Origin of the sequence: Acinetobacter sp. YH12070, from assembly GCF_013419625.1 — a bacterium.
Taxonomy (GTDB): Bacteria; Pseudomonadota; Gammaproteobacteria; order Pseudomonadales; family Moraxellaceae; genus Acinetobacter; species Acinetobacter amyesii.
The window spans coordinates 1-57,671 of the sequence record NZ_VOZT01000015.1 but is presented as its reverse complement, the minus strand read 5'-3'; the positions used below and the strand labels follow the sequence as shown (position 1 = coordinate 57,671).

The window sequence follows — 57,671 nt, the reverse complement described above, 5'->3', positions numbered from 1 at the left end:
GATTCACCATTAATTAATACGGTAATGTGTGATTGAGAAAGACGGCCAATGGCACGGAAGACTTCCTGCATAGCAGGTGATTCACCAATAATCTCTGTAGATTGAATCGGTTGAACGGTTTTTGCAGATTCTTGTTGTTGTAATTTGGCAATATGTAAAATTGCACGGTTAACAAGTGCTAAAGCTTCATCAATATCAAAAGGTTTTGGTAGATATTCAAAAGCACCCGTTTGATAGCTCGACACAGCAGATTCTAAATCTGAATGTGCGGTCATGATAATTACAGGTAAGTCAGGGTAGTTGCCTTTGACTTTACCTAAAAAGGTCAGTCCATCAATACCCGGCATACGGATGTCTGTCAAAATAACATCTGGCGCATCGACACTTAACTGATCTAAAGCGGATTGTGCTTCTTCAAAACTGGTAACATCAAAACCTTCTTCTTTGAATGTTTTTTCCAGCACCCAACGCATGGCGCGATCATCATCGATGACCCAAATCTTATTACGCGACATGATCTGACTCCCAAGGTAAATATAGGCTAAATACTGTTTTTCCAGGAACTGATTGGCATTCAATCATTCCGTTATGTTGATGCATAATATTTTGTGCAATGCTAAGGCCGAGACCTGTGCCTTTCGCTCGTCCTGTCACTAAAGGGTAAAATACGGATTCTAATATTTCTTGTGGGACACCTGGTCCATTGTCCTCGATGTCAATGCGTACCGCAGAACGTTTTAATACACCGTTGATGGTGACTAGCCGTTGAATACGTGTGCGCAAGGTGAGTTCTGGTTGATGCTCAACAAAGAACTCTTTATTTTCAGTCATCGCCTGAACAGCATTAACACTGATATTCAGCATGACCTGAATTAATTGATCACGATCTGCCAGAACATCCGGTAAAGAAAGGTCGTAATCACGAGTGATCTTAATTTTCTTTTTGGTTTGGTTGACGATCAGTGAACGAACACGTTCAAGGGGTTCATGGACATTGACTGGTTCGTAACTTGGTAATTGTCTTGAACCAAGCATAGTGTCAGCAAGATTACGTAATCGGTCTACTTCACTAATAATAATGTCGGTGAATTCGCTGTACTTCGGATCATTTAAGCTACGCGCTAAAAGTTGTGTCGCCCCACGGATACCACCGAGTGGATTTTTAATTTCATGGGCAACACCACGAATCAGTTGTCGTGCGACTTGATGCTGTTGAATCAGGTTTTCTTCTTTAGAGATTTTCAACATCCGGTCGATTTGATTCAATTCAATCAATAGCAACGGGTGGTAGGGTTTGCCAGAGTTGAGCTGTGACACGGTGTAATCAACATGAATGTCTTTAAAGTTGACATTAATCGTTGCTTCTCGGCGCGTATAGTGCTGGCCAGAAGTTAATGTATTCATTAATGCATCATGCGTATTGAATTCATCATCGGGCATATGGAGTAAATTTAATACAGGCTGACCTGATGCACGAAGTAAGCTGATGTCAAAAAGCGCTTCACATGATGAATTTAAATAAAAAATATTCAGGTTGCTATCGACCAATAAAATGGCAGTGGTTAAATTATCCACTAAAAGCCGGTAATCAATCGTCATAGTCTGATCCATTAGCGAGAGGTTCCTGTCTTAAAATGGCGCAATGGCATCTTCATAAAGCAAATCGTTCAATCTAATAAGGTTCGAATTGATGCAATTTATGCAAGATATAAGCCAACTATTTCAGAAATACGCTAAGTTTTGATGCTTATTTGAATAAATGCGCTTATTTAAGACTTTAAATAAAGTGTATAGCCGATTAAAAACAGGCTGTAAATCAAAAATGCATTAAAATGGTGCAAATGAAATTATATGGATGAATTTATAGCATTATTTTGGTGCGTGATATAAAGAGTGGCCTTTTCACCTGTTTTTATGTTTTGAAAAGACATACAATACGCGGATTATAGTGGAGCGCAGATTCATGAAATCCCCCAAAGTCGGTTTTGTTTCTTTAGGTTGTCCTAAGGCATTGGTAGATTCCGAACGAATTTTAACTCAGTTAAAGACTGAAGGTTATGATGTAGCATCAGATTATGATGGTGCAGATTTAGTAGTTGTAAATACCTGTGGTTTTATTGAATCTGCAGTACAAGAGTCGCTAGATGCCATTGGCGAAGCGATGAGTTCAAACGGTCGCGTAATTGTGACTGGTTGTTTAGGTAAAGACGAAGATAAAATTCGCCAAATGCACCCAAATGTCTTAAAAGTGACAGGTGCTGCGGCATATCAAGAAGTGATGGAAGCTGTGCACGAATACGTGCCTGAGCCACCAAAACACAATCCGTTTATTGATCTAGTACCTGAACAAGGTATTCGATTAACACCAAAACATTATGCTTATTTGAAGATTTCAGAAGGTTGTAACCACCGTTGCACATTCTGCATCATCCCAAGCATGCGTGGTGATTTGGTTTCTCGTCCAGTTGGTTCAGTATTGACTGAAGCTCAAGCACTGAAAAAAGCAGGTGTAAAAGAAGTCCTTGTGATTTCTCAAGATACATCGGCTTATGGCGTAGACACCAAATACAAATTGGACTTCTGGAACGGTCAGCCAGTTAAAACTAAATTCTATGACATGTGTGAAGCATTGGGTCAATTGGGTATCTGGGTGCGTCTGCACTATATATATCCATATCCACATGTGGATGCTGTGATTGACTTAATGGCACAAGGCAAAATCCTGCCGTATTTGGATATTCCATTCCAACATGCAAGTCCTAAGATTTTAAAACTCATGAAACGCCCTGCGCACAGTGAAAATACACTGGAGCGTTTAAAAGTTTGGCGTGAGAAATGTCCTGATCTTGTGATTCGTTCTACATTTGTTGTGGGCTTCCCGGGTGAAACTGAAGAAGACTTCCAAATGTTGCTTGATTGGTTAAAAGAAGCGCAGCTTGATCGTGTGGGTTGTTTTACTTACTCACCAGTTGAAGGCGCGACTGCAAATGATTTGCCAGATCATGTGCCTGAAGAAATCAAGCAAGAGCGTTATGAGCGTTTCATGCAAGTTCAGCAAGAAATCTCTGCTGCAAAATTGCAAAGCCGTATTGGTCAGAAAATGACAGTACTTGTGGATGATCTTGAAGAAGAGTTCCCAGTTGCTGTTGCGCGTTCTTATGCAGATGCACCTGAAATTGATGGTAATGTTTTTGTTGAGGATATCGATAAGTCAGTGATTAAAGCAGGTGATTTACTTGAAGTAGAAATTACAGATGCAGATGAATATGACTTATTTGCAAAACTGATCTCGGTTAAGTCTGCTTAAACGATTCATTAAAAATAATTGAAATTAAATAATTCGGAGTTGATGATGCTTGATTCTAAAAAACCACGTTTTGGTCGCATCCTGCTTAAGCTTTCAGGTGAAGCTTTAGCGGGCAATAAAGAGATGGGTATCGATGCACAAGTGCTCGATCAAATGTCACTCGCAATTGCGCACCTTGTTGGTTTAGGTGTTCAAGTGGGTATCGTTGTCGGCGGTGGTAACCTTTACCGTGGCAGCCAATTACAAAAAGATGGTTTGGTTGGCCGTGTAACAGGTGACCAAATGGGTATGTTGGCCACTGTGATGAACGGTTTGGCACTTCGTGATGCTTTGGTGCGTCGTAATATCAAAACTCGTCTAATGTCGGCTTTACCCATTGGTGCAGTAGTTGAATCATACTCTAGCCGTGATGCTATTCGTCATTTAACTCGTGGCGAAGTGTGTGTATTTGTCGCAGGTACGGGTAACCCATTCTTTACGACAGATACAGCGGCATGCTTACGCGGTATCGAGATTGAAGCCAATCTTATCCTTAAAGCGACGAAGGTTGATGGCGTATACAACAAAGATCCAAGCAAGTATGAAGATGCAGTGAAATACGATGCATTAACATTTGACCAAGTTTTAGATGAAAAACTGGGTGTGATGGATTTAACAGCGATTTGCTTGTGCCGTGACCACAACGTTCCACTTCAAGTATTTGATATGAACAAATCAGGTTCATTACTTTCAGTGGTAATGGGTGAAAAAGAGGGTACTCACGTTACGAACTAATGTACGTGGGCCCTAAAGCTCTTTATACTACAAGCTATTTTAGAATTTACATCTTTTCGAATTAAGTAAGGAAGATCACATGATTAACGATCTTAAAAAAGACGCAGAAGACCGTATGAACAAATCTCTAGATTCTCTAGAGCATGGTTTTGCCAAAGTTCGTACAGGCCGCGCGCACCCATCAATTTTAAATGGTGTTATGGTTCCTTACTATGGCTCTGATGTGCCATTAAACCAAGTAGCGAACGTGGGTGTAGAAGACTCTCGTACTCTACTTGTTCAGCCTTTTGAACGTTCAATGGTTGCTGCAATTGATAAAGCAATTCGTGAATCTGACTTGGGCTTAAACCCGATTACTGCTGATGCCATCCGTGTTCCTATGGCTGCATTAACAGAAGAAACACGTAAAGACATGCAGAAAGTTGCACGTAACGAAGCTGAAAATGCAAAAGTTGCGATCCGTAACATCCGTCGTGATGTTTTGGGTGATATCAAAGCATTGTTAAAAGAAAAAGAAATTTCTGAAGATGATGAGCGTCGCGCGGGTGATGACATTCAAAAAATCACAGACAAATTCGTTGCTGAAGTTGAAAAACGTCTGGCTGCAAAAGAAGCTGAATTGATGAAGGTCTAAGTTTTAATGACCTCATCTGAAGAAACTTCCCGTCTTCCAAAACATGTTGCCATCATTATGGATGGCAACAATCGTTTTGCAAAAAAGAATCAAATGCAAAAAGGTGAAGGGCATCGTTCTGGAAAGGACATCCTAGATCCCATCGTTGAACATTGTCGTAAAAGAAATATCCAAGCACTGACCGTTTTTGCTTTTTCGAGTGAAAATTGGAATCGTCCTCAGTTTGAGGTTGATTTGTTGATGGCTCTTCTTGAAGAAACCATTCATGAGCAGTTGCCACGCATGGAAAAATTTAACATTTCCCTACGTTTTATTGGTGATCGTTCTCGCTTATCTCCTAACTTACGTGACTTAATGTTGCAAGCTGAACAAAGGACTGCTAATTTCGACAGCATGACTTTAACTATTGCAATTAGTTACGGTGGTATGTGGGATATGACACAGGCTGCAAAAAAAATCGCAGCAGATGTTTTAACTAACAAAATAAATCTTGAAGCAGTGGATGCTGAAGTCTTTGGTCAATATGTCAGTTTAAGTGATCTACCTCCGGTAGATTTGTTAATTCGTACAGGTGGTGATTTCCGTCTCTCGAACTTCTTGCTTTGGCAAGCTGCGTATGCAGAACTTTATTTTACCCAGACATTATGGCCTGAATTTACCATTGAAGAATTTGACGACGCACTAGCGGTATTTGGTGGTCGTGAACGTCGTTTTGGTAAGACCTCAGAGCAGATTCAACAAGAGCAGTTTGAGAATAAATAAATGTTAGAGCGGATAATAACCGCATTGGTACTGGTTTCAGTTGTACTGAGTTGCATGTTTGCAACCGAGTCTAAATACCCAATGCTTGTGCTGATGATTATTGCATCAGCTGTCGCGGGTTATGAGTGGTTCAAACTCATGCCGCGGAATACACAAAATGTGATTAAACCTTTCGCTTGGGGCTATGGTCTAGTCACTGCTATTCTTTCAGCACTAGCATTGCATTTTACAGATGTTGCATTACTGCTTTGGGCGGCTTCGATCTTTACTTGGATCTTAAGTGTCTATTGGGTGAAGTCTTATCCTGATTACGATAACTGGTATAACCCGAGTCTGAGTGGTATTGGTTTAGTCTTAGTTCCTGCTGCGGTAACTGCTATTTTTTCTGTGTGGATGAACTCACCGTGGTGGCTCATGTATCTGTTCCTTTTGGTATGGGGTGCAGACAGTGGTGCATATTTCGTGGGACGTAAATTCGGTAAGAAAAAACTTGCACCAGATGTGAGCCCGAATAAATCGATCGAAGGTTTATACGGCGGTCTATTCACTGCAATGCTAATTGTCATTGTTGTTGAAATTATTTATCTAGATTTAAGCATCGCTGAACATATCTTATTTTTAATACTTTCAGTAATAACGGTATTTAGTTCAGTACTTGGTGATTTATTTGAATCGATGATCAAGCGTCGTGCAGGGATCAAAGATTCTGGTCGTATTCTTCCCGGACATGGTGGTGTGCTGGATCGTATTGACTCGTTGCTTGCTGCAGCACCTATCTTTGCAGCAGGTATGTATGTTTTAAAATTAATTGGCGTAGATTTATAGATGTCACAATCTGTTTGTATATTGGGTGTAACAGGATCCATTGGTCAAAGTACTTTAAAGATTCTGCAACAGCATCCCGAAGAGTATTCAGTTTTTGCAGTCACTGCACATAGCCGAATTGTAGAACTTGTCGAAATATGCAAACAATATCGACCGAAAATCGCAGTTGTTCCATTCAATAAAGTGGATGAACTGCGCCAATTACTCGTAGCTGAAAAATTAACTGATATTGAAATCCTGCATGATGAAGAAGGATTAATCGCAGTAGCAGAACATCCACAGGTTGATGTGGTCATGGCAGCTATTGTTGGTGCGGCAGGGTTGCTACCTACATTGGCTGCTGCGAAAGCAGGTAAACGCGTGTTGCTTGCAAATAAAGAAGCGCTGGTGATGTCGGGTGACATCATGATTCAGACCGCACGTGAAAATAATGCTTTGTTGCTGCCAGTCGATTCTGAACACAATGCAATCTTCCAATGCTTACCTGAAACTTATCTACAAGGTGAGCGTCATGGTCAGCCAAAGCTAGGTGTCAAACAAATTTTACTTACCGCTTCTGGTGGTCCATTTTTACATCATAGTTTAGAACAATTGCAAAGTGTAACGCCGGCCCAAGCCTGTAAGCATCCAAATTGGTCGATGGGGCAAAAAATTTCAGTTGATTCTGCAACGCTAATGAATAAAGGCTTGGAATTAATCGAAGCCTGTCATCTTTTTGCAGTTGAAGAACAATTTGTAACAGTTGTTGTCCATCCACAGAGTATCATTCATTCAATGGTTCAATATGTAGATGGTTCGACTTTGGCACAAATGGGAAATCCTGATATGTGTACGCCTATTGCTCATGCATTAGCGTGGCCAAAGCGTATTCAAACACATGTGCCTCCATTAGATTTATTTGTTCATTCACAGTTAAACTTTGAACAGCCTGATATACAGCGATTCCCAGCACTAAAATTAGCACGTCAAGCCATGAAGGCTGGGGGCTTAGCTCCTACGATTTTAAATGCAGCCAATGAAATCGCCGTGGCAGCATTTTTGCATGAGAAAATTGGCTTTACTCAAATCCCTCAAATTGTGGAACATGTGTTGGGGCAAGTTGAAAACTCAGCTGCAAATAATATTGATGTTATTTTGCATGCAGATAAATCGGCACGTATGGTTGCTGAAAAAGCAGTATTGAATTCAGGAAGTTAAGACATGAATGCCTTGTTTATGATTATTGCAGCAATATTGCTACTTGGACCGCTGATAGCGATTCATGAATTTGGGCATTATTTCGTTGCACGTAAACTGGGCGTAAAGGTTTTGGTGTATTCGATTGGTTTTGGCCCAACACTACTTAAGTGGACGTCAAAGAAGTCGGGTATTCAATATCAACTGTCTGCATTACCACTGGGTGGTTATGTCAAAATGTTGGATGAGCGTGAAGGTGATGTCGCAGCAGAAGACTTACCGAAAGCATTTAACCGACAACACCCTTGGAAGCGTATTGCAATTGTGGCTGCAGGGCCACTCATTAACTTGGCTTTTGCAGTAGTGTTGTTTTGGATTTTATTTTTACCAGCTCAGGAACAGCTCAATACGCGCGTAGGTAAAATTTTACCGAATACGCCAGCAGCGGCTGCGCAAATGCAGACTGGTGATAAAATTACTGCCGTAGATGGCACTCAAGTATCCACTTGGGAGCGCTTGAATTATGCCTTGGTTGATCGTGTAGGTGAAACTGGCAATATTCAAATTCAAGCTGAACGAGCAGGGCAAATTCAAAACTTCAGTTTACCTATTCAAAGTTTCTTACGTGATCAAACTCAGTCACCACTCGATGTTCTTGGTTTTACACCGTATCGTCCTGAAATTCCTGCAGTGGTTTCAAAACTCAGTGAAGATGGCGCAGCGATTCGCCAAGGGATGCAAGTGGGTGATCGAATTGTTTCGATCGATGGCGTAAAAATGAAAGGCTGGTTTGATGTTGTACAAGTTGTACAAGCTTCTCCAGAAAAGTTACTTAAAATTGATGTTTTACGACAAAATAAAATTGTGCATTTAAACGTGATGCCGCAAGGTAAGCGTGACCAAATGGGTAAAGTCACAGGGCTTTTAGGTGTACAAAGCGATCCGGGTAAAGTCAATATTCCAGCCGAATACAAACAAACCATTCAATACACGCCTGTAGAGGCGATGGGAAAAGCGGTAGAAAAAACAGGTCAGATCTCTAGTATGATCCTGAATTCTATTGTAAAAATGGTGCGTGGTTTGGTGGGTTTGGATAATTTATCTGGTCCGATTACCATTGCGAAAGTGGCTGGACAAAGTGCTGAAATGGGGTGGCAAACCTTCATTTCATTTATGGCACTGATGAGTGTGAGTTTAGGTATTTTAAATTTACTACCGATTCCTATGCTCGATGGCGGTCATTTAATTTACTATTTTATTGAATTAATTCGTGGTAAACCTGTTTCTGAACAAATACAATTGGTTGGATTAAAAATTGGTATGGTATTGCTGGGTAGCATGATGCTACTGGCTCTATTCAATGACATTATGCGTTTATAAGAACGTTATACGAAATAAATTAACAGCGGAAAAGACTGGCATGCAGCACAAACATTTATTTATGCCATTGGCACTGGTTAGTGCTATGGCCGTAGCACAACAAGTATATGCAGCAGATGATTTTGTAGTACAAGATATTCGTGTTGATGGCTTAGTGCGTTTAACTCCTGACAATGTAGCCGGAATGATCCCATTCTCCGCTGGTGATCGTGTCAATGATCAAATCATTTCAAACTCAATTCGTAGCATGTTTGCGTCGGGTTTGTTTGATGATGTGAAGTCTTCACAAGTCGGTAATACCCTTGTATATACAGTGGTTGAACGCCCAGTAATTTCTAAAGTTGAGCTAAAAGGCAATAAACTTATTCCTAAAGAAGCCTTGGAAGAAGGCTTAAAGAAAATGGGTCTGTCCGAAGGTGAAGTTTTAAAGAAATCATCTTTGCAAACGGTTGAAACTGAATTAGAACAACAGTACATGCAGCAAGGTCGCTACGATGCTGATGTCAAAGTGATTACAACCGCTCAACCGAATAACCGTGTCAATGTCTTAATCGAGTTTGAAGAAGGTCAATCTGCCAAAGTATTTGATATTAATATCATTGGTAATACGGTCTTTAAAGAAAGCGAAATTAAACAAATTTTTGCATTAAAAGAAAGTGGTTGGAACTCGATCATTTCTCGAAATGACCGCTATGCACGTGAAAAGATGGCTGCGAGTTTAGAAGCTTTACGTGCGATGTATCTCAATAAAGGTTACATCAACTTCAACATTACCAATTCAAGTCTGAATTTGAGTGAAGATAAAAAACACGTCTTTATCGAAGTTTCGGTGGATGAAGGTGAACAATTTAAGTTTGGTGAAACCCATTTTTTAGGTGATACGCTTTATACGCAAACAGATTTAAACGCTTTAAAACTTTATAAAGATGGCGATTTATATTCACAAGAAAAAGTGAATGGTGTGAAACAGCTTTTACTTCGTAAATATGGTAATGCAGGTTACTACTTTGCAGAAGTGAACATTGTTCCTGAAATCAATAAAGACACCAAATTGGTTGATTTAAATTACTATGTGAATCCGGGCCAGCAAGTCACTGTTCGCCGTATTAATTTCACAGGTAACTCGAAAACAGCTGATGAAGTTCTACGTCGTGAAATGCGTCAAATGGAAGGCGCCTTAGCAAGTAACGAAAAAATTGATTTGTCTAAAGTGCGTTTAGAACGTACTGGTTTCTTTAAAACCGTTGATGTTAAGCCTGCACGTATTCCGGGCACGCCAGATCAAATTGATTTAAATGTAAATGTTGAAGAGCAGCATTCGGGGACAAGTACTTTAGCTGTTGGTTTCTCACAAAGTGGCGGTGTAACTTTCCAAGCAGGTTTGAGTCAAACCAACTTCTTGGGTACAGGTAATGCAGTTTCTATCGATTTGTCTCGTTCAGAGACTCAAGATTATTACAACCTCAGTGTAACTGACCCATACTTCACTATTGATGGTGTACGCCGTGGTTATAACTTGTACTACCGTAAAACCAAGTTAGATGACGACTATAACGTTAACAACTACGTCACTGACAGTTTTGGTGGTGGTATTAACTTTGGTTATCCGATCGATGAAAACCAAAGTATCAGTATGGGGTTAAATGTAGATAAAACTGATGTGACTACGGGTCCTTATGTTTCTACATATGTTGCTGATTATTTAACGAGCCATGGTGGTAAGGAAACAAAAACAGGTCAATATTGTCCTGGTACAACAGATGTGGATAAAGGTTGCGTAGACTCTAAAGGTAATGTGATTAATACGTTGCCATATGGTGCTGAGTATCAAGGTGATTTTTTAACTTATAATTTAAATTTAGGTTGGTCATATAACACCTTAAACCGTCCAGTATTCCCAACGTCAGGTATGTCTCATCGTGTGAATGCCGAAGTGGCGCTACCTGGTAGTGATGTTGAATATCAAAAAGTTACGTATGATGCCCAGGCTTACTTCCCATTAGGTAAAGACTTTGTGTTCCGTGGCTATGGTAAGTTGGGTTATGGTAATGATTTACCATTTTATAAAAACTTCTATGCAGGTGGTTTTGGTTCGGTACGTGGTTATGATAACAGTACGTTGGGTCCAAAATATCCGGGTGTTTATTACCAAGATACCAATCAAACTGATTATGATATGGAAGAAGTTGGTGGTAATGCTTTAATTCAATTTGGTACTGAATTAGCTTTACCTGTGCCATTTAAAGGCGATTGGGCGCGTCAAGTACGCCCAGTATTGTTTGCTGAAGGCGCGCAAGTATTTGATACCCAATGTGATGTATCTCAGTCAAGTGAAGATCGCAAATACTGTAAAGATAACTTCGGTTTTGATATGAATAACATGCGTTATAGCGTTGGTGCAGGCTTTACTTGGATCACGATGATTGGTCCAATTTCACTGAGTTATGCATTCCCGCTTAATGACAAAGCTGGTGATGAAACAAAAGAAATTCAATTCGAGATTGGTCGTACGTTCTAAGTACGACCCTTCTGGGAATAACAAAATTACAGGTTGATAAGATGAATAAATTATTTGCTGGTTTGGCGGTATTGGGTATGTCATGTTCTGCTGTGGTACATGCAGCAGGTTACGGTGTGGTTGATTTAGAAAAGGTGGTGGATCAAAGCACTTATATAAAACAACAAAATGCTCAAATTCAACAGCAATTGAAACCACAAACCACTAAAATTGAATCACTTGCTAAAGAGCTGGAAGCAATGCAACAAAAAGCTCAGCAAGGTGGTGATAAGTTGACTGCTGCGCAAAAGCAGCAAATGGGTCAACAGTATCAAACTAAACTCAAAGAGCTGACTGATTTACAGCAAAAAGTTCAAGCTTCGGTTCAAGGTAATATCCAGTCCTTAAATCGCACGATGGATACTCGAATTAAACAAGTTGCAGAACAATTGCGCACAGAAAATAAGTTAGATGTTGTTTTGAATAAAAATTCAGCACTTGCGTATGACCCTAAGTTTGATTTAACTGATAAAATGATTCAAAAGGTTAATGCAATTAAATAATCAATGAATTCTCAAAAATTCAGTTTAGAAAAGCTTGCTCAACTTGTTCAAGGTCAATGTATTGGCCAGCTAGACTTGCAATTCAGTGGAATGGCAAGTTTAGAGAGTGCTCAACCGCATCAGCTTGCATTTTTAAACGCAGATAAATATCTGAATGAAGCTCAACAATCTCAGGCTGGTGCGCTGATTGTGACTGCAGACATGCAGTCACAAATCCCTTCACAGCAAAACTTTATTGTTGTACCCAATCCGTATTTGGCTTTCGCTATTCTGACGCATGTTTTTGAAAAAAAATCTGTAGAAACAGGAATTGAAAGTACTGCCCAAATTCATCCTTCTGCAATCATTTCTGATACTGCTTATATTGGGCATTATGTGGTGATTGGTGCGAATAGTGTGGTGGGTGAAGGAACGCGCATTGAATCACAAGTGAAGATTGATCATGGTGTTGAAATTGGTAAAGATTGTTTTATTGATTCGCATGTGACGATTACTGGTGAAGCCAAGTTAGGTGATCGTGTACGTATCCATGCAAATACGGTGGTCGGTGGTGAAGGATTTGGTTTTGCACCTTATCAAGGGAAATGGCATCGTATTGCTCAATTAGGTTCTGTGCGTATCGGGAATGATGTGCGTATTGGTTCAAATTGTAGTATCGACCGTGGTGCTTTAGATGACACAATTTTGGAAGATGGTGTCATTATTGATAACCTTGTGCAAATCGCGCATAACGTCAAAGTTGGTGCAAATACAGCAATGGCTGCGAAATGTGGTATTGCCGGTAGTACAACTATTGGCAAAAATTGTGTGCTAGCAGGGGCTGTTGGTATCGTAGGTCACATTAATATTGCAGATAATGTGACAATTACCGGTATGTCAATGGTCACAAAAAGTATTTCCGTTGCTGGGAGTTATTCTTCAGGTACGCCAATGCTTGAAAGTGGTTCTTGGAAAAAGGCAGCAATCCGCTTTAAACAATTAGCAGATGTGCCATTGACCCAATTGGTCAAACGACTTGATCATATGCAGTCTCAAATTGAGTCCCTTGAATCAACATTTAAATTGCGTAAATAATTATGATGACAGAGTCGAATACCCCAGCTTTCACAAAACCTGAATTACCAATGACTATTCAGACTATTCGTGAATATTTGCCACATCGTTATCCGTTTTTATTGGTTGATCGTGTTGTTGAAGTGACTGACAACGGGATTGTAGGCTATAAAAATGTAACGATTAACGAAGAATTTTTACAAGGCCATTTCCCTGAATATCCAATTATGCCGGGCGTGCTGATTGTTGAGGCATTGGCGCAAGTGTCGGGTATCTTAGGTTTCATCATGAATAATGAGAAACCTTCAGCGGGTTCGTTGTTCTTATTTGCTGGTGCAGAAAAGGTCCGATTTAAAAAACAAGTCGTTGCAGGCGATCAACTTGTATTAAAATCAGAATTAGTGATGCAAAAGCGTGGCATTTACAAATATAATTGTGTTGCCACTGTAGATGGCGTAGTCGCAGCAACCGCGGAAATTATGGTTTCGCATCAGAAAACAGAGACAGCATGAGCAATAACGAATTAATTCATCCTACCGCCATTATTGACTCATCAGCAGTAATTGCTCCGGATGTGCAAATTGGACCATATTGTATTATTGGTCCTAAAGTCACAATTGGAGCGGGTACAAAACTGCATTCACATGTTGTGGTGGGTGGTTATACCCGTATTGGTCAACATAACGAAATTTTTCAATTTGCCAGTGTTGGTGAAGTTTGCCAAGACTTGAAATATGCTGGTGAAGAAACCTGGTTAGAAATCGGTGATCACAACTCGATTCGTGAACACTGTAGTTTACACCGTGGTACTGTTCAAGATCAGGGTCTAACTAAAGTTGGTAGTCACAATTTATTGATGGTGAATACACATATTGCACATGACTGTGTGGTAGGTGATCATAATATCTTTGCTAATAACGTCGGCGTTGCAGGTCATGTCCACATTGGTGATTACGTCATCGTAGGTGGTAACTCTGGTATTCATCAATTCTGTAAAATCGATTCATACAGTATGATTGGTGGTGCATCGCTTATTTTGAAAGATGTACCTGCTTATGTCATGGTATCTGGTAATCCAGCCCATGCTTTTGCCATGAACATTGAAGGTATGCGTCGTAAAGGTTGGTCTAAAAATGTGATTCAAGGTTTACGTGAATCTTTTAAATTGATCTATAAAGATGGTTTAACGACGAATGAAGCGATTGAGCGTATTCGCATTGAAATTTTGCCTGAAGTGGCAGAAGCGCAATTGTTGATTGACTCACTTGAGCAGTCTAAGCGCGGTATTGTGCGCTAAATGCTGCGAATAAAAAATAGTTCTATTTTTTAACAAAGCCTGCTTCTTCAGATTTTGGATACTTTTGGGTAAGCTTGGTTTTGAGCTGCGTTGCTAAACTGCTGTTTCGATCTACGTCTTTTGCAATGCTATACAGTTGATATAACGCTCTAGGTGCACGAGTCGACTCAGGGTATTGATCTACTACAATACCATAGTTCTTTTTCGCTTCTGCGTAGTTAGTCGGTTCAACAGCAAGGTTGAATTCAGCTAGCCAAAAATATGCATTGCTAATATAAACACTGTTAGGATTATTTTTAATAAAATTTTTCATCGGTGCGATGGCTTTTTTCGCACCACCTTGTTTGTATGCATCTAAAGCAACGGTATAAGCTGCTTTCTCGAGCTCAAGTGAGTCACCGCCTGTATTTACAGGTTGTTTTGCAGATGAGCTTAAAGTTGCTTGTGCTGTAGGTTGTTTAACCGGTGTAGGGACTGTATTAGCTGTTGCTGGGTGCAATACCTTGTTGGTTATCCTCCGCAGCCTCTGTGTCTTCACTCGGATCTACTTTTTGTTGGAGTAGCTCTAAACGTTGATCTAAATCTGCATAGCGGTTTGTAAGTTCACTTTTTAATTGTTCGATAATATTGTCTTGCTCTTCCATTTTACCACGTAAGCTACGCAATTCATTTTCGAGCTGTTGATTCTTCTGCATGAGCTGCCAATTTAAATTGGTTGGCGTAGGGGTAGAGCCAGCACCTGTTTGAATGGCTGTATTATTTGCTGTATACACAGTGCCATTATCAGCGCCACTCAAACCGCGAGATTCAATTGGAATATTGGCAAATAGCGTACCTGAGCAAGTCAATGTAAGGGCACACAATACATGCTGTTTAAACATCATAAAAATTCCATGTAGTTGCAAGCATGTCCGTATTGAATAGTTTTATTACAGACTGCTTTAGATAAAACGATAAGCACATTAAAAACGCCAAAGTTCTGAATTGCAATAAGCTTTTACAATCTTGTTGTGTATTAAAGTAAAAATATAGCGATGAAGTTTCATGTTTTCTACATCATCTATCATCATATTGATTTATAAATAATCAAACAGTATTTTCTACTCAGGAATTCTCGGTTTTAGTCTTGCATGTTTATTAAAAATCTCTATACTCTGTTCTTGCAATGGTAGCCCTGCCGGTTACTTCGCAATTGTACTCTACAAACCCCGCCAGGACCGGAAGGTAGCAACGGTAGTAGAAATATGATGTGCCGAAGTCTTGCTGGTAGGGTTGCCACCAGTTTAAATAATAATAAATTAAACTTCCTCTCATTTTTTCAATCCTAACTTCTTCTTTATTTTAGTTTTATTAATTCTTCATTTAGATCTATATCTTTGTTATTCGTCATCAAATTCTTTACGTGCAATCACTTTAAAAATCGTATCGAGATCAAAGCCTCGATATTGCAAAAAACGTATTTGTTTGGCTTTTTGTTTTGGATCACGTTCAACAGCTTTGCCAAATTTTTTGATCTTGAGCTGGTAAGCTTCAGCGACCCAATCTGTTTCTTTTAATTCATCCTGAATTAACTCACTGTCTACTTTTTTATTTTTTAAAGCAAGCTTTATACGGTTGGGGCCTTTACCTTTGCGTTTTTGACTCGACAACAGCATTTCTGCTACACGCTGATCGCTTTGATAGTTCTCACGTGCGAGTTCTTCCACCAAGTGTATGACTTCTTCGCGACTATCCGCATACAGTGCTAATTTTTCGATTAAATCCGCTTTTGAGTATTCTTTACGTGTGAGTACTGCAAAAGCGTACGAGCGTAGACGAGAGCCGCGCAGTCCCGATTTTTTTTCAGCATGAACATCTTTACCATTGGTGTCAAAATGCAACGCAGTGTGATCGATCACCGAAGTATTGTCATGTGAAATGTCAGTTTGTGCAGCATGATTTACGCAGGTAGTTTCTTCAGCTTCTGCAAACTGTTGTTTCAGTGCTTCATAATCAAGCAAGAGTGGAAAATGGTCTTTAGTCATGGGGTCATTTTAATACAAATTTTGAGTGCAAAACAAAACGCCCCGTAGGGCGTTTCGTCTGCTATTAAAGTATGCTGTAATTAAGCATCTAAAAAGTCTGGTTCTTCTTCGTCTTTGTCTTCTACAGGTGCTGTACCCGTAGTCAGAAGTTGTTCACGAATCAGTTTTTCGATAGTTTGCACAAGTTCAGGGTGTTCTTCTAAGTGGCGAATGGTATTGTTTTTACCTTGCCCAATCTTGTCACCTTGGTATGAATACCAAGCACCTGCTTTTTGAACAATTTCTTGTTGTACTGCGAGGTCAACAAGCTCACCTAAATGGTTCACGCCTTTACCATAAAGAATTTGGAAAATCGCTTCACGGAATGGAGGAGCCATTTTGTTTTTCACAACTTTCACTTTGGTTTCTGAACCAATGATTTCGTCGCCTTCTTTCACTTGACCAATACGGCGGATATCTAAACGTACAGATGCATAGAATTTAAGTGCATTACCACCAGTTGTGGTTTCTGGGCTACCAAACATTACACCAATCTTCATACGGATTTGGTTAATGAAGATCACCATACAGTTCGAACGTTTAGCATTACCGGTAATTTTACGCAGTGCTTGGCTCATCAGGCGAGCTTGTAAGCCCATGTGTGAGTCACCCATTTCGCCTTCAATTTCGGCGCGAGGGGTCAGTGCAGCTACAGAGTCGACAACGATCAGGTCAATGGCACCTGAACGTACCAGCATGTCTGCAATTTCAAGCGCTTGTTCACCATTGTCTGGCTGTGAAACAAGTAAGTTATCAATATCTACGCCAAGTTTACGTGCGTATTGAGGGTCTAATGCATGTTCAGCATCGATGAATGCACAAGTACCGCCAGTTTTTTGACATTGCGCAATGGCTTGTAATGTCATAGTCGTTTTACCAGAAGATTCAGGACCGTAGATTTCTACGATACGACCTTTAGGTAAACCACCAATACCTAGTGCGATATCTAGTGTTAAAGAACCCGTAGAGACAGCTTCAACCGCCTGTACAGTATTATCACCAAGACGCATAACGGTGTTTTTACCAAACTGCTTTTCAATTTGGCTTAAGGCCGCATTTAACGCCTTGCTTTTATTATCATCCATCTTACAACCTCAATACGATGTCACGAAACAATATACTCAAGTGGATGTATTCAGTTTAAATCTGTTCCACGAGGGTATAGTGACAGAAATCATCCTTTTGTTCTATGAAAATCACAACAGGTGCGACATGTTGTGACGCTTTAACTTAATCATCATTATAAGACCATTGCTGGTCAAACTGTTGATCATTTTCTCTTTTAAATTTACCAATATCTCGACGATCTTTTTTACTTGGTCGATGATCTGGCCGAGCTAGATTATGCAACTTTCTTTGGGATGCGAGCAATTCCCGTTTTGCAATACTGACCTCAGTTTCATCATAAAGCAGCTGAGCGGTTGGGGCAGGCCCACGAACATCCGACAGTGCTTTCACCACCACGGTTTTTTTCTCAAGGCCTTGTGCAATGGTTAATTCCATGCCTACACGAACTTCACGAGAGACTTTAACGCGTTCGCCATTATGATGAACTTTACCGCCTTCAATAGCATTTTTGGCAATAGAGCGTGTTTTAAAAAAACGTGCAGCCCACAACCATTTGTCTATACGCATACCAACCGCATCTTCGGCTAGATTTGATTTACGCATATTTTTTCTGTTCCTCGACGTGCTCAGTCATTTGAGCTTCTAAAATAGGGATTAAATCTGTTAATGCGGACAGCATTGGATAATTACAAGTCTCTCGAGGCGCTTTGGCAGATGAAGGCTGTTGAATCGAATAGAGCTGTTCAATCCCAAAAAGTTTTGCACCATTGAGCACTTTTTCTGTGTCATCAATGAAGTAACAGTTTTTTGCATAGAAGGGGTGTTTGCTTGCTAATATTTGCCAAAACTCAATAAACTCTTTGGCATGACCGAGCGTTTCTGAACTGACGATAACATCGAAAAAATCACGAAGACCGGTTTCTTTAAGTTTGAATTGTAAGCCTGCAAAGTCGGCATTGGTCGCAAGCCAAATAGGATAGCCATTTTCTTTAAGATAGGTAAGCAGCTCAATGCAGCCTTCGCGTTTGGCTACTTTGGCTTTTTGTTCTATTTGCATTGCCAAAACATCAACGCCAACTTGTGACGTCCAAAAGCGAGAGGAGTACCATTTTAGGGTATGATTATGTTGTTGATAAAAACTAAATAGGGTTTGCTTGCTTTGTTCGAGTGAGCACTGATGCTGTTCAGCATAGCGAATTGGCAGCAGCTCATTCCAAATGAAATCATCATAAGCAAGATCGAGTAAAGTACCGTCCATATCGAAAATGATCGTCGGCTTTTCTGAGTAATTTGGCATATAAAGGTATTCTATGTTTAAAACAACAACAGCACCGCAAGACCCACTGATTTTGCAGTTGGTTCCCATTGTGACACAAGCTTGCGAAATTTTGCGAGAAGAATATCGGCGTTATTGCTCAGGTGCAGATTTTGATGTGGAACTTAAAAGTGATGATTCACCGGTAACGCAAGCTGACTATCGTGCAAATAGCTATATTACTCAAGCATTATCCAAAGTTTCTAACTTGCCTGTATTGTCAGAAGAAGGTGACAAGTCTGAACGTATGCAATGGCAAAAATTTTGGCTGCTTGATCCTTTGGATGGCACCAAAGAGTTTTTACATAAAAGACCTGAATTTACCATTAATCTGAGCCTGGTTGAGGGTGCTAATACTACCTTTGCCATATTGGCGATCCCCGGGAAATACAGTGTATATATTTGCCCATTTGCGGGACTGCCGCTGAAATATGATAGCCAGTCAACCACATGGTATGAATATGTTCAAACCTCTGCAGAGAGTGTCGTACACGTTGGCTTGAGTCAAAGTGCCAAAAATAAGCCGATTTATACGGACTATCTAGACGCTTTAGAAAAACTCACTCCTTTTCAGGCCTACCATGCTGGTAGTGCATATAAGTTTTGTATGATGTTAGAAGATCGAGTGGATATTTATCCGCGTTTTCATCCGACTTGTGAATGGGATACGAGCGCTGGACAATGTTTAATCGAGCGTATTGGTGGTGGTTTGGTTGATTTTAAAGGTCGCGCATTTCTATATAACCAACGCACGACTTTATTAAATGGTGGATTTATTGCATTTAAAAATGCCGAAATGAAAGAATTGGCCTTAAATGCTTTGGCAAACATGCCTGACAAAACTTGAGCTAAATCGGGTTCATGCTATAGTGTCAGCACACTCCGTTAAATCTCCTGCATTTAAGAACTGTCAATTATGGCCCTAGATTTGCTCCCTCCTAGTATGCTGAAAGCAATAGACTTATTGCCGGATGAAAAGACGCCTGTAACATTGTTTACACGTCATTCCATTCGTGAAGTTGTACAAGGACAAGGCTTGGCCGGTTATGACTTGCAACTGACCCATCAAGGACGTGATTTAGCCGAAGCGTGGGGCAGCTATTTGGTTGAAAATACCGATCGTGTTATTCAGCACTGTATTTCGAGTCCAATTCAGCGCTGTGTGGATACGGCGGCATTGATGATTCAAGGTGCAGATAATGTCACGATTGAACCGAATACCCACCATATCGAGATCATTGAACAAGGATTATTGGTCGAGCCGGGAAGTTTTGTGCTCGATATTAAAAAAGCAGGACCATACTTTCAAAAGCAAGGTGCTTTAGGCTTTATCAATAGTTTTGTGAATAATGCTTTGCCGGGTATGAAACAGCCCATTCATGGGGTGGTAGATGTTTTGGAGTTGATTTACAACACTCATCCAACCAATGATTATGGTCTGAGTCTAGCGGTGAGTCATGATACGATTTTGGCTGCAATTCTTGCCATTATTTCAGGTAAAAATATCGTGACACGCGAAGACTGGCCGAAAATGATGGAAGGTTTATTTGTTTGGTTTGAAGGAGATGTATTCCTTGAGTCAAAACTGAAATGGATTTGGCGTGGAGAACTAAATGAATTAAATATTCGTGAATTTCAGCAGGCTGAGCAGCAACTCTAAGTATTTTTGCGCATACAAAATATTTAAAAAAGGCATCCATGTACGGGATGCCTTTTTTATCTGCTTCAATATTTCATTAAATAAAAGATTAAATATTGGCTTTAATTCGTGCAGGATACTGATTTAAATCAATACTTGAACCGTCGTCACTATAAGGCCAGCGGCTAGTATTGACAGGGAGATGTTGTTGGTGGATTCGACTGTATTTGTCTGCGGCAATCAATGTGGCAATGTCATGATCTTTAATGCTATACGCTTGTACGATTTCAACTGGATATTGTGTGCGTTCAAAAAATTCAGCTTCTGTTTCCCCTTGATGCAGTGCAAAAATACGTTCTACAGCTGGTAAGTACACGCCATATGCTAACCATGAGTCTACGCCTTGAGAGGCTTGAATCTCAGCGGTCGATTTCATATTTGAAATGACTTTACCTAAAATGTCTTTTTCACCTTTCGATGTAAAATATTCAATATATTGATTTTCTGCTTCTGCAAATTTTTCTAATGATGGCAAAAATTGGTTAATCGACATTTTTATCCCTCTTTTCATTTGTACAGCAATGGCTGCCTAGGATGAAAATTAAAATACCATAAAAAATATATGGGATTAAACCATTTCTAAAAATTTTTATTTACAAAGTTTCTAAAAATATCCTGACAATTTTTGTCGGGAATATACGATTGTATTTAAAGGACTACACCTTAATTTTAGTTGATAAGTGAAGTACCTGTCACAGCAATCGTGATTCAGCCAATACTAAATATTTAGATTTAATTTGAATTGTTAATAAGTGACAAAACGCGGCAATTGAATGATTAATAAAAAGAAAATAGCATTATATTTGTTGTAACTTATTGATTTATATATTTTATGTAAGTCTCTTAATTGGATTTTTTTGTGGCTAATTGGGGAATAGTAGTGAAAAGTGTGATAGGTTTTTCATATAACAAATTATCAATTTGTATTGTGTCATTAATGTTAGTTGCTTGTGGTGGCGGAGGTGGTGGTGATAGTTCAAGTGGCACTGCATCATCTGCCAGTTATCCAGAACCGACCCAAGATATAGTCGATGAAACAAGCATTGGTTTTTATGACTACGATGCCAATGATGCTGTTCGTGAAATACGTAATGATTTAGTCGGTAGCTTTTCCGCGCAAGTTCAATTTGGTCAAAGTCATGTCGTTGACCCGAATGCGAACGAAGCCAAGAAAATGCCACGGTTAACCAGTGAAAAAGAAGCGCTGCTTATCGTGACGCCAACACTTGATATGCAAAACATCAAGCAACTCAAAGTAGAAATCTATCAAAACAATCGCTTAGTTCGCACCGCGACATTGGATGATCCAACGCAGATGCCTGTTTCAGACCAAAGTGGGCAAAGAGGGCGTCCAGATGTTTGGTACAGTAAACGCGCGTGGACCACAACACTCAATTGGGATGAAGTTAAACCCGGTCTAAGATTAAAATTTATCGACGCAAATAAAGTCAGTGGTGAGTTGGCTGAAGATAAAATCGATTTTGCTGCACCAGGTGAATTGGTGTTGAATAATATCCGTATAGGAATGTTGACAGATACACCCAAATCTTCAGGTCATTACATGCTTTTAGAGCCTGAAAAAGCAGGGACAGATTACTTTCAGACTATTCCAGCTGCAGAAATGACGGTCGCGCAATATGATGATGTTAAGTTGAACCGTGTAATGGTCTCGTCAGGTGTCATTTATGATACAGCCAGTGCAACAGCTGGTGATGTCTATTCTGGGGATATGCGCGGAGATGTTGGTAAATCTACATATAGTGTAGGTATTAACCTTGCCAATTGGGGTATTACCAGTGCCTCTATGTCAAATCAAAGTCAGCCGCAACTTACGCAAACTGTTGTTGCACACCATACTAAGGGTAAATATACGAATGGTGAACAAAGTCACGGCTTAAGCGGCGGTAATGGTATGCTGACGCTCTATGATTCTGTAGGTAATGAATTTAGCCATGAAATTGGCCATCACTATGGTTTAGGGCATTACCCTGGTCAGGTGGGTGACAATCTATTTTGGGCTGCACACCATGCAGATAGTGGATGGGGTTATATTGCCAATCGTCATATGATGCGTGGTAATTTATCGTGGACAGCGACATGGAAGTGGGATGGTAGTAATGGGATCCCTAATTTTAAAAATTTGTTTCCGTACGGAAAAGATGCCATGTCCGGCGGGTATCCTGATAGTAATGTATCACGCTACACACACTATACGGGTTACAGCACATTCCTGAAAATTCAACCACACTTTGACCGTTATGTCTGGGATGAAACATCACCTACCGGCTACAAAAAGTGGAATAAAACCACTCGTGAAATGGAAGTCGCTCAACCGAAGATGCCAAATTCTACGGCTCCGGTTTGGTATAACGCAGATCAAAATTATCCACGACCACGGGTCTTTGGTCAGCCCGTAATTACCATTTTAGGGGGCTATGATCCTGTCAATCAAGTCGGTTTGTTGTATCCTGCTGCACGTTCAAACTGGGGTAATGTTTATGATTTAACGGCGGCCAATACGGCCTTAGACCAAGCTGCATGTTGGTTGAATGTGCAATACACGAATAAAGTCAACAATATTGCTTTAGCACCTGTACGACTAGGTAGTAATGCCAATAAACTGCATGTCAATTTAGCTTTGGCAGATCAACCACAGAAAGTTGATTTGTATTGTAAAAAAGCAGGTGAAGAAGCCAAGTTATTAGCAAATATTGATATTCCAGTTTACAGCACAGCGATCAAGCCGGCCGTCAAAATTGGACGTCAGCATGGTTATAGTGCTTTGCGTGCTATCGAACTTCCTCAATTAGAAAGTGCTTTGGAAGCGCAAGCTGCAAATGCTGTTGTTGCTCTTAATCCAACTGAAAAAATGCTGTATGAGTCATATAAAAATGACATGTCATTGATGAATAGTGTGGCGCGTCAGCAATTAACCCGTTATGAGTCGCAACAAAACACCGCATACCGACTAAATCGTTGGATGAATGTGTATGCACAAGACCTAACCAATCAAGTACCTGAGGCGCAAAGCGCGCTCGAAGCATTTATGAAAAAGCTTTCAGTCACTCAAGAAGGTATGTTTGAGCAGGCGACATTGATCAAAAATGGTAACAACTGTTTGAAATCTGAAACCTTAACTGATGGAACATTAAATTTATACATCAGTGGCCCAAGCGGTTGTACGGCGGATGATACTGAACAGTGGGTATATGATGTCATTGGTCGTATACACAGTAAGTCAAATCCAGATCAATGTATTACAGGCAACGGTGGTTTAGCTAAAGTGACGCTAGAACGCTGCATGTTAAACCAAACCAATCAAATTTGGACCATGGACCCTGCGACTACAACGATTCGTCAAAGTGGTCAATGTATGGATTTAAATACGGGACGTTTGCAAAATAACCGTGCGGATTTAATTCGATATAGCTGTACCAACGGTGGCAATCAACGTTGGACAAATTTGACAGCAAGCCAAAACTTATTATGGACATATTTATCAGCGACGAATATGAAGCTGATTAATAAATAATCTGTAGATAGAAAAATAAGGTCCAATAAGGACCTTATTTTTTTGCTTTTAAAAATCTATAGGCACAAAAAAAGCCCTAAAAAGGGCTTTTTTTATCGCAACAAATTAGTTAGCTAAAGCTTTAACTTGTGCATTTAAACGGCTCTTATGACGAGCAGCTTTGTTTTTATGGATGATGCCTTTATCAGCCATACGGTCGATTACAGGAACAGCTTTTTTGTAAGCTTCTGTAGCGACAGCATAATCACCAGCAGCAATAGCAGCTACTGTGCGTTTAAGATAAGTACGAACCATAGAACGTAAGCTTGCGTTGTGTTGACGTGCTTTAACGTTTTGACGAGCACGTTTTTTTGCTTGAGCAGAGTTTGCCACTCGTGCACTCCTTGAAATAGATTGGTCTGGGCGGGCTGAAATTACATCTGAAAACCAACATCAGAAGAACTATCACCAGCCCGTAAACAAGTGCCATATTGTGATTAAACTAAGCGCTTAAGTCAAGTCTTGACATGCTTTGACAACATTTTAGATGCAGAAAAATTTTAAAGAAAACGTTAGATTAGTCTAAAGTGATTGAGATTGTATGAAAAATGACTAAAAGTATAGAGAATGCGATTGTCATCGGAGCAACAGGATTGGTCGGGCGGGAATTGGTTCGTCAGCTCAGTCAAAATACAGGATGTAAGAATATTACGGCTGTGGTACGTCAGCGTGACCATGAACTGAATGGACTGGCAAAAGTTCAACAAATGGTGATCAGTGACTTTCTTTCTCTGACTCAGGATGATGTGAGAGATTATAGTCATGCCTTTAGTTGTTTAGGCTCGACCATTAAAAAAGCAGGGTCTAAAGATAATTTTTATCAAATTGATTTTAGCATCAATGCGCATTTTGCTGAATTATTAGAATATACAGAAACCCATTTGATCATAGTTAGTGCTATGGGCGCTGACGCTAATTCCGCATTTTTTTATAATCGAGTCAAAGGGGAATTGGAATATTATTTAAAAACCTTAAAGTTAAATCAACTTTCGATATTAAAGCCTTCGCTGTTACTTGGTGAGCGTCATGAATCGCGACGTTTAGAAGATGCGACACAGAAACTTTATATGCGCTTTTCGCATTTTGTACCTGACCGTTTTAAATTTAAGCCAGTGACAGCACAGCAAGTGGCTCATACTATGGTCGAGGCGGCACAAACTCAGACTGAAAAGTTCGAGATTTATGATAATTTACGCATACTAACAATTAAATGAGGGAAATACCGTGTCTACAGTTCCATTCGTCACCTGTGATTTACTTGATGATCATTCAGATAAAGAATTACAAGTGGTGATCCCGTCGTTGGATGGTAAATTCTTTCAAAGTTATGGTGCACGAAAAAGTTTTGGCGGTCAGGTGATGACGGTCAAATGTTTTGAAGATAATTCTCGTGTTAAAGAATTATTGGCAACCGATGGTACGGGTAAAGTATTGGTTGTGGATGGTGGTGCGTCGATGCGCTGTGCCTTGATGGGTGATATGATTGCTGAATCTGCAGTTAACAATCATTGGAATGGCGTCATTATTTACGGCTGCGTGCGTGATGTTGATGCGATTGCCGAACTTGATTTAGGTGTGCATGCTTTGGCTGCGATTCCACAAAAAAGCAACCGCAAAGGCGTGGGTGAAACAGATATTCCATTAAGTTTTGGTGGTGTAAACATTCAGTCTGGTGATTTTATCTATGCTGATAATAACGGCATCGTTGTTTCAAAAGAGCAATTGGTTGCTTTATAAGCGTATTTGAATTTTTAGTCGTGGAATGAAAGCGTAATTCTTGCTCATACACGACGATATAAATGTGAAAAAGAAAATACAAACATCAGCTGAGGACTCTCGGCTGTTGTATAAAAATACCAAATAAAAAAAGAAAGGAAAAAGTATGTTGTTGCATCAATTAAAAGTGGCGCAAGCGTTGCTCTCAGGCGTAGCAGAAGGCGGACGAGGTACAAATGGGACGCCTTATCCGAAACAACCTGAAAAAGCCCTTAAACTGTACGAATTTGAAGGGTCTCCCTATTGTCGTCGTGTACGAGAAGTACTAACCACACTCAATTTGGATTATGAGGTCTACCCATGTCCCAAAGGGGCTAAAAAGTACCGTTTAGACGTGCAAAAATTGGGTGGAAAACAGCAATTCCCTTTCTTGGTGGATGACAATACTGGGGATCGTTTGTACGAATCTCAGCAAATTATTCATCATTTATTTAAACATTATGGCAAAACAGGTCAGACTCCTAAGAAATATGCCAGTTATCCTAAAATTCCGTATGTTGCTTATGTTGGAACCTTAATTAATGGGGCTCAAGGCGTGTGGGTGCAGCGTAAAGTTATCCATCGTGATGCTCCAAGTCAACTCTTAGAACTATGGGGTTTTGAAGCGAGTCCATATACACGCATCGTACGTAGCGCATTGTCTGAAATGGAATTGGCATATACCTTTCATAATGTGGCTAAGGAACGTTGGCAAGATCAGGGATTAGCGGTAATGCGCTTAAAACTGGGTAAATATGTACCCCTGAAAGGTGGTAAGCGTGAACAAGTGTTAAAAATCATGGGGAACAATATTCAAGTGCCATATTTGAAAGATCCTAATACTGGTGTAGAACTTTTTGAATCTGAAAAAATTGTAAAATATCTGAAGAAGCAATATTTGAGCTAATCTCACTCAAGTTTAAGCTAAGTGCAGTGTATAGTCAGACTGATGGCTATACACATATTGTAATGTTAAATGGATTTAAAATTAGAAGAAAAATGCATCATAGCTGCATCAATTGAATTAGAATAAATTATTAAAAATAAGAAATTTACTTAATTATAGGGATATCCTAAAAGGATTAAACTCATTAATGTAAAAGACATTTCATTTTTTCGGGGGAAGTAAATCATGTCACCACAAGAAGTCATACTGCCCGTACCGGTGCTCGTCGTTGAAGATGAGGAAATTATTCAATTACGTTTACGTCAAATTTTGACAGAGCTAGGTTATAAGCGTGAAGAGCTTATCTTCACCAAAAATGTTAAAGAATCTATTCAAGCCGTAGAGACCCAACCGATATCCTTAGCCTTAGTTGACTTAGGTTTGCCTGATGGTAGTGGTATCGAAATTATTGAAAAAATACGTTCCCTCGAAAGTAATACCATGATCTTGGTTGTCTCTGCATGGAGTACACAAGAAAGCTTATTTGCTGCGATTAAAGCAGGCGCAACAGGCTATGTATTAAAAGAACGTGATGATGCTGAAGTACTTTTATCTATTCGGAGTATTTTACGTGGTGGGGCGCCGATTGACCCATTTATTGCACGAGAAATCCTAAAACAAATATCTGAAGCTGAAGCACCAAGTCCAGAACAAACAGTCGCCGATGAAGCAGACTTAAACCTGCTGACCAGTCGTGAAAAAGAAATTTTATGTTTGGTTGCTCAAGGTTTGAGTAACCGTGAGATTGCTGAACAGCTTTTTGTATCACGCTATACCGTAGAAAGCCATATTAAACATATTTACCGAAAATTAGCCGTAACGAAACGAACCAAAGCCGTGAGTACAGCAAGATCTATGGGTATTCTATAATGCGTAAAGGAGGATATTTTTTCTTATTTATCCTCTGTTTAGCATGGGGGAGCTTGAGTCATGCAGAGCAAGTATTCCCTGTAAATGATCAATGTAATGTAACTGTGAATAGTGTTTCACGAGTCAAAACACCATCCAATCAGGAATTACCCAGGACGGGATGGAAAACCACGCAATTACCTGACCGTTGGAAAGAAGATAAAGACTGGGAAGGTTATCAAGGTGGTGCATGGTATAAATTAGACTGGTCTTGGTACTGTAAAAATAATGCCCGTTTGGCAGAACCGATCGCACTATATGTTGATTACATCGTTAGCACGGGTTCAGTATTTCTTAATGGCGACTTGCTGTGGACCAATAAAAACCTTCAAGAGCCTGTGTCTAAAAGTTGGAATGTTGCACATTATTGGATTTTACCGATAAGTGGAATCAAACATGATCATAATGAAACTTTGATCTATGTGTATGGCTACTCGAGTCTAAATGCAGGATTAGGACCAGTTAAATTTAATAATGTAATGGCAACGTTGGAGCAGGCCGAAGAAGCCACATGGACACGTCGAACCATTTTACAGTTAAATATTTTTCTTTCCGGGGTCTTGGGTCTAATTTGCTTCATTATTTGGTTGATGCGTCGCAGTGATACGAGCTTTGGGTGGTTTGCGCTTTCAACCGTGTTATGGATTCTATTTATCAGTAATGCACTGACCACTGAAACCTTTCCATATCCAAATTCGATTTTTTCCACCAAAGCCAATTTGATATTTTCAATGCTGTACTTTCAGTGTTTTAGCATCTATATCTTGCGCTTTGTTGGACGTAAATTTCCGCGAATTGAATTGTCCTGTACTATGCTCACTGCGGCTCTGATTGGTGTAGTGTGTATTTGGCCATTTGAACAAAATGCGGAAATTTCGAGCCTCATTTTCTTATTATATTGCATCCTCTTTTTTATCACTTACATTTATCTTTGCTGGATTAGTTTTAAAGAAAAACGTAGAGACTACACTTTATTAGCAATGTGTATGACTGCGATCATTGTGATTGTTATTGCAGACATCACAGCCTTGGTATTCTTTCCAAAAGAAGGTTTTACACCGTTATCTCCCTTTACTTCACCGATTATTACCCTATTTATCGTGGTGATTTTGGGGGCGAGGCTCAATCGTAATATTCAGAAAATTGAAAAATATAATGATGATTTGGCATTTGAAGTTCAGAAAGTCAGTGATGAATTATGCAGTAGCCTAAACGATAAACATCAGCTTGAACTCAGTAATGTACGCCTACAAGAACGAATTAAATTATCACATGATCTACATGACGGTCTGGGCGCATCTATTGTGCGCTCGATGATCTTGGTTGATCAGTGTGAAAGTAATATTCCAAACAGACAGTTCTTGTCGATGTTGAAATTACTACGCGATGATTTAAGGCAAATTATTGATAGTGGATCATCTTTGGACAGCAAAGTGCCAGATTCACCTTTGCTCTGGATCGCACCAGTTCGACATCGCTTTAGCCAGTTGATGGATGAAGTGGAAATGAATGCCAAATGGTGCATTCCTTCGCAGTGGGCGATCAAACCAATGGCAATTCAGTGTCTGACTTTAATACGAGTGATTGAAGAAAGCCTGACCAATATTGTGAAACATAGTCAAGCAAATCATGTCAATGTGACGTTGTCACAGTTCGAGAATGGCGCATTGCTATTAACCATTGAAGATGATGGTGTCGGTTTCGATGTTGAGAGTGTTTCAAATCATGGCATGAGTATTGGGATGCGAAGTATGAAAATGCGTGTAGAGCGTATAGGCGGAAATTTCAAAATTCATTCTCAGCAAGGCTGTACGATTATTCATACAGAAATTAATTTAAAATCAGCTGCATAATAATATGTTGAAATAATAAAAATGATGATCAATTCGATATTAAATAATCTAAAGCGCATTGCATTGTTCTGCTGTGTCACTTTTATCCCTGCTTGTGGTTCGCAGGATCAAGCGCCTAAACCGGGTGAGTATGGGCAGATTTTGTTCCAACAAGCAGTGTTAAGCACCGAAGAAATTCAGCAATTACTTACAGAAAGTCAAAGCGATACAAATGCATTAAACACTAAAAATTTTGCAGTGGATTACACTGCGACATCGAGCCAAAACCCATATCGTGCAGTCTTGTTGGTCAAAGGTAGGGCAATGACCAGTGGTGAGGTATCCGTTAAATTTCAAATTGATAACTACAATGCCGCTATTCAACAAACCTCAAGCAATCTCATGCAAATGGACGCAGGTGTTGATCAGATTGAACGATTAGAAACATTAGATGCAGGACAAGATTTTAACTTTGTTATGGACGGTGCGCCTTTCTCAGTCAATGCTGCCAATGATCCAAATAGTATGACCAGTCAACTGAGTTTGTTAGAGTCAAGGAATGTGGAGTTTCAAAGTATTGAATTACAAATTTGGCAAGGCAAAGGTAGTCAATACGGCGTAATGCGTTATCTTTGGTTTATTGGATTGGTGTTATTGATTGTATGGGTTTATCGCGTCATCGTGGAGAAAAAAGCCGATCAAGTCGAAGATTTTTTAAATCGTAGAAAGCGAAAATAATGCTATTCAGTAGCATAAAAAGGGAGCGTGACGCTCCCTTTTTTATTGATTTTATTCAGCTTCTGTTGGGACGAGCATGAGTACAGATTCATTTAATAGCATGGCAATATCTTCTAAAATATCAGCATCATATAAAGATTCGTCTAGCGCTAGACTTTGACCATCGGCAATGGTTTTTAAATGCAATGCAAATTCGTCTGAGATACAGATTCCTTCACCATTTGCCCAAAACAAAATATCACCATCTTGCTCTGTGTAAAGTAAGCGTGAAGCAGGTTCTAACATGAGTTGATAGCCTTGATCTAGAGCTTCCTCTAAATCACCAGTGCCGATTTCTTCTGCTTCAGGAATATTGTCAGGATATTTAGGTTCTGACATTAAGCTCATGATTGCATCTTCAAGTACGGTTGAATTTTGCAATTGTTCAAATAACTTTTCTTTTAAATACTCAAGTTCATTTTCAGTCACTTGGCCAATCGCACTGATTTGGTCACGTAAAATGTCAGTTAATGGATTTTTAAGTAGAGGATTGTCTGTGAATTTGTCTGTCACTCGATCCATCATTTCAGTGACATTTGGCATGCGGAAGCCAAATGAATACGTCAGACATTCATCTTCAGCTACGCCATAGTGTGATAGGCCTGGTGGTACATAAAGTAAGTCGCCGGGAGCAAGCACTTCATCAAAATGAACGTCCATTTCTGGCAGTAAGCGAAGCGGTTGACCTTCGACAAATGAAGTATCTGCATCACACATCTGACCTAATTGCCAACGGCGGTGACCATAGCCTTGTACGAGGAATACATCGTAAAAATCAAAATGTTGTCCGACAGAGCCACCTTTTTGTGCATACGACACCATGATGTCATCACGACGCCATTGCGGAATAAATGAAAACTGCTTCCATAGCTCGGCTAGGTCAAAAGAATAATGATCGACAGCTTGAACCAATAAAGTCCACAGTTTCGGCATTTTTTGAAAATCGGCTTTAAGTAGTGGAGAAGATTTCACTGTCCATTGGTTAGGATCACGATCTTTTTGTTTGATGAGACGTGCAGTGACGTTATCTTCTAAAGCCAATTCAAGAACGTCTTTCGGTTCAAGTATTTGGGCAATTTCAGGGAGTGCATTACGAACCAATAATGGTTTTTTTTGCCAATATTCGGCAAGGAATTGTTCAGCGCTGATGCCGCCGAGGATGTTAAGAGAATGAGCCATAGCTAAATACATACAATTTCAATGGATATATTGTCCCTTGAGATTCCTGTTTTTAGCAAGGCTCTATTTCATTAAATTATTTCGATTAACTTGAGACTATCTTAAAGGATTGTCTTTGAGATATTGCATGACTAATTTTTCAACCTCCAAATCATAGCTATTGGCAGCAGCCGTTGTCGCTGAAAATTTCATGAATTGCTCAAAATGTGCATTGGTGTCAATTTTAGTATTTTCTTTGTCAGACATTAATTTGAAATGATTCGGCATGACTTTTGCCATCATTTCAACATTTTCGGTTTGTAGTTTTAGAAGTTTTTTCACTTCAACTGTTTGTGGTTGAATGCTTTCAAATTTTTGTTTGCCTAGAGCAACCAGTTTATTGATTTGTTGTTCTGGTGAGTTACTCCCACCGGTTTTGGTTTTAATGCCTAGCTGTTGAATGATTTGCTCCTGCATTGCAGCGCCTTGTTGTTCTAATTCAGCATAGATAAATTTATATTGAACCCATTCATTGACTAAGTTTTTATTGTATTGCTGAGAGTTGGTTACAGTTTGATTCACTGTATTGGTATGACCGTTTGTCGAACAAAATAGAAGGCTAATGCTAATGAGGCTAGATGAAAGTAAATTAAACGTTTTCATGTTTTCAGTTCTTGGTTGTAATAAATAAGTAAGTGACTTTTTAATCATTAGCCCATAAAGAGCTAATGATTTGCTTATTATGCTGTTACAGATAAAGATTTTAAAATTATGGGACTAAGATCTTAAGCTCACGCAAAATATTGCAGAGTTTAATCATCGGCATACCCATGAGTGTAGTTTGGTCTTGCCCGATCATTTCTTCAAATAAGCTAATCCCTAAGCTTTCACATTTAAAACTGCCAGCGCAGTGTAGCGGCTGTTCAACCTGAACATAACGTTCAATTTCAGGCAAGCTAAGTTTGCGAAACTTCACTTTATAGTGCTCGACAAGGGTTTGTTCAAAACCTGTTGATTTTTGTTGGACACTGAGTGCTGTACTGAAATAAACGATTTTGTCTGAATTGGCTTGAAGCTGCTTAACGGCTTTTTCATCGCAAAGCGGTTTACCAATAAAAATATCTGGTGCGCCTTCGCGCCATGCGACTTGGTCAGAACCAATCACAATTGCGTCTGGGTGCTGGTTTGCAATCGCAGAAGCTTTTTCAAATGCCAGTCGCTTCGCTAACTCATCGGCGTGGTTCTCACCGCGAGGTGTTTCGTCTATATCTGGTACGATTGAGTGGTAATCAATCCGTAAACGGTCCATCAGGTCTTTACGGGTTTGGCTGCTAGAAGCCAAAATGATTTTGGGAGTACTCATTACACTGCATATTCCATAAGTACATCAAGCGGTACATAAGACAGCGCCGCTTGGTGACACGCTTGTATTTTAATAGGTGGGGCAAATCCTTCTTGATACGCTTCCACCCAGCGAGTCACACAGATACACCAGAAGTCACCAGGTTGTAGTCCTGGAAAACCAACTTCGGGTAAGGGTGTGATTAGGTCATTGCCAACTTTTTGGGAAAAGTTTAAAAATTCAGATGTCATTTGTGCACACATCGTATGCTGACCAAGGTCTATTGTTGCTGTATGGCAAAAGCCATTTCTAAAATATCCGGTAATCGGATCAAAACAACAGCTTGCCAAGGGTTCGCCTAAAACATTTAAACGATTAATATTTGGGTCTGGATGAATCGACATAAGCGCTGAATCTTTATAAGGCTTTTCGCTATCATAACAAAACTTTGGCTCTACATAGCTTTTCTGCAAAAGAAGCTAACGTTTTTCTGCATAATCATTTAAAATCGTCGCGTTTTGATATCAATAAAAGAGAGTAATGCATGAACTTTCAGCGTATGACTGACCTAGATTTGGCGGGTAAACGTGTTCTGATCCGTGAAGATCTTAACGTACCAGTTAAAAATGGCGTGATTACAAGCGATGCACGTTTACGTGCGGCGTTGCCAACAATTAAAGCAGCTGTAGAAAAAGGTGCTGCTGTAATGGTGTATTCACACTTAGGTCGTCCTGTTGAAGGTGAGCCTAAAGCAGAACAGTCTCTAGCACCTGTAGCTGCTTATTTAACAGAGGCGTTGGGTCAGGACGTTCAACTGATCACTGACTATTTGGACGGTGTTGACGTTGCGCCAGGTCAAGTGGTTTTACTTGAAAACTGCCGTTTCAACGTGGGTGAAAAGAAAAACAATCCTGAATTATCTGCTAAATACGCAGCACTTTGTGATGTTTACGTAATGGATGCATTTGGTACGGCTCACCGTGCAGAAGCATCGACTGAAGGCGTAGCACGTTGTGCAAAAGTGGCTGCTGCAGGTCCTTTACTTGCTGCTGAGCTTGATGCACTAGGCCGTGCACTTAAAACTCCTGCAAAACCAATGGTTGCGATTGTTGCAGGCTCAAAAGTTTCGACTAAATTAGATGTATTAACTTCACTATCTGACATCTGTGATCAATTGATCGTGGGTGGTGGTATTGCCAATACATTCTTAGCTGCTGCAGGCTTCAATGTTGGTAAATCACTTTGTGAAAATGACCTGATCGACACAGCAAAAGCCATTGCTGCAAAAGTATCAGTACCACTTCCAACAGATGTTGTTGTTGCTGATGCTGCTGAAATTGATTTTGCTGACTTCCTTGGTTCATTAGCTGCTGCAAAAGCTGTCGTGAAAAAAGTTGAAGATGTAACAGACAACGACATGATTTTGGATGTAGGCCCTGAAACTGCAAAAGCATTTGCTGAGATTTTGAAAACGTCAAAAACTATTCTATGGAATGGTCCAGTAGGTGTGTTTGAAGTTGATCAATTCGGCGAAGGCACCAAAGCATTGTCTTTAGCGATTGCAGAATCTGAAGGCTTCTCGATCGCGGGTGGTGGTGATACGCTTGCTGCAATTGATAAATATGAAGTTGCAGACAAAATTGGTTACATCTCGACTGGTGGTGGTGCCTTCCTTGAATTCGTCGAAGGTAAAACACTTCCTGCTGTAGCGGCGCTTCTTGAACGTGCTTAATGAAGCATTATCAATAAGATAATACAGTATTAAAAAAGGTTGGCTTCGGTCAGCCTTTTTTATGGTCCATTCATTTTGCCGTCATCAAAGTGCAATATTTCTGCAATAAAATTCATCGCAACACCTAATTCGCAGTAGTAGGAAACAACGATGAACTTAAAACTTGCACTTGCTGTACTTTTAATCGCTCCATTAACTTTGACAGCTTGTGCTAAAAAAGAGTCTGCACCAACGGAATCAGAAGCATCTGCTGTTGCCGTAGATAATGCTCAAACAACGCCAGAACAACAAAAAGCCATTGATGAACTTGATAAGCCAGTATTGGATGAAAAGAATCAAGATGTTCCTGCTGAAATTGCAAATGCACCTGCAGACGAAGCAACAGCTGACGCTGAAACAGCCGCTTCAGCAGCAGCAACTCACTAAGATTGTTGTCTTTATTTAAAAAGTCCCTGCAAATGCAGGGATTTTTTTTTAAATAGTGTTATTTGTTGCTGAATTGAAATGATTGAGCATGTAGAATATGCGGCATTACCTGGGAGGATATTATGGCTCTTATTTCATTGCGCCAGCTCTTGGATCACGCCGGCGAACATGCTTACGGCGTACCAGCATTCAACGTAAACAACTTAGAACAAATGCGTGCAATTATGCTTGCAGCAGATGCAACAAATTCACCTGTAATCGTACAAGCATCTGCGGGTGCACGTAAGTATGCAGGCGCTCCGTTCTTGCGTCATTTGATTTTGGCAGCAATCGAAGAATGGCCACATATTCCTGTGGTTATGCACCAAGACCATGGTACTAGCCCTGATGTATGTCAACGTTCTATTCAACTTGGCTTCTCATCAGTGATGATGGACGGTTCTTTAGGTGAAGACGGTAAAACACCAACTTCATACGAATACAACGTAGATGTGACTCGTCGTACTGTTCAAATGGCACATGCGTGTGGCGTTTCAGTAGAAGGCGAAATCGGTTGTTTAGGTAGCCTTGAAACTGGTATGGCTGGTGAAGAAGATGGTGTAGGCGCTGAAGGCGTACTTGACCATTCTCAGCTTTTAACTTCAGTTGAAGAAGCGCGTTCATTTGTAGCAGATACTAATGTTGACGCACTTGCAATTGCAGTGGGTACTTCACACGGTGCGTACAAATTTACTCGTCCACCTACAGGTGACATCTTAGCGATTGACCGTATTAAAGAAATTCACGCTGCGTTACCAAATACGCATCTTGTAATGCACGGTTCAAGCTCTGTGCCACAAGAATGGTTGGCTGTAATTAACGAATTCGGTGGTAACATCGGCGAAACTTACGGTGTTCCAGTAGACCAACTTGTAGACGCAATCAAACACGGTGTTCGTAAAATTAACATCGATACTGACTTACGTCTTGCTTCTACAGGTGCTATGCGCCGTATGATGGCTGAAAAACCAGCTGAATTTGACCCACGTAAATTCTTCTCTGCAACTGTAGATGCAATGAAACAAATTTGTATCGATCGTTATGAAGCATTTGGTACAGCGGGTAATGCTGACAAGATTCGTCCAATTTCTTTAGAGAAAATGGTGAGTCACTATAAATAATTTGTCTTGAGATAGATTATTTTTGAAGAAAAGCCCACAATTAAGTGGGCTTTTCTTTGATTTGAACTTAGAAAAATTGCTTTAAATACAACTCAAGAATAAGAGCGTGTCATGGAATTGATCTTTGCTGCCGCGATTTGCAGTGTTCTCGTTTCAGTAATTCTAAAACTATGTCGTGATCGGGGTTTTAACCCTGCACAAATGATCACATGGAATTATGCATCTGCGAGTATTTTATGTTTTCTATGGTTTAAACCGGATCTGGCTCATATTTCGATTAATAAAACGCCGTGGGTTTTAATTGCGGCTTTGGGTGTATTACTGCCGACGATTTTTTATTGCTTAGCACGCTCACTGCAAACGGCGGGTATTTTAAAAACCGAATTAGCTCAGCGCTTATCTGTTGTACTATCTCTTAGTGCAGCATATTTTATTTTCAGTGAATATTTTAATGCCATTAAGCTCATTGGTATTGCACTTGGTGTACTAGCGGTGTTGCTGATTTTATTTTCACAGCGTAAGGGAAGCATTGATGGAAAGCAGGGGATTTTATTTTTATTAAGCGTTTGGGCAGGCTATTCACTGATTGATGTGCTATTAAAATTTGCCTCAGGTTTGGGCATGCAGTTTGCGGTGACTTTAAATATGGTGTTTATTTGTGCATTTTTACTTTCGAGCATTTATAACATCGTACAACACGGCAGTTTGGGGCAGACCAAAAATATCCTCGCTGGATTGGGCTTAGGTCTCTTAAACTTTGCCAATATTGCACTGTATGTGAAAGCCCACATGTTGCTTAAAGACACACCTGCAATCGTGTTTGCTGGCATGAATATTTTGGTTGTAGTTTTAGGTGTGGTTGCGGGCCTCATCATCTTTAAAGAAAAATTGAGAGTCGCAACCGTATTTGGTTTGATTGCAGGGATCATGAGTGTGGTTTGCTTAGCATATGCCATGTCTGTCTAAGATAACTTTTAGCAAAAACGATCGGGTGTTGTAGCAAATCATCCCACTCAGCTACGCCCATGAGCAGTCCTTGATCTCGACAGGTTGGACACTCAGGGCAGTGATGATCAGTATATTGATAAGTATGCAGATACATTTGATGGCAATGACCGCATTCAAACTTCATCGGCATTTGTAGTAAATATGACATGTCCCACCTCTGCTTGAATTGTTGTTTTGATTCAAATTATTCAGCAAAGTTCAGACCAATTTATAAATTTTCTATTTTCACATTGTTGCTAAATATGTCGTTATTAAAAAAGCCCTCGTATTGAGGGCTTTTAGTTTTAGAAGCTTAGTTAACGCGTGAGTTGTTGAAAACGTTGTAAGGTATTTTCAAAATAACATTTACCCACTGCAACGGGGTGTTTTAGGAAATCTTGAGTTTCAATCGTGCCTTGTAACTGACCCGGTTGTTTACAGTTAGGGCAGTTTGGATAGCTATGGAGCATATCGCCAGCATATTTTTGTAAATAAACCGTATTGCACGCTTCGCAATGAAATTTCATGGGTAATTTTATAGCTGTAGGCATAGGGAGAGACCTGAGTATATTTTGAGCAGAATATACTCGATAATTGTTTAAATAATAAGTCCCGAAATGACAAAAAAGAGGCAAAATTGCCCCTTTCGTCGGTTTTATGGAAAGCTTAAAGATGTGTAAAAATTTCTTCAGCATTTAGACGTGATTTAGGTAATTTCGCATTGAAATCATTTTCACTGCGATAGCCTAAAGTCATCAGTACAGAAGGAATCAAGTTTTGTTCAACTAAGCCCAATTCTTCAGAGATGATCGCTTCGTCAAATCCACCAATCGGAGTTGCATCCACACCTTCAATGCCTGCTGCCAAAAGCATTTGACCTAAAGCAATAAATGTTTGGTTTTCAGCCCAACGTTGAATATCACCTTTTACATTACGATAATAATCGACATAACCTGTACGGCTGTCTTTTTGACCTTGTTTGGCTTTGTCATCTTTAAAGCGACCACTACGATCATCCTGATTTAAAAGATTATCTAAATGCTCTGTAGTGATGTCTGCTTTAGTACAGAATAAAATCGTATGTGATGAATCTAAAACTTTTGGGGCATTGTAGGCATATTTTCCTACTAAGGCTTTAGCAATGCGTTGTTTGGCTGCATCATGATCTGCAATAAAAAAATGCCAAGGCTGAATATTAATAGAAGATGGTGCTAAACGGAGTATTTGTAATAAACGCTCAAATTGTTCCTGCGGAATTTTTTTAGCAGGATCATAAGCTTTCGTGGTATAGCGTTGTTTTGATACGTTTAACAGATCCATCGAATATCTCCAGATATAGTTTGCTGTAGTTTAGCGGATAAACGGCCAAATGGTCTAAGGAGAAAATTTTCCAAGGATAGATCTTAGTCGTATATGCTGTACTCAATGGCTAAAAATTAATAGATTTAAGCTGTATGAAGTGCGAATTAGAGTTATTTAAAATCATAAGATAGATAAATGCTATTGGTAGTTTTTGCCAAAAGGCGTTTAATTAATTGTAGTTAATCATAGTTTAAGCATGAGACAGCAGCGATGGATTACACCAATCATTTCAAGAAAAAATTAAAAACCGAACAGCAGATTGGTTTATGGGTCGGATTAGCCGATGCTTATGGGACTGAAATAGCTGCAAATGCAGGTTATGACTGGTTGCTAATTGATGGCGAGCATGCACCAAGTGACTTGCGGACGACATTGTCGCAATTGCAAAGTATTGCTGCATATCCTTCGCAAGCCGTGGTTAGACCTCCAATTGGTAGTGTGCAACTGATTAAACAATTGTTGGATATCGGTGCGCAAACCTTGCTGATTCCTATGGTTGAAACTGTTGAACAAGCTCAACTTATGGTTAAGGCCGTACGTTATCCACCTGAAGGTATTCGTGGAGTAGGTGCAGCATTAGCACGTGCAACACGTTGGAACAGTATTCCAGACTACTATGCAACTGCACATGAAAATATCTGTTTACTGATTCAGATTGAGTCGGTTGAGGGGATTAAAAACTTAGATGAAATACTGAAAATTGATGGCATCGATGGGGTATTTATTGGTGCGGTGGATTTGTCGGCGACGATGGGTTATCAGGGGAATTCGAACCATCCTGAAGTACAAAAAACCGTGATTGATGCAATTCAGCGTATACGTAAGGCGGGTAAAGCAGCAGGTATTTTGTCGACACAGCATGATGTGACTCAGAAGTATATCGAGTTAGGCACAGAATTTGTTGCCGTGGGTGTCGACACCAGTGTGCTCATGAATTCGTTACGTGAGCTTTTATCGAAGTACAAAACTGATACCCCAGTGACGAAATCAGAAGGTGGTTACTAAGCGGTACAACCCTCGTTATATTATTGAATATCTAGGTAGTTAATTTACTCGTTGGTTAAAAAAATTAATTCAAAAATTTTAGCAAAAGTAGTGACATAGAGTATGTATAAGTTCTACTTTTGCTAATCAAAGCGCAATATTGTATACTTCTGCTTAACTCGAAGCGGGTAATGTTCCTGCTTATCTTTTTTATTTAGCTGATTGTGATTTATCTGTATTCAAGCTTATGACTTGAATCATATCTTTGTAACTACAGAATTATTATTCCAAACCCGATTGATTAATCTCTTTGTTCTGTCACAAAAAGCTCACATGTTGAGTAAATCTTTTGAATATTTTAAATACTTGGCAAACTGCCAAAGCCGTAAATGGCGATGAAATTAATGTGAAATTGGTGCCTTTAAAACGTCAACAAAATACCAATGCTGGTTTAATTTGGGTTGATGTTGGGCAAATGATTGAATTAGAAACAGGCGAAACATTTAACCTGAATCTAGATGGCAAAAGCTTCTATACTGGCCCAAACCAGCTATATCGCTTAGCCTAAAAGCAAAAAACAGCAGATCATCTGCTGTTTTTTTTTTGCTTAATTAAAAGTCTACGTTTGCATGGTCTGGATACGTACATTAATCAGATATGATGGTAAGTTTTTCTAAAGTCTAACGATTAGAAAGCTATGGACTAGTAAGACCATATTTTTAATTTTAAATCACTCACAGATGGGCTTTCACCCATCTCTAATATTTGAGCTTGTTCTGCACGCCAGTCCCCTAAAACGATACGTGATTTGCCGTGCACATCATGTATTTGGGGGCGGTGGGTATGTCCATGAATCAGTAGATCGGCTTGCTCTAAAGCCTTTTCTACAGCTTCGGCATTTACATCCATAATGTCATAGGATTTAACTTGCTTGGTTTCTGTACTTTTTTTGCGGAAGCCATTGGCGATTTTTTGTCGAAAGCTAAGCGGTAAGCTCTTTAAGAAACCTAAAAGGAAAGGATTACGAATCACTTTACGAAACTTTTGGTAAGACACATCATCGGTGCAAAGTAAATCACCATGTTCGAGACGAATTTTATAGTTGCCAATGTGGAGATAATCCACGTCTTGTAATAATTGACCGTGAAATTTATCTAAAAACTTTTGACCCAATGCAAAATCACGATTACCTACTTGGAAATAAATTTGATTTCCCAAAGCAGTAAAATCTTTTAGCGCTGCAATGATTTCATCTAACCAAGGGGCAGTGAAGTCATCACCAATCCACGCATTAAACCAATCACCTAAAATATACAGCTGGGTATGTTGAGTTTTGTATTGTTCTAACAAAGCTAAAAACCCCCGAACGAGTCGAGGGTGTTCAGGTGACAAATGTAAATCAGCGATAAACAGATAGGTCACGAATCTTTTCCTTTGAATCTCCCTAAATCCCTCTTTAAAAAAGAGGGACTTTTCCTCCCTTTTATAAAGGGAGGTTAGGAGGGATTCTTATTCAGAAATGATTTTAGCTGATTCGATTACAACGTTCTCTAGAGGAACGTCTGCGTGGTAGCCACGGTTACCAGTGCGAACGCCTTTGATTGCGTCAACAACGTCAAGACCTTCAGTTACTTTACCGAATACTGCGTAGCCCCAACCTTGCGCTGTTTTACCAGTGTGGTTAAGGAAAGAGTTGTTTTTCACGTTAATGAAGAACTGAGCTGAAGCAGAGTGAGGTGCTTGAGTACGTGCCATAGCGATCGTACCAACATCATTGCTTAAACCGTTGTCAGCTTCGTTTTCAATAGAATCGCGAGTTGTTTTTTCTTTGAAGTTTTCATCCATGCCGCCGCCTTGGATCATGAAACCATCAATAACACGGTGGAAAATCACGCCGTCATAGAAACCATCGCGAACATACTGTAAGAAGTTTTCAGCAGTTTTAGGTGCTTTTTCAGTGTTAAGCTCAAGAACAATACGACCTTTATTGGTGTTTAATTCGACTTGAGGAAAACTCATTGTGTAATCTCCTGTACATGGACATGAAAGCCATGGGTTTTTTGGTTGTGAGAAGCATAAGCAAACTGTAAACTACAAGGCAAGTAAAAACGTTACTTTCTTTGTTAAAAATGAAGAAAAGCGTTTTAATTATCCTAATTTTATCTTTATAGAAGTGATTTTATTACCATGAAGCCAAACGATGTTGTTTCATCCCTGCCTAACAATCCGACAACCAAGAACAATGCCCCTGTCGAAGCTGCGCAGCAGGAACAACAGCCAGGCTTAGATTTTGTACGTCAAGTCATTACCGATGATTTATCAGCAGGTCGTACAGAACAAGTTGTAACACGTTTTCCGCCAGAGCCGAATGGCTACCTGCATATTGGCCATGTAAAAGCCATTTGTTTGAACTTTGGTATTGCTCAAGAATTCGCGGGTCTATGTAACCTCCGTTTCGACGATACAAACCCTGATGCCGAAGAACAAGAGTATGTAGACGGTATTGCCAATGACGTGAAATGGCTAGGTTTTGAATGGAACGGCGAGCCACGTTATGCATCGAGCTATTTTGATCAGCTTTACACTTGGGCAGTTCAATTGATTGAACAAGGTGATGCCTATGTGGATTTGCAAAGCCCTGAAGAAATCAAACTAAACCGTGGTAATTTTGTTGAGCTGGGTAAAAACTCACCGCAACGTGATGCTAGCGTAGAAGAAAACTTAGCGCGTTTTGAACAAATGCGTAATGGTGAGTTGGGAGAAGGTCAAGCCGTACTACGTGCCAAAATTGACATGACTTCACCTAACATCCATATGCGTGATCCTATTTTGTATCGTATTTTGCATTCTGAACATCACCAAACTGGTGATAAATGGAAAATGTACCCAATGTACGATTATGCGCATCCATTATCAGATGCCATTGAAGGGGTTACGCATTCACTGTGTACACTAGAGTTTGTTGATCACCGTCCATTTTACGACTGGGTTGTAGAGAAAGTTAAATCACCATCGGTACCACGTCAGTACGAATCAAGCCGCTTAAATGTGGATTACACCATTACCTCTAAACGTAAATTACGTAAATTGGTTGAAGGCGGTTTCGTGAATGGTTGGGATGACCCACGTATGCCTACCGTTGTGGGCATGCGCCGTCGCGGCTTTACTCCAGAAGGTCTACGTGACTTCTGTAAACGTGTAGGTGTAACAAAAGTCGATGGCAGTATCGTAGATGTTGCAATGCTTGAATACTGTATCCGCCAGTCTTTAGAAAATACTGCTTCGCGTGGTATGGCAGTGTTGAATCCACTCAAAGTGACTTTAACCAACTTGCCTGAAGCGATGGATTTGGTGCATGCACGTCATCCAAACGTAGACATGGGTGACCGTATCATTCCGTTAACTCAAGACATTTACATCGACCGTAAAGACTTTGAAGAAGTTGCGCCTAAAGGCTTTAAACGTTTGATTCCGGGCGGTGAAGTGCGTTTACGTCATGCGTATGTGATTAAGTGTGATGAAGTGATTAAAGACGAGAACGGTGAAGTGGTTGAATTGAAATGTTCAATCGACCCTGAAACTTTAGGTAAAAACCCTGAAGGCCGTAAAGTGAAAGGTGTTGTACATTGGGTTTCTGCAAGCAAGGGTATTGCTGCGGAAGTTCGTATCTACGACCGTTTATTCACTGAATCAGACCCTGAAGTGGGTGATGACTTCCTTGCAAACTTAAATCCAGAATCACTTAAAGTGGTTCAAGCGGTCATTGAGCCTGCATTGGCAGAAGCAAAACCTGAAGATCGTTTCCAATTTGAACGTGAAGGTTACTTTGTTGCAGATCAGTTTGATCATACAGCTGAAAAACCAGTGTTTAACCGCATCTTAGATTTGAAAGACAGTTTTAAACCGGGTAAATAAAATCTTAGTTTTTAAAGGGATTCATCTTTGAATCCCCAATAGGTTAAGATCAAGTAGGTTAAGATTAAGCTCAACTTCGGTTGGGCTTTTTTCATGCTTGAGATGGTTCATTAAGGCAGTACAGAGGGGAAATAAGTGATCATTCGAAATAAAAATAATAGCTTTAAACTTTTATTTGCATGGCATGGCACGATACTCCCAAAAGTCATGCCTGCGTTGGCTGTCGTCGTGAGTTTGTCGGCGATTTTGGTGTATCTAAGCGCTGCACACTACCTGAATACGCCTGAAGTTCCAGCCATCGGGTTTACTATCTTTGGGGTGATTCTGTCGATTTTTTTGAGCTTTCGAAATACTGCCTGTTATGACCGTTGGTGGGAAGGGCGCAAGCTTTGGGGCTCATTGATTGCCAATACACGCCACATGATTCGGGATAGTCATGTACTTGAAGATGAGCAAAGAACCGTGTTGATGTACCGCATCATGCTGTTTTGCAATTTGTTACGTGATCGCTTACGCTATGAATCACAAGATATTGCACATTTTAAAGACGGCGTAGCTTTGACGGATCAGCAATGGCAGCAATGCCGAGACAATATCAATGCACCACAGTATTTACTTGAAATTATTCAAAAAGATTTAGTCAAAACCTATAAACAAGGTCAGATTACAGACATTATTTACAGCACGCTCACACGTCATACTGTAGCGATGGGTGATATCCATGCAGGCTGTGACCGTATCATGACCACGCCATTACCATTTTCCTATTCGGTGCTTTTACATCGCGCAGTGTATTCATTTTGTCTGATTTTGCCATTTAGCCTAGAGGCCAGTTTAGGGATATGGACACCTGTCATTGTGGCTTTGATTGCATATTTATTTTTAGGTTTGGATGCGTTAAGTGCAGAACTGGAAGAGCCTTTTGGCTTGCAGGAAAATGATTTACCGCTGGACTCGATTGTACGAAACATTGAGCGTGAAATATTTAGTAGTTTAGAGGTGGATCTGCCACCGCTGATTAAGACTTTTAACAGTAACCTAAGATAAGTTTGGCCTAATTTTCAGATAAATTGGGCGATATGTACCAAGCATACTGATGCTGAAAAAAATCGTCCAAGTGCTGCATAAAGGCCTGTACTTTAGGCGGGACAAAATGTCGATGCGGAATTACCACATAGATTGCTGTGCTTTGAACAGGGATTGCTGGTAGAACTTGGACAAGTCGGCCAGAGAGTAGATCGTCCTCCACATGCCAAATAGAGTGGTTTGAGATGCCTAAACCTGCAAGTGCTGCTTGGCGTACACCTTCACCTGAGTTGATATGAAATTGCCCTGAAACGGGTATTTTTATGCTGTATTGATCTTGGAAGAATGTCCAATATTGCGAAACGCCTTTAGGGTATTTCTGTAAAATGCATTGGTGCATAGAGAGCTCTTCTAGAGAGCGAGGTTCGCCATGTTGCTCGATATAGTTTGGCGAGGCACACAAAATACGACGGTTTAAGCTAAGTGGTTTAGCAATCAGCGATGAGTCTTCTAGTTGACCAATACGTATCGCAACATCGATACCTGCCGAGACCAAATCTAAATTTTGATCGGTCTGTTCAATATCCAAAGTCAATGTTGGATGCAACTTGGCAAAGGCTGCAAATACTGGCCCTAAAATACGATTTCCAAAAACTTCTGAACATGTGATTTTTAATACGCCACTGAGTTGTTGTGGTTCAGGCTGAAATTGGCTCAGTAGCGAATTAAATTGTTCGAGTAAGGGAAATCCTTGCTGCAATAAAACAGCACCTTCCTGTGTTAAATGTAGCTGCCGTGTGGTGCGATGAAAAAGGCGCAGCCCTAAACTTTGTTCAAGTCTGTGTAGACGGCTACTAGCGACAGAAACAGAGAGATTGGCTTCTTTGGCAGCTTGACTGATTGAACCCAGTGCCGCCATTCGTGTGAATAAGTCGAAATCTTCAGTTAGCATTATCAATATAATCAAGAAAGTCTTTCTCGATATTCAGGGTTTTTCTGATAAATATCTGTGCCTATTCTGTGTATAAATTAAACACAGGAAATCACCATGAACTATCACAATCTAGGGCAATCTGGCTTACAAGTTTCAGAGTTCGGCTTTGGTGCAGGTACATTTGGCGGGCAAGGCCCTATTTTCTCTGCATGGGGGCAATCGAGTTTAAATGATGCCCAACGTATGATTGATCTGTGTATTGATCAAGGCGTGAATTATTTCGATACCGCAGATGCTTACTCAAATGGTGCCTCAGAGCAGATGCTCGGTGCATTACTTCAATCAAAACGCCAAGAGGTGATTATTTCCAGCAAAGTGGGTATCCGATTGAACGATGGAATCAATCAAGGTGGATATTCTAGAAGCTATTTAATACAAGCTGTGGAGGCGAGTTTAAAGCGTTTAGGCACAGATTATATTGATGTGCTGCAACTACATCAGTTTGATAGCACGACGCCACTTGAGCAGCTGATGCGCAGTTTGGATGACTTGGTACGTAGTGGAAAAGTTCGCTATATCGGTGCATCGAATTTTTCAGGCTGGCAACTCATGAAAGCATAGTCGATTGCCCAACAGCATGGCTATGAAAAGCTAAGTGTGCATCAAGTCTATTATTCTTTGATTGGACGTGACTATGAATGGGAGCTGATACCTGCACAGCATGATCAGCAGATTGGTGCCGTAGTTTGGAGTCCGCTAGGCTGGGGGAGATTAACAGGAAAATTTGATCGTGAGCATGCGATTCCAAAGCAAAGTCGACTACATGAGACAGCACAATTCGCACCACCAGTTCAACACGAAAAGTTATTTGCAGTGTTAGATGTAATGCAAGAAATCGCCATGGAAACAGGGCACTCTATTCCACAGATTGCATTGAATTGGCTGAAAACCAGACCGACAGTGTCTAGCATTTTGATAGGCGCACGTAATGAACAGCAACTGTTGGATAACCTTGCGGCGAAGGAATGGTCATTAAGCGTAGAGCAGTTAGCCCGATTAGACGCAGTCAGTGCAGTGTATCCACCTTATCCATACTATCCCTATTGGAATGGGCAATTTATAGAGAAGAATCCCACGCTAGTGACATCAGCATTTATTACAGAACATACAGCAGAATAGGGCAATAACAATTCAGTGGTAGGCAATGATCAGTGCTCTGTGCTATCACTGAATAAAATTAAAATACTGTAGGAATGCTGATGAGTGTCGTGATTGAAACCCAGATGTTAATTCGTAAGTCCATCAATATCGTATTTAATGCTTTTGTTGATCCTTTAATAACACAGCATTTTTGGTTTAGTGCATCGAGTGGATATCTAGAAGAAGGTAAAACGGTGCAATGGACTTGGCAAAAATATAATGCAGTCGCCGATGTAGACGTGCTGAATATTAAGGAAAACAAATTAATTCAAATACAGTGGGGAGAACCAAAAACTCAGGTCGATTTTATTTTTGAGCAAATTAGCCCGATGGAAACCTATGTCCGCATCAAAAATTCAAAGATTCCTCTGCAAGGTCAGGCATTGATTGATTTTATTATCGATAGTACAGGTGGTTTTACAACGGTTTTGGATGCAGCCAAAATTTATTTAGAACATGGCCTGCAAAGCAATTTGGTTGAAGACAAATTTCCACCTTTTAGCAATGCGAACTTTTAGCAATGTGAAGAGTGACCAAGATTAAGTATTACATCTGATACGCTAAAATAAAAAGCTTGTGTATTGGCACAAGATTTCTAAGCAATGTGCTGATGTACTGAAATTTGATAAAGCCACAGTTCAATGATGCTGCAGTGAATTAACGATTCTTATGTTCTTCACGCTTTAAATAGGTATAAACCGGCATCTGCATTTTGGCTTTTTCGCGCAGTTTCTTTTTGATATAGAACACCAGTGCAAAGCAAGTGGTGGTCACGGTCAGCATCATGCTACTCATAAAACTCATCAGAGAACTGACATAGCCAATCGTGGTGAGTCGGTTCATCATACGAAACACCTGAGGACTACTTTCAACACCGGTAATGGCCCAAGTGCATAAGTGTTCACAGTTATTAATAATCAGATGATAGTTGTTTTCATGCATACGTGAGCGCATACGACGCACCACTTTACGCCCTTTAAATTTTGGATTGCTGTACGACTGAACGATGATTTTTTTGCCGTGACTGAATTTTTCGATCGAAGTCATTTCAATCGGATGTTTTTTGAAAAGGTGTGCAAAACCCGAGTAGTGAATGACTCTACCGCGGCCGGCATATATGCCATGATGGCTATAACCGAAGTGTTTAACAATCAGATGTGTTCCAAGAGGAAAACCATCTTTCTGCACATGCATGTATTTACCAGTCCTACTTTAAATCCGAATTATTTTTAAAGATTAGTCTACTTTTAATCTGTGAATTAATCGACTATTTTAGCGATGATTTAGCTAAAATTTGTTCGATTTTTAACGTGCGCTATGGATAGGGTCATGCTTGGTCTTCAATTAACCTCAATGTTTAAAAAAATGCGCTTTATGATGCTGCTCGGTCTGATTTTCTCACCGAGTATTTCCTATGCCAATATTCAAGCGAAACGTGTCAGTCAGCCTATTGCCGTGGATGTGGTTGAAATTTCCGATCTGAGTCAACTGAAGCTCTATTTATATGATACACAGCAGCAGCCATATCAAGACCTACAGCGACTAAAGCAGGTATTAGCGCGTAAGTGTAATACGATGAACTTCGCAATGAATGCCGGGATGTATCATGCAGACTTAGCACCTGTTGGTCTATACGTTGAAAATGGAGTGCAGAAAAAAGCCTTGAATCGTGCAACACGAGGCTTTGGTAATTTTTTAATTCAGCCGAATGGTGTTCTAGCATGGAATGGCAAGCAAGCGGTGATATCAACCACACAAAAATATGCTTCCACAGATTTTAAGGCACGTTATGCAACGCAGTCAGGTCCAATGCTGGTGGTAGATGGAAAAATCAATCCAAACTTTATCCCACAGTCAGATTCATTGAAAATCCGCAATGGTGTGGGGATCAAAAACGGCAAGTTGTATTTTGTGATCAGTCGTGAAGGCGTGTCGTTTTATGCATTTGCACAATATTTTAAGCAGCAATTATCGATTAACAATGCCTTGTATTTAGATGGATCTGTGTCTAGTGCAGATATCCAAGCGTTGAATAGACATGATTCGAGTTTAAAACCTTTAGGGCCAATTGTAGCGTATACAACAGGATCTCAATGCAAACAATAAAAGCCCGAATAATCGGGCTTCATCTGTACAGTGTTTAGATTGATAGAAACAACTGTTTATTTGCCGACTAAACCTAAAAAGGTACTTTGGGTTTGGCACATTTGAATGGCTTGTTCTTTAGATTGTTTTTTAATACTTTCTTCAAACTGTTTTTTCTGTTCTTTGATTTGTTCTTCGTTTAAGCCCATTTGTTTCGACAAGGCTTCGAGTTTGTCCCAAGATTCTTCGCATTCTTTGGGGATTTGGCTACAAGCACTTAGACTAAGTATGCAGCAGGCAATAAGGCAACTTGTTAATTTATTCATGTTCATTCCTTTAATTTTTATATCAATGCTGTTTAGAGGTCATCTGCCTCTTATTTGATGCAATATTGGGTTTTATTGTCGTGTGTTTAAAAATTAGACATCACTGAGTTGCCTTGGAGCATAGCATAAAAGCTGTAAATAGCGATGTGGCCAATCCACAAAACCTGATCTGTAAATAAGCTGCATACTTTTGATTAGACTAAAAAATGAAAAAGGCACTCTGTAAAACAGAATGCCTTGTTTGAACATTGAATGTTCAGACTCTACTGTAGAGGTAGATGCTGGATTTCATTTAATTCCTTACGGCTATAACCGCGCGAAGCGAGTACTTTTTTGATACCGAGGATAACATCTTCATCCGTTGCCTTTGTAAGAGCAGCAATAAGCTGTTCATTGGTTTTACAAGAGCAATCATTTTCAACACAGGCAATTTGATTCTTATGCCCGTTTTGCTGTTCATTAGCGAACAACTTATGCCAAAAACTCATAGAGCCTTCATTTGCGACCTAACATAGGACGAAATATAACCAATCCAATAAATAAAGCAAGACTACTAAAGTGAAATTTTAGCCAGTTGAATGATCATTTTTTCGATTGGACTTTTAGAATCTTTGCTTAATTGATATAGAAAGGTATCCATTACACCGCATGTGGCGAGAATATAAAGCTTTTTTAGTATATAAAAAAGGAGCTTTTAGAAAGCTCCTTTTATGACAACAACATGACTTGAAATAATTTGTTTAAATCTTCTCAAGAAACACACCAGACTCTACATGGTGTGTATAAGGGAACTGATCAAACAAGGCAAATTTGCTGATTTTATGCGTTTGTGAAAGTAGTTTGAGATTGTCATGCAAAGTATCTGGGTTGCATGAAATATAGATAATGCGTTCAAAACGTTGCAACAGTTTTAGTGTTTCATCATCGATACCTGCACGCGGTGGATCGACAAATACCGTATCGAAGTAATAGCTTGAAATTTCAATTTCGGCTTCTTCAAGGCGGCGGAATGTACGTTCAGCATTGAAGGCTTGGGTAAACTCTTCAGCAGATAGACGAGCTACTTGGATATTATCAATGCCATTTTGCTCAATATTCCACTGTGCTGCATAGACTGAAGACTTAGCTAATTCTGTTGCTAAAACGCGATTAAAGCGTGTAGAAAGAGGCAGTGTGAAATTACCATTACCACAGTAGAGCTCAAGTAAGTCTTTGTCTGAGTGATCGGCAGCCTGACACGCCCATTCCAGCATTTTTTGACACACGCCAGCATTGGGCTGAGTGAAACTACTTTCAATTTGTTTGTACTGATATTTACGGTCAAATACTTGGAGTTCTTCAACCACATAGTCATCAGTTAAAATCACACGCTGACCACGACTACGACCATAAATCTTGATATTGAGCTTGTCAGACAGGGCTTTGGCAGCAATTTCCCATTCAGCATTGAGCGGGCAACGGTAAACCAATGAAACCAGCATTTCACCTTTCAGGGTTGCTAAGAAATGAACCTCAAATAAACGGCTCGATAAGATCTCTTGTGCCTTGAGTTCATTTAATAATATTGGCATTAAGTCATTAATGCTTTTATCTGCAATAGGGAAATCTTTAATTTCTACAACTTGTTTTTCATTGTCTGCATTGCGTTCAAACATTGCATAGAACATATCATTTTCAGTATGCCAAATTCGGAATTCCGCTCGCATACGAAAGTTTTGTTCAGCAGAAGGAAAAACTTCTAAAGAGGGAGGGTTGTATTCTGAAAATTGAGCCGTAATGCGGGCAACTTTGGCATCAAGTTGTTGCTGATAAGTTGAAGTCATATGCAGTAAAAAATCGCAAACATATTAAAAAAAGTCATGTTAGCAAAATTCACCTTATAAGACTAAATTAATTCCACTTTTGGCTGTATTTATCTGTAGAGAAGATGAATCTGAATACGCTAAACAGAACTTTTATCGAGGGGAAGTTAAAAAAACGCTCAATCTTTATGGAACATTCATAAAGATTGAGCTAAGTGAGGAACTGATTAGTTGGAGTTCAATTCAGTGTTTAATTCATTGTCATTAAGCTAGCATTACCACCGGCTGCCGCTGTATTGACACTGATTGCACGCTCAATCACGAAACGTTCTACAGGGATGTCATATTGGCCTGAAGCTAAATGCGTAATGCCAATAATTGCACCTTCACGAGACGCGATGACTTGTTGAATTTTTAATAACTCACCTTTTTCACCATGATGTAAAACCGCATCAAAATTACCATGATAAAGATCAGTGATCACTTTAAATTGGTCCACGAGAATTTTCGGCATACTATTTAAGTGTTTCAACACAAAAGTATTGTCTGCAAGTACCACAGGCTGACTACCTACCGATAAAATCGCAGCAATTTGATGTAGTTGATCTGCATCATTGTTAGCCAATGAAAGCACACCCTTACGTGCCAAAATGGCATATTGGTTGTTTTCACCGGTTGGGCCTTGTAGCTCAAAACTTTGTCCAGCGGCTATGGCCTGCGGTGCTTGAATCGCAATGCCTGAAAAATGCTGCTTCGCCCAAGTGTTAAAAGCTTCATATGCAGGGAAGTGTGTAGCTTGCGTTTCTGCCTGAGCCGCATAAGGTGTAGCCAGTTTTTTCTCAGAAACTTGATGCATTAAACGGTAAAGATATAAAGGACCGCCCGCTTTTGGACCAGTACCTGATAAGCCCTCGCCGCCAAAAGGTTGTACACCAACCACAGCGCCTACAATATTACGGTTAATGTATAGGTTGCCAACTTCTGCATGACCGATAACTTTTTGAATCGTGTCATCAATACGTGTATGCAAGCCCATGGTTAAACCATAACCTTTGGCATTGATTTGCGTTAATAGGTTTTCAATCTCACCATATTTGTAGGTGATTAAATGCAATACTGGCCCAAAAACTTCGCGTTCTAAATCATTTAAATGTGGAAGTTCAATTAAAGTTGGTGCAACAAAAGTTCCCGTACTTAACGCATTGCTATCAGCATTAAACATGATTTGATGTACTGGATAGCCTTTGCTACGCATCTTCTCAATATGTTTTTCAATATTTTGTTGTGCTTCAAGGTCGATCACTGGGCCAATGTCAGTTGCTAAAAGTGCAGGATTTCCGACACGAAGTTGCTTCATCGCACCTTGTAACATGGTACGGACTACGTCCACATTATCTTCTTGCACACAGAGAATACGCAGGGCAGAACAGCGTTGACCTGCACTGTCATAGGCAGAGTTAACGACATCCAATACCACTTGTTCTGTCAATGCTGATGAGTCAACAATCATGGCATTTTGACCACCAGTTTCAGCAATCAAAACCACACTTTCGCCAAATTGGTTTAAGCGCTGTGCAACGGTTTTTTGCAAGATACGTGCGACTTCCGTTGAGCCTGTAAACATGATGCCTTGGACACGTGAGTCCGCGCTGAGTTTGGCCCCAATGGTTTCGCCACGGCCAGGGAGAAGTTGCAATACATCGAAGGGAACACCTGCTTCCCATAAAATATGTACAGCTTGAGCAGCAATCAGAGGCGTTTGTTCAGCAGGCTTGGCAATCACGGTATTACCTGCAACCAAGGCTGCAGCAATTTGACCTGTGAAAATAGCAAGCGGGAAGTTCCATGGGCTAATGCACAGCACAGTACCTAGGGGTTCAATTTGCGTATTCTCTGCTAGATCAATTATTTGAGCTGCATAATAACGTAGGAAATCTACAGCTTCACGGACTTCAGCAATAGCATTGGCATAAGTTTTACCACTTTCACGTGACAACAACACCATCAGAGATTGCAATTGTGCTTCCATCAAATCCGCCGCACGGTTTAAGCATGCTGCACGCTGATCTTTGTCTAAAGTTTTCCATGAACCTTGGGCATTTACCGCATTATTGAGAGCGATTTCCGCTTGTTCTAAACTGGCTTCGCTGACACTACCGACCACATCACTACGGTTTGCAGGGTTTGTAATGTTGATACTTGCAGTATGAATTTCTTCTAAATTAGCGCCCATTGCACTAGCATGCCACTGGGTATGTGCATGCTGTACTGCCGTGGTATTGAGCTGAGATAAGTCGCGATCATTGGCTAAATCGAGTCCTTTTGAGTTGCGACGTTCTGTGCCATACAAATCTTGCGGAAATGGGATAGAAGGATGCTTAGCTCCAGTGATACCTTCTTTTTCAGCCGTCGCTAATATCGTCTGTCTTGGATTTTCAATTAAATCTTCAATTTTTAAATTTTTATCTGCAATACGGTTGACGAAAGAGGTATTCGCACCATTTTCCAGTAAACGTCGAACCAAATAGGCCAATAAGGTTTCATGGTTACCCACTGGTGCATAAATACGACAAGGCACACCCAGTTTGTTATCAGACTTCGAACCCACCACTTGTTCATAGAGGGGTTCACCCATGCCGTGAAGGCACTGAAATTCATACTGGCCTGGATAGTAAAGCTCTGGCTGTGCTAATTGGTAGATCGTAGCAACGGTTTGCGCATTGTGTGTTGCAAACTGAGGATAAATTTGCTCAGGTGCTGCCAAGAGTTTTTTAGCACATGCAATATAAGACAGGTCGGTATGAACTTTGCGCGTAAATACAGGATAGTCACTCATACCTTCAATTTGCGCTTTCTTAATTTCGCTGTCCCAGTATGCACCTTTCACTAAGCGGATCATTAAACGTTTTTGGCTACGCTTAGCGAGGTCAATAATATGGTCGACCACATAGAAACAGCGCTTTTGGTAGGCTTGAATCACAAATCCAATACCTTTCCAGTCTGCTAATTTAGGCTCAAAACACAGGCGCTCAAGTAGTTCCAAAGAAATTTCTAGGCGGTCAGTTTCTTCAGCATCAATGTTTAAACCAATATTGTAATGCTTAGCTAATACAGCAAGTTCTAGCACTTTGCCATAAAGTTCGTTATGTATACGGTCGATCTGTGAACGTTGGTAGCGTGGGTGTAGGGCAGACAATTTGATCGAAATACCTGCGCCGTTATAAACATCCTTACCTTCAGAGGCTTGACCAATCGCGTGGATCGCATCGGTATAGTCTTGATAATAACGTTCTGCATCAGGTTCAGTTAATGCTGCTTCACCTAACATGTCATATGAATAACGGAAGCCTTTGTCTTCTAATACTTCTGCATGTTTAAGCGCTTCATTGATGGTCTCGCCTGTAACAAACTGTTCGCCCATCATACGCATAGCCACGTCGACAGCTTTACGGATAATGCCACGTCCACTGCGTGCTAAAATACCGGTGAGTAGGCTAGACAGACTTTTTTGTTGAGGGGTTTCCATTAGTTTACCCGTCAGCATTAAACCCCAAGCAGCAGCATTTACGAACATGAGGCTACTTTGGCCAACATGATCTTTCCAGTTACCTTGGTTGATTTTATCTTTGATCAGTAAATCACGTGTTGCTTTGTCTGGAATACGGAGTAGCGCTTCGGCTAAACACATGAGCGCGATGCCTTCCTGAGAAGACAATGAAAACTCTTGTAGCAAGCCTTGCACAATGCCTGCTTTACCTGTACCGCTTTTACGTTCACGTAATGAATGGGCTAAGTCAAAAGCCAATTGTTGAATTTGATCGCTGATCGGGGAAGGGATTTCACTGTGTGCTAATAAGTTTTCAATACACTCAGTTTCAGCACGACGCCATGCTGTATTAATCGATTGTTCAAAGCTATTCTTGTCTTTAAATTCAGTGATGTAGTCATCGCTTCCCGTGACTTCAAATACTTTTCCATTCATGTTTCAATTTTCCGTGTCAAAGTTCTATGACGAGCAAATAAATCTTGAGCTTGATCCTTTATTTAATTTATCATTACAGAATATTTAGCGAATAACTCACTATAGTTTTAATAATATTTAGAGAAAAATTCAGATGAGTAGCCCATATTTGAGCTTAGACCGTATAGATATTCGAATTTTAGAGCTGCTGCAAGAAGACGGAAAATTGTCCAATATTAAGCTTGCGGAAATGGTGAATTTATCACCCACTGCGGCGTTGGCACGTGTGCAAAAATTATCGAAAGAGGGCTTTATTTTAGGCTATGAAGCACGTTTAAATCCGGTCTTACTCAACAATGGATTTGTGGTTTTTGTGGAGATTTTACTAGATAAAACTACACCCAATGTATTGGAAGATTTTTCGGATGCAGTGCGTCAAATTCCAGAAATCGTAGAATGTCACATGATCAGCGGTGGTTTTGATTTTGTGGTGAAAATACGCTGCGCAAATATGGAAGAATTTAGAAAAATTTCAGGGCAGGTACTTTGGCAATTACCTGGTATCAAGGAAACGCGTAGTTATCCTGTGATGGAAGTGATCAAAGAAAGTATGCAAATTAAGCTGAAACCTGCGGCTCGGCCGAAGTAGCTAATCATCAATAATTGAGTATAAAAAAGGGGCATTTAGCCCCTTTTTAGTGTCAAAAATTTTAGATTTCAGACATTTCTTTTTGATATTGCGCTTCGGCTTTTTCAAAGCGTTCAACCACATCCGCCTCTGGTGCTTTACCCAATAAGCTCACGACAACGATACTGATTGCAGAGAAAATAAAGCCTGGAATGATTTCGTATAAACCAAGGTGGCCTAAGTAGTTTTTCCACACGATGACAGTCACAGCACCTACGATCATGCCAATGATTGCTCCGTTAAGCGTCATACGTTTCCACAGCAATGAAAGAATAATCAGCGGGCCAAATGCAGCACCGAAACCTGCCCATGCATAAGCCACTAAGCCTAAAACTTTACTTGCAGGGTTCATTGCAAAGGTGATTGCAAATACGGCAATTGCCAAGACCATCGCACGTCCAATCCAAACCAATTCTTTTTGCGATGCGTTTTTACGAATAAATCCTTTGTACAAATCTTCCGTCAAGGTGGTTGAACACACCAATAACTGACAGCTAAGTGTGCTCATCACCGCAGCTAAAATTGCGGCCAAAATAATCCCAGCAATCCACGGATTGAATAGAATTTTAGTCAATTCCATAAATACCGTTTCAGGGTTTGCATTAACGACGCTTGCCAGTTCTGGGTGAACTTGGAAGTAAGCAATACCGATATAACCGGCTGCTACAGCACCGCCTAGACATAGGATCATCCATGTCATACCAATGCGACGTGCATTCGGAATGGATTTAACAGAATCGGCTGCCATAAAGCGAACCAAAATATGCGGCTGACCAAAATAGCCTAAGCCCCACGCCATGCTGGATAAAATCGCAACTGTACTTAAGCCTTCAAATAAATTGGAAGCTTGCGGGCGAGCTGTTTCCAAAATAGCAGCAAGATTTTGACTGTTATCACCTAAAGCAAGGTAGGTGATGATCGGTGTGATCAGCAGTGCAAAGATCATCAGACCCGCTTGGAAAGTATCGGTCCAACTGATCGCTAAGAATCCACCAATACAGACATAGCTGATGGTTGCAATTGCACCAATCCACAGTGCTGTTGTGTAGTTCCAACCGAATAAACTTTCGAAAAGTCGTGCGCCAGCCACCATGCCAGAAGCACAGTAAATCGCAAAGAACACTAAAATCACTACAGCTGAAATGATACGTAAAATCTTTTTACGGTCTGCAAAACGGCTCGTGAAATAATCGGGCAGGGTCAGGGCATTATTTTGATATTCGGTATGAACACGCAAGCGACCAGCAACGATCAACCAGTTCAACCAAGCACCGATAATTAAGCCGATTGCAATCCAAGCTTCGGAAAGACCAGATAGATAAATTGCACCAGGGAGACCCATGAGTAGCCAACCACTCATGTCGGATGCACCTGCTGAAAGTGCAGTCACAACACTTCCTAAACTTCGTCCACCTAAAATGTATTCGTCAAAGTTATGCGTAGCTTTGTAGGCATACAAACCAATGGCAAGCATTGCAAGAATATAAAAAATAAAGGTGACTAATGTCGGGTTTAAATGGCTCATAGGCGGTTCGTCCTTAATGAAAGCAAATCATCTCTGTCCTAGATGAAAATTTGTACTTCTGTCGTAAGTCGCAGATTCAAGCACGATTTAAAAATTACACTCTGTAACCTTTAAGCATATTTTATGTATGTTTTGCGTAAATGATATTTTTTCTTATTACAAATCGAATTTTTTATTGTGCTGCTGAAATGTTGTACAGAAGGGAATTTAAATTTTGAAATGTAAATCTACTTAAGACTTTTCATCACAAAAAGAGAACTAATGAAATTAGGTAAAAATTACACAATGTTACATGGTGAACAAGAAATGTGCATTTGAAATATTTGGTTGCAAATGTGCATCACATCATCTGTAGTGAGATGATTTGAACAGGTCGAATATGAGGTATGCACAGTCTTGGTGCGTAATTAGAGGGAATGCGCAGTGACAACGGTTCAAATGGAAAAAACGAGAATAGAGCATGATTTATTGGGGGATAAAGCAGTCCCGCAGTCATGTTATTACGGTATACATACATTGCGTGCCATCGAAAACTTTCAAATATCAAAGCAGCATGTCGGACAAAATTTAAACTTTGTACGCGCTATTGCTCAGGTAAAAAAAGCGTCAGCAGAAACCAATTATCAATTTAACTTAATACAAGATGATATTCGCCAAGCGATTCAGCAGGCGTGTGATGCATTGATTGATCATCCTGAACAATGGGCAGATTCATTTCCAATTGATATGGCTCTAGACTAGCAGATTTGCACTTAGTTTTACCTAATGAGGTCCCACAACTCTGTTGCTAGCTCATTAGGCTCCCTCATCCAACGCCATTCTGTTTCTTTAAGATGATAATCAAAATACTCTTTT

At 40.1% G+C, this 57,671-nt stretch carries 55 protein-coding genes, 1 other RNA gene and 4 pseudogenes (1 of these 60 running past the window's edge); 35 read left to right on the top strand and 25 right to left on the bottom strand.

The window, feature by feature from the left end; genetic code table 11:
* On the bottom strand, positions 1–515 hold the beginning of the coding sequence (gene glnG, locus FTU17_RS06395; protein WP_078188728.1) for a nitrogen regulation protein NR(I). The gene continues 961 nt to the left of window position 1, outside the view; 515 of the gene's 1,476 nt are visible here — the first part of the coding sequence; it begins with the start codon at positions 513–515; the stop codon falls past the left edge of the window.
* Positions 505–1,611 (bottom strand): nitrogen regulation protein NR(II), encoded by a 1,107-nt coding sequence (gene glnL, locus FTU17_RS06390; protein WP_078188727.1) that lies wholly within the window; start codon positions 1,609–1,611, stop codon positions 505–507. Before glnL ends, glnG begins: the two co-directional genes overlap by 11 nt.
* 352 nt (positions 1,612–1,963) lie before the next feature.
* On the opposite strand from glnL, the gene rimO reads away from it, so the two are divergent.
* The 12 genes from rimO to lpxA all read left to right on the top strand — a co-directional run bounded on the left by rimO (position 1,964) and on the right by lpxA (position 14,268).
* Positions 1,964–3,307 (top strand): 30S ribosomal protein S12 methylthiotransferase RimO, encoded by a 1,344-nt coding sequence (gene rimO / locus FTU17_RS06385; RefSeq protein ID WP_180088442.1) that lies wholly within the window; start codon positions 1,964–1,966, stop codon positions 3,305–3,307.
* Positions 3,308–3,352: 45 nt separating this feature from the next.
* Positions 3,353–4,081, top strand: a complete 729-nt coding sequence (gene pyrH, locus FTU17_RS06380; RefSeq protein ID WP_078193535.1) for a UMP kinase — start codon at positions 3,353–3,355, stop codon at positions 4,079–4,081.
* A gap of 79 nt (positions 4,082–4,160) precedes the next feature.
* The gene (gene frr / locus FTU17_RS06375) at positions 4,161–4,715 is read left to right on the top strand and encodes a ribosome recycling factor (protein WP_078188724.1); all 555 of its coding nucleotides are present in this window, start codon (positions 4,161–4,163) and stop codon (positions 4,713–4,715) included.
* 6 nt (positions 4,716–4,721) lie between these two features.
* Complete coding sequence (gene uppS / locus FTU17_RS06370; RefSeq protein ID WP_180041113.1) at positions 4,722–5,477, top strand: polyprenyl diphosphate synthase; 756 nt, start codon at positions 4,722–4,724, stop codon at positions 5,475–5,477.
* The gene (locus tag FTU17_RS06365) at positions 5,478–6,302 is read left to right on the top strand and encodes a CDP-archaeol synthase (protein WP_078193533.1); all 825 of its coding nucleotides are present in this window, start codon (positions 5,478–5,480) and stop codon (positions 6,300–6,302) included.
* Complete coding sequence (gene ispC, locus FTU17_RS06360; RefSeq protein ID WP_180007768.1) at positions 6,303–7,499, top strand: 1-deoxy-D-xylulose-5-phosphate reductoisomerase; 1,197 nt, start codon at positions 6,303–6,305, stop codon at positions 7,497–7,499.
* A gap of 3 nt (positions 7,500–7,502) precedes the next feature.
* Positions 7,503–8,858, top strand: coding sequence for an RIP metalloprotease RseP (gene rseP / locus FTU17_RS06355; protein ID WP_180134945.1), 1,356 nt, complete (start codon positions 7,503–7,505; stop codon positions 8,856–8,858).
* 40 nt (positions 8,859–8,898) lie between these two features.
* Positions 8,899–11,376, top strand: a complete 2,478-nt coding sequence (bamA, locus tag FTU17_RS06350) for an outer membrane protein assembly factor BamA (RefSeq protein ID WP_180134944.1) — start codon at positions 8,899–8,901, stop codon at positions 11,374–11,376.
* 41 nt (positions 11,377–11,417) lie between these two features.
* Complete coding sequence (locus tag FTU17_RS06345) at positions 11,418–11,918, top strand: OmpH family outer membrane protein (RefSeq protein WP_180048911.1); 501 nt, start codon at positions 11,418–11,420, stop codon at positions 11,916–11,918.
* A gap of 3 nt (positions 11,919–11,921) precedes the next feature.
* Positions 11,922–12,992 (top strand): UDP-3-O-(3-hydroxymyristoyl)glucosamine N-acyltransferase, encoded by a 1,071-nt coding sequence (gene lpxD / locus FTU17_RS06340; RefSeq protein ID WP_180111083.1) that lies wholly within the window; start codon positions 11,922–11,924, stop codon positions 12,990–12,992.
* A gap of 5 nt (positions 12,993–12,997) precedes the next feature.
* Positions 12,998–13,483, top strand: a complete 486-nt coding sequence (gene fabZ / locus FTU17_RS06335) for a 3-hydroxyacyl-ACP dehydratase FabZ (protein ID WP_171263789.1) — start codon at positions 12,998–13,000, stop codon at positions 13,481–13,483.
* The gene (gene lpxA / locus FTU17_RS06330; protein ID WP_180034788.1) at positions 13,480–14,268 is read left to right on the top strand and encodes an acyl-ACP--UDP-N-acetylglucosamine O-acyltransferase; all 789 of its coding nucleotides are present in this window, start codon (positions 13,480–13,482) and stop codon (positions 14,266–14,268) included. The genes fabZ and lpxA overlap by 4 nt, the downstream gene beginning before the upstream one ends.
* Positions 14,269–14,290: 22 nt before the next feature.
* Here lpxA and FTU17_RS06325 read toward each other — a convergent pair.
* Positions 14,291–15,152: pseudogene (locus tag FTU17_RS06325) on the bottom strand (YbgF trimerization domain-containing protein).
* 291 nt (positions 15,153–15,443) lie between these two features.
* Between FTU17_RS06325 and ffs the strand changes: the two are divergent.
* Positions 15,444–15,540: signal recognition particle sRNA small type (gene ffs / locus FTU17_RS06320), an RNA gene on the top strand.
* 107 nt (positions 15,541–15,647) lie between these two features.
* Here the strand turns inward: ffs and FTU17_RS06315 are convergent.
* From FTU17_RS06315 to FTU17_RS06300, 4 genes are all read right to left on the bottom strand, one after another.
* Positions 15,648–16,292, bottom strand: a complete 645-nt coding sequence (locus tag FTU17_RS06315; RefSeq protein ID WP_180134943.1) for a regulatory protein RecX — start codon at positions 16,290–16,292, stop codon at positions 15,648–15,650.
* Between the two features lie 80 nt (positions 16,293–16,372).
* A complete protein-coding gene (gene recA, locus FTU17_RS06310; RefSeq protein WP_180054430.1) occupies positions 16,373–17,416 on the bottom strand; it encodes a recombinase RecA in 1,044 nt (347 codons plus the stop codon).
* Positions 17,417–17,561: 145 nt separating this feature from the next.
* Positions 17,562–18,002, bottom strand: coding sequence for an RNA-binding S4 domain-containing protein (locus FTU17_RS06305; RefSeq protein WP_168377604.1), 441 nt, complete (start codon positions 18,000–18,002; stop codon positions 17,562–17,564).
* The gene (locus FTU17_RS06300; protein ID WP_180134942.1) at positions 17,995–18,696 is read right to left on the bottom strand and encodes an HAD-IA family hydrolase; all 702 of its coding nucleotides are present in this window, start codon (positions 18,694–18,696) and stop codon (positions 17,995–17,997) included. Before FTU17_RS06300 ends, FTU17_RS06305 begins: the two co-directional genes overlap by 8 nt.
* Before the next feature lie 13 nt (positions 18,697–18,709).
* On the opposite strand from FTU17_RS06300, the gene FTU17_RS06295 reads away from it, so the two are divergent.
* Both FTU17_RS06295 and FTU17_RS06290 read left to right on the top strand, forming a co-directional pair.
* Positions 18,710–19,561: a 3'(2'),5'-bisphosphate nucleotidase CysQ gene (locus FTU17_RS06295; protein WP_180134941.1), complete on the top strand. Its 852-nt coding sequence runs from the start codon at positions 18,710–18,712 to the stop codon at positions 19,559–19,561.
* A 69-nt stretch (positions 19,562–19,630) separates the two neighbouring features.
* A complete protein-coding gene (locus FTU17_RS06290) occupies positions 19,631–20,374 on the top strand; it encodes a histidine phosphatase family protein (RefSeq protein ID WP_078188709.1) in 744 nt (247 codons plus the stop codon).
* A gap of 88 nt (positions 20,375–20,462) precedes the next feature.
* Here the strand turns inward: FTU17_RS06290 and FTU17_RS06285 are convergent, their stop codons facing one another.
* Positions 20,463–20,906, bottom strand: coding sequence for a hypothetical protein (locus tag FTU17_RS06285; protein ID WP_180066534.1), 444 nt, complete (start codon positions 20,904–20,906; stop codon positions 20,463–20,465).
* A 444-nt stretch (positions 20,907–21,350) separates the two neighbouring features.
* Between FTU17_RS06285 and FTU17_RS06280 the strand changes: the two genes are divergently transcribed.
* Entirely contained in the window at positions 21,351–23,945 is a 2,595-nt protein-coding gene (locus FTU17_RS06280) for a M66 family metalloprotease (RefSeq protein ID WP_180134940.1), read from the top strand.
* Between the two features lie 105 nt (positions 23,946–24,050).
* Here FTU17_RS06280 and rpsT read toward each other — a convergent pair whose 3' ends face one another.
* Positions 24,051–24,317, bottom strand: coding sequence for a 30S ribosomal protein S20 (gene rpsT / locus FTU17_RS06275; RefSeq protein WP_078188707.1), 267 nt, complete (start codon positions 24,315–24,317; stop codon positions 24,051–24,053).
* Positions 24,318–24,532: 215 nt separating this feature from the next.
* Here rpsT and FTU17_RS06270 point away from each other — a divergent pair, with 215 nt between their 5' ends.
* From FTU17_RS06270 to FTU17_RS06245, 6 genes are all read left to right on the top strand, one after another.
* Positions 24,533–25,198, top strand: coding sequence for an NAD(P)H-binding protein (locus tag FTU17_RS06270; protein ID WP_180134939.1), 666 nt, complete (start codon positions 24,533–24,535; stop codon positions 25,196–25,198).
* A gap of 10 nt (positions 25,199–25,208) precedes the next feature.
* Entirely contained in the window at positions 25,209–25,721 is a 513-nt protein-coding gene (rraA, locus tag FTU17_RS06265; RefSeq protein ID WP_180134938.1) for a ribonuclease E activity regulator RraA, read from the top strand.
* 145 nt (positions 25,722–25,866) lie between these two features.
* Positions 25,867–26,646, top strand: coding sequence for a glutathione S-transferase N-terminal domain-containing protein (locus tag FTU17_RS06260; RefSeq protein ID WP_180134937.1), 780 nt, complete (start codon positions 25,867–25,869; stop codon positions 26,644–26,646).
* A 225-nt stretch (positions 26,647–26,871) separates the two neighbouring features.
* Positions 26,872–27,555 (top strand): response regulator transcription factor, encoded by a 684-nt coding sequence (locus FTU17_RS06255; RefSeq protein ID WP_078188703.1) that lies wholly within the window; start codon positions 26,872–26,874, stop codon positions 27,553–27,555.
* Positions 27,555–29,447 (top strand): ATP-binding protein, encoded by a 1,893-nt coding sequence (locus tag FTU17_RS06250; protein WP_180134936.1) that lies wholly within the window; start codon positions 27,555–27,557, stop codon positions 29,445–29,447. The genes FTU17_RS06255 and FTU17_RS06250 overlap by 1 nt, the downstream gene beginning before the upstream one ends.
* Positions 29,448–29,468: 21 nt before the next feature.
* On the top strand, positions 29,469–30,164 hold the full coding sequence (locus FTU17_RS06245) for a hypothetical protein (protein WP_180134935.1): 696 nt from the start codon (positions 29,469–29,471) through the stop codon (positions 30,162–30,164).
* Positions 30,165–30,215: 51 nt separating this feature from the next.
* Here FTU17_RS06245 and FTU17_RS06240 read toward each other — a convergent pair whose 3' ends face one another.
* The 4 genes from FTU17_RS06240 to FTU17_RS06225 form a co-directional block, all read right to left on the bottom strand.
* A complete protein-coding gene (locus FTU17_RS06240; RefSeq protein ID WP_180134934.1) occupies positions 30,216–31,382 on the bottom strand; it encodes a cupin domain-containing protein in 1,167 nt (388 codons plus the stop codon).
* 96 nt (positions 31,383–31,478) lie between these two features.
* Positions 31,479–32,024, bottom strand: coding sequence for a hypothetical protein (locus FTU17_RS06235; RefSeq protein WP_180134933.1), 546 nt, complete (start codon positions 32,022–32,024; stop codon positions 31,479–31,481).
* Between the two features lie 106 nt (positions 32,025–32,130).
* On the bottom strand, positions 32,131–32,724 hold the full coding sequence (locus tag FTU17_RS06230; protein WP_078188699.1) for a nucleoside triphosphate pyrophosphatase: 594 nt from the start codon (positions 32,722–32,724) through the stop codon (positions 32,131–32,133).
* Positions 32,724–33,107 carry a DUF2237 family protein gene (locus FTU17_RS06225; protein ID WP_180004637.1) on the bottom strand — a complete coding sequence of 128 codons (384 nt, stop codon included), beginning with the start codon at positions 33,105–33,107 and terminating at the stop codon, positions 32,724–32,726. The genes FTU17_RS06230 and FTU17_RS06225 overlap by 1 nt, the downstream gene beginning before the upstream one ends.
* A gap of 140 nt (positions 33,108–33,247) precedes the next feature.
* On the opposite strand from FTU17_RS06225, the gene FTU17_RS06220 reads away from it, so the two are divergent.
* The 4 genes from FTU17_RS06220 (at position 33,248) to FTU17_RS06205 (ending at position 36,987) form a co-directional block, all read left to right on the top strand.
* Entirely contained in the window at positions 33,248–34,435 is a 1,188-nt protein-coding gene (locus FTU17_RS06220) for a phosphoglycerate kinase (RefSeq protein ID WP_168379678.1), read from the top strand.
* Between the two features lie 150 nt (positions 34,436–34,585).
* Positions 34,586–34,861 (top strand): hypothetical protein, encoded by a 276-nt coding sequence (locus tag FTU17_RS06215; RefSeq protein WP_078188696.1) that lies wholly within the window; start codon positions 34,586–34,588, stop codon positions 34,859–34,861.
* 122 nt (positions 34,862–34,983) lie between these two features.
* Positions 34,984–36,021, top strand: a complete 1,038-nt coding sequence (gene fba, locus FTU17_RS06210) for a class II fructose-bisphosphate aldolase (RefSeq protein ID WP_078193509.1) — start codon at positions 34,984–34,986, stop codon at positions 36,019–36,021.
* Positions 36,022–36,132: 111 nt separating this feature from the next.
* Positions 36,133–36,987: an EamA family transporter gene (locus FTU17_RS06205; protein WP_180022723.1), complete on the top strand. Its 855-nt coding sequence runs from the start codon at positions 36,133–36,135 to the stop codon at positions 36,985–36,987.
* Between the two features lie 338 nt (positions 36,988–37,325).
* Here the strand turns inward: FTU17_RS06205 and FTU17_RS06200 are convergent, their stop codons facing one another.
* Positions 37,326–37,559 carry a hypothetical protein gene (locus FTU17_RS06200; protein ID WP_078188692.1) on the bottom strand — a complete coding sequence of 78 codons (234 nt, stop codon included), beginning with the start codon at positions 37,557–37,559 and terminating at the stop codon, positions 37,326–37,328.
* Between the two features lie 115 nt (positions 37,560–37,674).
* Positions 37,675–38,328, bottom strand: a complete 654-nt coding sequence (gene nfsB / locus FTU17_RS06195) for an oxygen-insensitive NAD(P)H nitroreductase (protein WP_180134932.1) — start codon at positions 38,326–38,328, stop codon at positions 37,675–37,677.
* A 252-nt stretch (positions 38,329–38,580) separates the two neighbouring features.
* Here nfsB and hpaI point away from each other — a divergent pair, with 252 nt between their 5' ends.
* Both hpaI and FTU17_RS06185 read left to right on the top strand, forming a co-directional pair.
* Positions 38,581–39,375 (top strand): 4-hydroxy-2-oxoheptanedioate aldolase, encoded by a 795-nt coding sequence (hpaI, locus tag FTU17_RS06190; RefSeq protein ID WP_180134931.1) that lies wholly within the window; start codon positions 38,581–38,583, stop codon positions 39,373–39,375.
* Positions 39,376–39,703: 328 nt separating this feature from the next.
* Positions 39,704–39,922, top strand: a complete 219-nt coding sequence (locus FTU17_RS06185) for a transposase (protein ID WP_111883736.1) — start codon at positions 39,704–39,706, stop codon at positions 39,920–39,922.
* A 134-nt stretch (positions 39,923–40,056) separates the two neighbouring features.
* Here the strand turns inward: FTU17_RS06185 and FTU17_RS06180 are convergent, their stop codons facing one another.
* Together FTU17_RS06180 and FTU17_RS06175 are read right to left on the bottom strand one after the other, a co-directional pair.
* The gene (locus tag FTU17_RS06180; RefSeq protein ID WP_180134930.1) at positions 40,057–40,776 is read right to left on the bottom strand and encodes a UDP-2,3-diacylglucosamine diphosphatase; all 720 of its coding nucleotides are present in this window, start codon (positions 40,774–40,776) and stop codon (positions 40,057–40,059) included.
* An 87-nt stretch (positions 40,777–40,863) separates the two neighbouring features.
* A complete protein-coding gene (locus FTU17_RS06175) occupies positions 40,864–41,373 on the bottom strand; it encodes a peptidylprolyl isomerase (protein ID WP_078188687.1) in 510 nt (169 codons plus the stop codon).
* A 168-nt stretch (positions 41,374–41,541) separates the two neighbouring features.
* Between FTU17_RS06175 and FTU17_RS06170 the strand changes: the two genes are divergently transcribed.
* Positions 41,542–43,269, top strand: a complete 1,728-nt coding sequence (locus FTU17_RS06170) for a glutamine--tRNA ligase/YqeY domain fusion protein (RefSeq protein WP_180134929.1) — start codon at positions 41,542–41,544, stop codon at positions 43,267–43,269.
* 135 nt (positions 43,270–43,404) lie between these two features.
* Positions 43,405–44,316, top strand: coding sequence for a bestrophin family protein (locus FTU17_RS06165; protein ID WP_180134928.1), 912 nt, complete (start codon positions 43,405–43,407; stop codon positions 44,314–44,316).
* Between the two features lie 7 nt (positions 44,317–44,323).
* On the opposite strand, the gene FTU17_RS06160 is transcribed toward FTU17_RS06165, so the two are convergent.
* Positions 44,324–45,247, bottom strand: coding sequence for a LysR family transcriptional regulator (locus FTU17_RS06160; protein ID WP_180134927.1), 924 nt, complete (start codon positions 45,245–45,247; stop codon positions 44,324–44,326).
* 96 nt (positions 45,248–45,343) lie between these two features.
* Between FTU17_RS06160 and FTU17_RS06155 the strand changes: the two are divergent.
* Together FTU17_RS06155 and FTU17_RS06150 are read left to right on the top strand one after the other, a co-directional pair.
* Positions 45,344–46,408, top strand: a pseudogene (locus FTU17_RS06155) (aldo/keto reductase).
* An 80-nt stretch (positions 46,409–46,488) separates the two neighbouring features.
* Positions 46,489–46,947, top strand: coding sequence for an SRPBCC domain-containing protein (locus FTU17_RS06150; RefSeq protein WP_180026256.1), 459 nt, complete (start codon positions 46,489–46,491; stop codon positions 46,945–46,947).
* 139 nt (positions 46,948–47,086) lie between these two features.
* On the opposite strand, the gene FTU17_RS06145 is transcribed toward FTU17_RS06150, so the two are convergent.
* Entirely contained in the window at positions 47,087–47,623 is a 537-nt protein-coding gene (locus tag FTU17_RS06145) for a lecithin retinol acyltransferase family protein (protein WP_078193494.1), read from the bottom strand.
* A gap of 135 nt (positions 47,624–47,758) precedes the next feature.
* On the opposite strand from FTU17_RS06145, the gene FTU17_RS06140 reads away from it, so the two are divergent.
* The gene (locus FTU17_RS06140) at positions 47,759–48,535 is read left to right on the top strand and encodes a phosphodiester glycosidase family protein (RefSeq protein ID WP_257222540.1); all 777 of its coding nucleotides are present in this window, start codon (positions 47,759–47,761) and stop codon (positions 48,533–48,535) included.
* A gap of 56 nt (positions 48,536–48,591) precedes the next feature.
* On the opposite strand, the gene FTU17_RS06135 is transcribed toward FTU17_RS06140, so the two are convergent.
* From FTU17_RS06135 to putA, 4 genes are all read right to left on the bottom strand, one after another.
* Entirely contained in the window at positions 48,592–48,840 is a 249-nt protein-coding gene (locus tag FTU17_RS06135; protein WP_078188680.1) for a hypothetical protein, read from the bottom strand.
* Positions 48,841–49,103: 263 nt separating this feature from the next.
* Positions 49,104–49,328, bottom strand: coding sequence for a hypothetical protein (locus FTU17_RS06130; RefSeq protein ID WP_168378613.1), 225 nt, complete (start codon positions 49,326–49,328; stop codon positions 49,104–49,106).
* 252 nt (positions 49,329–49,580) lie between these two features.
* Positions 49,581–50,663, bottom strand: coding sequence for a tRNA (uridine(54)-C5)-methyltransferase TrmA (trmA, locus tag FTU17_RS06125; RefSeq protein WP_168378612.1), 1,083 nt, complete (start codon positions 50,661–50,663; stop codon positions 49,581–49,583).
* A 229-nt stretch (positions 50,664–50,892) separates the two neighbouring features.
* A complete protein-coding gene (gene putA / locus FTU17_RS06120; RefSeq protein WP_180134926.1) occupies positions 50,893–54,624 on the bottom strand; it encodes a trifunctional transcriptional regulator/proline dehydrogenase/L-glutamate gamma-semialdehyde dehydrogenase in 3,732 nt (1,243 codons plus the stop codon).
* Positions 54,625–54,757: 133 nt separating this feature from the next.
* Here putA and FTU17_RS06115 point away from each other — a divergent pair, with 133 nt between their 5' ends.
* The gene (locus FTU17_RS06115; protein WP_180007830.1) at positions 54,758–55,252 is read left to right on the top strand and encodes an Lrp/AsnC ligand binding domain-containing protein; all 495 of its coding nucleotides are present in this window, start codon (positions 54,758–54,760) and stop codon (positions 55,250–55,252) included.
* A gap of 61 nt (positions 55,253–55,313) precedes the next feature.
* Here FTU17_RS06115 and putP read toward each other — a convergent pair whose 3' ends face one another.
* Complete coding sequence (gene putP, locus FTU17_RS06110) at positions 55,314–56,816, bottom strand: sodium/proline symporter PutP (protein ID WP_180109192.1); 1,503 nt, start codon at positions 56,814–56,816, stop codon at positions 55,314–55,316.
* Between the two features lie 423 nt (positions 56,817–57,239).
* Between putP and aspA the strand changes: the two are divergent.
* A pseudogene (gene aspA, locus FTU17_RS06105) lies at positions 57,240–57,545 on the top strand (aspartate ammonia-lyase); the annotation flags it as partial.
* A gap of 29 nt (positions 57,546–57,574) precedes the next feature.
* Here aspA and FTU17_RS06100 read toward each other — a convergent pair.
* A pseudogene (locus tag FTU17_RS06100) lies at positions 57,575–57,671 on the bottom strand (IS1595 family transposase); the annotation flags it as partial.

Excerpts from the sequence above, each read along its gene's own strand:
- FTU17_RS06115 (WP_180007830.1), top strand. The coding sequence starts at position 54,758 with ATGAGTAGCCCATATTTGAGCTTAGACCGTATAGATATTCGAATTTTA.
- FTU17_RS06285 (WP_180066534.1), bottom strand. The coding sequence starts at position 20,906 with ATGTCGATTAACCAATTTTTGCCATCATTAGAAAAATTTGCAGAAGCA.
- FTU17_RS06290 (WP_078188709.1), top strand. The coding sequence starts at position 19,631 with ATGGCCCTAGATTTGCTCCCTCCTAGTATGCTGAAAGCAATAGACTTA.
- fba (WP_078193509.1), top strand. The coding sequence starts at position 34,984 with ATGGCTCTTATTTCATTGCGCCAGCTCTTGGATCACGCCGGCGAACAT.
- nfsB (WP_180134932.1), bottom strand. The coding sequence starts at position 38,328 with ATGGATCTGTTAAACGTATCAAAACAACGCTATACCACGAAAGCTTAT.
- FTU17_RS06230 (WP_078188699.1), bottom strand. The coding sequence starts at position 32,724 with ATGAGTACTCCCAAAATCATTTTGGCTTCTAGCAGCCAAACCCGTAAA.
- FTU17_RS06205 (WP_180022723.1), top strand. The coding sequence starts at position 36,133 with ATGGAATTGATCTTTGCTGCCGCGATTTGCAGTGTTCTCGTTTCAGTA.
- FTU17_RS06255 (WP_078188703.1), top strand. The coding sequence starts at position 26,872 with ATGTCACCACAAGAAGTCATACTGCCCGTACCGGTGCTCGTCGTTGAA.
- FTU17_RS06175 (WP_078188687.1), bottom strand. The coding sequence starts at position 41,373 with ATGAGTTTTCCTCAAGTCGAATTAAACACCAATAAAGGTCGTATTGTT.
- FTU17_RS06220 (WP_168379678.1), top strand. The coding sequence starts at position 33,248 with ATGAACTTTCAGCGTATGACTGACCTAGATTTGGCGGGTAAACGTGTT.
- FTU17_RS06150 (WP_180026256.1), top strand. The coding sequence starts at position 46,489 with ATGAGTGTCGTGATTGAAACCCAGATGTTAATTCGTAAGTCCATCAAT.
- FTU17_RS06315 (WP_180134943.1), bottom strand. The coding sequence starts at position 16,292 with ATGACTAAAGACCATTTTCCACTCTTGCTTGATTATGAAGCACTGAAA.
- FTU17_RS06160 (WP_180134927.1), bottom strand. The coding sequence starts at position 45,247 with ATGCTAACTGAAGATTTCGACTTATTCACACGAATGGCGGCACTGGGT.
- FTU17_RS06225 (WP_180004637.1), bottom strand. The coding sequence starts at position 33,107 with ATGTCGATTCATCCAGACCCAAATATTAATCGTTTAAATGTTTTAGGC.
- rseP (WP_180134945.1), top strand. The coding sequence starts at position 7,503 with ATGAATGCCTTGTTTATGATTATTGCAGCAATATTGCTACTTGGACCG.
- FTU17_RS06260 (WP_180134937.1), top strand. The coding sequence starts at position 25,867 with ATGTTGTTGCATCAATTAAAAGTGGCGCAAGCGTTGCTCTCAGGCGTA.
- putP (WP_180109192.1), bottom strand. The coding sequence starts at position 56,816 with ATGAGCCATTTAAACCCGACATTAGTCACCTTTATTTTTTATATTCTT.
- FTU17_RS06245 (WP_180134935.1), top strand. The coding sequence starts at position 29,469 with ATGATGATCAATTCGATATTAAATAATCTAAAGCGCATTGCATTGTTC.
- rimO (WP_180088442.1), top strand. The coding sequence starts at position 1,964 with ATGAAATCCCCCAAAGTCGGTTTTGTTTCTTTAGGTTGTCCTAAGGCA.
- hpaI (WP_180134931.1), top strand. The coding sequence starts at position 38,581 with ATGGATTACACCAATCATTTCAAGAAAAAATTAAAAACCGAACAGCAG.
- FTU17_RS06135 (WP_078188680.1), bottom strand. The coding sequence starts at position 48,840 with ATGAATAAATTAACAAGTTGCCTTATTGCCTGCTGCATACTTAGTCTA.
- FTU17_RS06280 (WP_180134940.1), top strand. The coding sequence starts at position 21,351 with ATGTTAGTTGCTTGTGGTGGCGGAGGTGGTGGTGATAGTTCAAGTGGC.
- FTU17_RS06345 (WP_180048911.1), top strand. The coding sequence starts at position 11,418 with ATGAATAAATTATTTGCTGGTTTGGCGGTATTGGGTATGTCATGTTCT.
- FTU17_RS06215 (WP_078188696.1), top strand. The coding sequence starts at position 34,586 with ATGAACTTAAAACTTGCACTTGCTGTACTTTTAATCGCTCCATTAACT.
- FTU17_RS06300 (WP_180134942.1), bottom strand. The coding sequence starts at position 18,696 with ATGCCAAATTACTCAGAAAAGCCGACGATCATTTTCGATATGGACGGT.
- FTU17_RS06240 (WP_180134934.1), bottom strand. The coding sequence starts at position 31,382 with ATGGCTCATTCTCTTAACATCCTCGGCGGCATCAGCGCTGAACAATTC.
- trmA (WP_168378612.1), bottom strand. The coding sequence starts at position 50,663 with ATGACTTCAACTTATCAGCAACAACTTGATGCCAAAGTTGCCCGCATT.
- FTU17_RS06305 (WP_168377604.1), bottom strand. The coding sequence starts at position 18,002 with ATGCGTAAATCAAATCTAGCCGAAGATGCGGTTGGTATGCGTATAGAC.
- FTU17_RS06235 (WP_180134933.1), bottom strand. The coding sequence starts at position 32,024 with ATGAAAACGTTTAATTTACTTTCATCTAGCCTCATTAGCATTAGCCTT.
- bamA (WP_180134944.1), top strand. The coding sequence starts at position 8,899 with ATGCAGCACAAACATTTATTTATGCCATTGGCACTGGTTAGTGCTATG.
- FTU17_RS06270 (WP_180134939.1), top strand. The coding sequence starts at position 24,533 with ATGACTAAAAGTATAGAGAATGCGATTGTCATCGGAGCAACAGGATTG.
- fabZ (WP_171263789.1), top strand. The coding sequence starts at position 12,998 with ATGACAGAGTCGAATACCCCAGCTTTCACAAAACCTGAATTACCAATG.
- lpxD (WP_180111083.1), top strand. The coding sequence starts at position 11,922 with ATGAATTCTCAAAAATTCAGTTTAGAAAAGCTTGCTCAACTTGTTCAA.
- recA (WP_180054430.1), bottom strand. The coding sequence starts at position 17,416 with ATGGATGATAATAAAAGCAAGGCGTTAAATGCGGCCTTAAGCCAAATT.
- FTU17_RS06250 (WP_180134936.1), top strand. The coding sequence starts at position 27,555 with ATGCGTAAAGGAGGATATTTTTTCTTATTTATCCTCTGTTTAGCATGG.
- frr (WP_078188724.1), top strand. The coding sequence starts at position 4,161 with ATGATTAACGATCTTAAAAAAGACGCAGAAGACCGTATGAACAAATCT.
- putA (WP_180134926.1), bottom strand. The coding sequence starts at position 54,624 with ATGAATGGAAAAGTATTTGAAGTCACGGGAAGCGATGACTACATCACT.
- ispC (WP_180007768.1), top strand. The coding sequence starts at position 6,303 with ATGTCACAATCTGTTTGTATATTGGGTGTAACAGGATCCATTGGTCAA.
- FTU17_RS06140 (WP_257222540.1), top strand. The coding sequence starts at position 47,759 with ATGCTTGGTCTTCAATTAACCTCAATGTTTAAAAAAATGCGCTTTATG.
- lpxA (WP_180034788.1), top strand. The coding sequence starts at position 13,480 with ATGAGCAATAACGAATTAATTCATCCTACCGCCATTATTGACTCATCA.
- uppS (WP_180041113.1), top strand. The coding sequence starts at position 4,722 with ATGACCTCATCTGAAGAAACTTCCCGTCTTCCAAAACATGTTGCCATC.
- FTU17_RS06295 (WP_180134941.1), top strand. The coding sequence starts at position 18,710 with ATGTTTAAAACAACAACAGCACCGCAAGACCCACTGATTTTGCAGTTG.
- FTU17_RS06145 (WP_078193494.1), bottom strand. The coding sequence starts at position 47,623 with ATGCATGTGCAGAAAGATGGTTTTCCTCTTGGAACACATCTGATTGTT.
- pyrH (WP_078193535.1), top strand. The coding sequence starts at position 3,353 with ATGCTTGATTCTAAAAAACCACGTTTTGGTCGCATCCTGCTTAAGCTT.
- FTU17_RS06200 (WP_078188692.1), bottom strand. The coding sequence starts at position 37,559 with ATGCCTACAGCTATAAAATTACCCATGAAATTTCATTGCGAAGCGTGC.
- FTU17_RS06365 (WP_078193533.1), top strand. The coding sequence starts at position 5,478 with ATGTTAGAGCGGATAATAACCGCATTGGTACTGGTTTCAGTTGTACTG.
- FTU17_RS06170 (WP_180134929.1), top strand. The coding sequence starts at position 41,542 with ATGAAGCCAAACGATGTTGTTTCATCCCTGCCTAACAATCCGACAACC.
- FTU17_RS06130 (WP_168378613.1), bottom strand. The coding sequence starts at position 49,328 with ATGAGTTTTTGGCATAAGTTGTTCGCTAATGAACAGCAAAACGGGCAT.
- glnL (WP_078188727.1), bottom strand. The coding sequence starts at position 1,611 with ATGGATCAGACTATGACGATTGATTACCGGCTTTTAGTGGATAATTTA.